Genomic DNA, 54444 nt, shown 5'->3' with positions numbered 1-54444 from the left:
CTTTCCGGTAGTGCCAGCCGCTGGCTGGCAGATTCGCCATCTCTGTACACCGATGGGGATGCCGGCCAGCGGCCGGCACTACCCCGGAGCGGAGCCGCTGCCTCAGCGTAGCTGGCTCTCAGCGAATTCCCAGTTGACCATCTGCCAGAACGCGTCCAGATAGCGCGCGCGGTCATTCTGGTAGTCGGTGTAGTAGGCGTGCTCCCAGACATCGCAGCACAGCAGCGGCGTGCTTTCACCCGTCAGCGGCGTGCCGGCATTGCGGGTCGCCTGGATGCCCAGCTGTCCGCCCGGATGCTGCACCAGCCACACCCAGCCGGAGCCGAACAGGCCCAGCGCGGTACGGTTGAATTCCTCGCGCAGGCGCTGCACGTCGCCGAACTGGCGCTTCACCAGCTCGCCCAGGCGACCCTGCGGTTCGCCACCGCCACGCGGTCGCAGGCACTGCCAGTAGAAGCCGTGGTTCCACGCCTGGGCGGCCGCATCGAACAGCTTGCCCTGGGCCTGGCGGACGATCTCTTCCAGTGACGCGTCTTCCCACTCGGTGCCGAGGATGCCGGCATTGACCGCATCCACGTAGGCGCGATGGTGGCGGCCGTGGTGCAGCTCCAGGGTCTGTGCGGACAGGTGCGGCTGCAGGGAGCCGGAAAGGTAGGGCAGGGCAGGCAATTCGACAGGCATGGACAGGTTCGTGGCCAGAGGGGCGGCGGCAGCCGGTTCCATCCGCTTACAATGGCGGCTACCGTGGGCAGTCTAGCCGACCACCGCGGTCGGTTTGTCCGGCGAAGCAAGGAGTGAGGTTGTGGCGGTAATGCAGCAAATCCAGGCCGAGGTCGATCGTTACCCGCTCGTGCTGTTCATGAAGGGCACCCCGCAGTACCCGATGTGCGGTTTCTCCAGCCGCGCCGTACAGGCGTTGATGGCAGCCGGCGCGGTCACACTGCGCACCGTCAACGTGCTGGAAGAACCCGAGATCCGCGCCAACCTGCCGCGGTTCTCCAACCTGCCGACCTTCCCGCAGCTGTTCATCAATGGAGAGCTGATCGGCGGCTGCGACATCGTCCTGGAACTGTTTGAAGCCGGCGAGCTCAAGCGCATCGTCGAAGAGGCGACCCAGGGATGAGTGCCTGGCCATCGACGTCACCGACCAACGGGGCGCTCGATGGCCGCCCGTTGCAGGATCGCGTGGTGCTGGTTGCCGGCGCCGGCGGTGGGCTGGGCAGTGCGGCGGCCGTTGCCGCCGCCGCCGCCGGGGCCACCGTGGTCCTGCTGGGCCGCAAGCCGCGCCGCCTGGACCGTGTCTATGCCCAGGTCCAGGCCGTCGGCCCGGAACCGCTGCTGTATCCGCTGGATCTGGAGGGTGCGGGCCCCGACGACTATGCCGAACTGGCCCAGGCCCTGCAGCGCGAGCTGGGGCGCCTGGATGGAGTGCTGGTCTGTGCCGCCCATTTCCCCGGATTGACCCCGTTCGAACTGGCCGACCCGGCCAGTTTCGCCCGTGCGGTGCATGTCACGCTCACTGCTCCGGCGTGGCTGGCCCAGGCGTGCCTGCCGCTGCTGCGGCAGAGCGAGGACGCGGCCCTGGTGTTTGCGGTCGATGCCTCCGAACGGGTGGGGCAGGCCTATTGGGGCGGATACGGTGTGGCCCAGCATGGCCTGCGCGGGCTGATCACCAGCCTGCATGACGAACTCGGCCGCAGCCCGGTGCGGGTCAGCGGCCTGTATCCGGGCCCCCTGCGCACGGCGCTGCGCGCCAGGGCCTATTCCGTCGACCAGGACCCGGCCGCCCGGGGCCCGGAGGCCGCCGCTGCGGCGGCCGTGACCCTGCTGTCCAGCGCTGGGCTTGCCTGGCGGGGCCGGATTCTCGACGCCAGTGAGGCGCCCCTGCCGGAATGAGGCCGGGGGAAAGGCGGAGTGAAGAACCCGTCACGATTGCGTTGCGATCCGGTGCCGTTTGTCGCACAACCGTCACATTGATGGCGTAGCGTGTTAATCTAGTGTTAACCGTTGTGGCTGCCTTCAGCCAAGCGGTAGGGAACCCCAGATAAATCTCCGACCAGCCACCCGCAGGGCTGTTTGGATGCGCTTTTTTTCCGCCATCGCCAACTCGCATCGAGGCTACCGAAAAATGACCCACCCACTCCGGATGTCCAAGCTCACCCTTGGTCTCGTGGCTGCGCTCGCCGCCGCTCCCGCCTTCGCCCAGAGCACCTCTGCCGGTGTCGGCGGCCAGGTGATGTCCGCCGCAGGCCAGCCTGTCGCCGGCGCTGAAGTCACCATCACCCACACCGAGTCGGGCACCGTTTCGCGTGCCACCACCGATGCGTCGGGTCGATACAACGCGCGCGGCCTGCGCGTGGGTGGTCCGTACACCATCACCATCACCAAGTCCGGTGAAGGCACCAAGACCGAAGAGGGTGTCTACCTGAACCTGAACCAGGTCAACACCGTCAACGCCAACCTGGGCGGTGACCTGGCTGCGACCAATCTGGACGCGGTGAACGTTGTTGCGACCGCCGGCGGCCTGGACCTGTTCAGCGCCAACAAGATGGGCACCGGCAGCAACGTGACCCGCGAAACGATGGACGCGCTGCCGTCGGCCAACCGCAACATCCAGGACTACATCCGCCTGGACCCGCGCATCTCGCAGGTCAGCAAGGCTGACGGCGCGATCTCGGCCGGTGGCCAGAACACCCGCTACAACGCCATCCGCATCGACGGCATCAGCGCCTCCGATCCGTTCGGCCTGGGCTCCAACAACCTGCCGACCGAGCGTCAGCCGGTGTCGATGGACGCCATCCAGGAAATCAACATCGACCTGGCCAACTACGACACCACCATCGCCGGTGGTACCGGTGCGGTGATCAACGCCGTGACCAAGTCGGGTACCAATGAGTTCCACGGCACCGTGTACGGCTCGTACCGCGACAAGGACATGGTCCGTTCGCGCCTGGAAGGTGACAAGTCGGACTTCAATGGTTTCAAGGACGAGAAGACCTACGGCATGACGTTCGGCGGTCCGATCCTCAAGGACAAGCTGTTCTTCTTCACCAACTATGAAAAGTACGAGCGTAGCGGCGGCGGCGTGAGCCTGAGTGACAGCCCGTACAACAAGGATCCGTCCAAGGGCGGCATCAGTGACGCCGACATCTCGGCAGTCCAGAAGCGCATGAGTGATCTGGGCTATCCGGTCGGCGGCGTTGACGGTCTGAACAACAAGACGACGATCGAAGAGTACGCCGTCAAGCTCGACTGGAACATCAACGAGAACCACCGTGCGGCCCTGCGCTACAACAAGATGAAGCAGGACGTCGTCCGCTTCCCGCAGGTCAGCAGCAGCGCGCTGTCGCTGAGTGACTTCTGGTACACCCAGCCGACCCAGTACGAAACCTGGATGGGTGAACTGTTCAGTGACTGGTCCGAGAACTTCTCGACCGAGTTCAAGGTTTCGCACAAGGACTACTCGTCCAATCGTGTCGCGGCTTCGCACCTGCCGCAGATGCGCGTGCGCTTCGGCAACAACTCGCTGTACCTGGGCACCGAGCAGAACACCCACACCAATCTGGTCGAGTCGAAGGAACTTAGCGCCTTCGGTGCCGGTACCTGGTACATCGGTGACCACACCGTCAAGTTCGGTTTCGATTACACCGACAATAACCTGATGAACTTCTACGGCCGTAATCTGTACGGCGCGTACGACTTCCGCGACTTGGCGTCGTTCCTGAAGGGTACCGCCAACGGCTACCAGCTGCGCGTGCCGCGTCCGGGTGGCAGCTTGGATGATATTCCGGCCAAGTTCCATCTGAAGAACACTGGCCTGTTCATCCAGGACACCTGGGCGATCAACTACAACCTGAGCCTGATGTTTGGTGTCCGTCTTGATATCCCGGACTTCACCAGCCAGAACAAGTACAACACCGACATCCAGTCGCGCTACGGCTACGACAACACCAAACTGGTGGACAAGAGCCTGTTCCAGCCGCGTGTTGGCTTCAACTACACCTTCGACAGCGATCGTCCGACCCAGCTGCGCGGTGGCGTTGGCTTGTTCGGCGGTGCAGCACCGAACGTGTGGCTGGCAGGTGCCTACCAGAACACCGGTCTGAACTACGTCGAGTACAACGTCAGTGGCAACCCGGGTGGTTTCAGTGCTGATGCCGACAATCCGTTCATTCCGGATCCGTCGAAGATCATTGCTCGCCAGAACGTGGACATTATCGCTCCGGGCACCCGCCTGCCGTCGGTGTGGAAGGCCAACCTGGCGTTCGACCATGAGCTGCCGTGGTACGGCATCGTGGCGTCGGCTGAAGTGCTGTTCACCAAGGTCAAGGATGGTCTGTACTTCGAACGTCTGGACCTGACGGACGGCAAGGGCAAGGGTGCGACCTTCGTTTCGGCGCAGGACGGTCGTGAGCTGTACTGGAACCCGGCAGGTCTGAATCAGGCCAACAGCAAGATCGACAGCCGTTCCGGCGACAACCTGGGCATGGAGAACGGCACCAACGGCGCGCTGAACCGCGCCAACCGTCCGAACAACATCGGTGACGTGATGTTGCTGCGCAACACCGACAAGGGTCGTGGCAGCCAGGCTACCTTCTCGCTGGCCAAGCCGCTGACCGAGAACTGGGGCTGGTCGCTGGGTTACACCTACACCCAGTCGAAGGAAGTTAGCCCGCTGACCAGCTCGCAGAACACCTCGAACTGGAACAACACCCAGATCCTGAACGCCAACGAGAACATCGCGTACAACTCGCGCTATGCAATCAAGGACCGTATCACCGGCACCCTGGAGTGGAAGCACAACTTCTTCGGTGACAACGCTACCCGTATCGGCCTCTTCTACGAAGGTCGCTCGGGCCGTCCGTACAGCTACGTGTTCTACAACGATGCCAACGGCGACAGCGCCATCGGCAACGATCTGTTCTACGTGCCGAAGGGTGTGGGCGACGTGCTGTTCACTGGCGGCGCAACGATGGAGAAGAAGTTCTTCGATTGGCTGGCGCAGAACCCGGAACTCGAGGCCTACCGTGGCAGCGTGGTCCCGGCCAACTCGCACCGCGCCAAGTGGGTCAACAGCTTCGACGTTCGTATCAGCCAGGAATTCCCAGGCTTCGTGAAGGGTCACAAGGGTGAAGTCGCCCTGGACATCATGAATGTCGGCAACCTGCTGAACAAGAAGTGGGGCCTCATTGACGACTACGGCTTCTATGCAACCCGCCGCGTGGGCAACTTCGCAGGTATCGATCCGGCCACCGGGAAGTATGTGTACTCGTTCACCGGTGCGGATGATTCCTCGATCCAGGAAAACAACAATGACAAGGGCAACACTGCCGTGTCGCGTTGGTCCATGCAGCTGACTGTGAAGTACAAGTTCTGATCCGTCAGAGCTTGATGATGTAAACGGAAACGGCCGGGGAAACCCGGCCGTTTTCCGTTCAGGCGAAAGTCCTTGCAGGCCACTCTGCATCGGCGTAGCATCCGGAAATGTGCGCGGTGCCAACGCCGCCGATGCGGTCCCGGAAAGGCGAACGCGGGGAGCACACATCCAACGGTCGGGCTTCCCGGCCGTTTTGCTTTTTAAGGGGGCGGCAGTACAGTCGGAAACCTTGAAGGAAGCAAAAAATTGGACATGACCACGAACGAAAAATCAGCCCGCGCACTGCCGGTGCAGGACGCGCGGATCTACCCGCGCGGTGGGCTGGATGTGCTGTCGCGGGCCGAAGTGGCCCGCCTGCGCGATGCCTCTGCCGGCGGCATGCACGAGCTGCTGCGCCGCTGCGCGCTGGCCGTGCTGACCAGCGGCAGTGCCTCTGACGATCCGCGCGCGGCGCGCGATCTGTATCCCGATTTCGACATCCAGGTGGCGCAGCAGGATCGCGGCGTGCGCATCGACCTGGTCAACGCGCCGGCCATGGCCTTCGTCGATGGCGAGATCATCCGCGGTGTTGCCGAACTGCTGTTCGCCGTGGTGCGTGACCTGGCCTACATGGCCATCGAGATGGGCCCTGCCTACGCGGCCGAGCTGGAGTCGTCCGAGGGCATCACCAACGCGGTGTTCGGCCTGCTGCGCAACGCGCGCATCCTCAATCCGGGCGACCCGAACCTGGTGGTCTGCTGGGGCGGCCACTCGATCTCGCGCGACGAATACCTGTACACCAAGCAGGTGGGCTATGAGCTGGGCCTGCGCGGCCTGGACATCTGCACCGGCTGCGGCCCCGGCGCGATGAAGGGCCCGATGAAGGGCGCCACCATCGCCCACGCCAAGCAGCGCCGTACCGTGACGCGTTACATCGGCCTGACCGAGCCGGGCATCATCGCCGCCGAGTCGCCGAACCCGATCGTCAACCACCTGGTGATCATGCCGGACATCGAAAAGCGCCTGGAGGCCTTTGTCCGCATCGGCCACGGCATCATCGTGTTCGCCGGTGGCGTCGGCACCGCCGAGGAGATCCTGTATCTGCTCGGCATCCTGCTGCGCGAGGAGAACAAGGATCTGCCGTTCCCGCTGATCCTGACCGGACCGACCGTGGCGGCGCCGTACTTCGAGCAGATCGACCGCTTCATCCGCCTGACCCTGGGTGACGAAGCAGCCGAGCGCTACGAGATCATCATCGGCGACCCGGTCGCGGTGGCGAAGAAGATGGCCAATGGCATCAAGCGCGTGCGCGAGCACCGCCTGGCGCAGAAGGACTCGTTCTTCTTCAACTGGTCGATCGAGATTCCGTGGGAGTACCAGCAGCCGTTCGTGCCGACCCATGAGGCGATGGCGGCGCTGGACCTGCACCACGGGCGTGCACCGCATGCGCTGGCGGCGGACCTTCGCCGGGCGTTCTCGGGCATTGTCGCCGGCAACGTGAAGGAAGACGGCATGCGCCGCATCGAAGAGTTCGGGCCGTTCCAGATCCATGGCGACCCGGACATGATGCAGGCCCTGGACGGGCTGCTGCGCGCTTTCGTCGAGCAGCGCCGGATGAAGATCTCCGGCGAATACCAGCCCTGCTACCAGGTGCTGGCCTGAGCCTGCGCCGGCGCGATGGGGATCGCGCCGGCCGGGGTGGGGCGGGGCGGGTCGTCAAGGCTTTGACGCCCGTCGCCCTGGATTGACCGTTCATCCTGCCGCCGCTTGCCGGTGGCAGGGCGATGGCCCATCGTGGCCATCAACACGCTGGGGAGCGTCCAATGTCTTTGCGCCGGCAAAACGGCTTCACGCTGGTCGAGTTGATGATCACGCTGGTCATCCTGGTCATTCTGGCCAGCATCTCCTATCCCAGCTTCCGCACCGCGATGCGCTCAAACCGCCTGACCACCACCAACAACGAGGTGATCGGTCTGTTGTCGCTCGCCCGCAGCGAGGCCATCCGCAACCGCCACGGTGGCGGGGTGTGCGGCAGCAGCAACGGCACGTCCTGCGATGGCGAGTGGAGCAAGGGCATGCTGGCCTGGGGCGACGTCGATGGCGATGGCTCCGTCAGCGGCAGCGAGAGCGTGCTGCGCTTCTCCAAGGGCAGCAGCAGCCTGGCGGTCGAGGCTCCCAGCCCGGCCGTCATCTCCTTCGACTCCCAGGGGCGCCGTCGCGCGTCCGCCGACCAGGTCGTGAGCCTGGTGCCGCAAGGCTGCAAGGCGGGTGACCCCATGCGGACCCTGATCGTCCTGTTCTCCGGTCAGGTCCGCTCCACCGCAGGAACCTGCAAATGAAACGTCGTCGTTCCGGCTTGGGCGGGCCCGCCCGCAGTCGTGGCTTCAGCCTGATCGAGGTGCTGATCGCGCTGCTGGTGCTGGCGTTCGGCCTGCTTGGCTTTGCGCTGCTGCAGACCATGAACGTGCGGTTCGTGCAGAGCGCCAGCCAGCGCACCCAGGCCACCAGCCTGGCCTACGATCTGATCGAGCTGATGCGCGTGCAGCGCAGCGAAACCCTCAACGGTGGCGAATACACCAAGGCCTCCTTCACCGCCGGCTCGGTCACCGCACCGGCGGGCCCCTGCACCTGGCCCAACAGTGCCGACGTGACGGCCTCCAAGGCGAACGTGGCGCGCTGGCAATGCCAGGTCGTCAAGGTGCTGGGAGGCAAGGCCAGCGCCAACGTGACTGTCAATGATGGCTTGGTCACGGTGGGCATCGGCTGGGGAGACGAGCGATGGAACGCAGCCAATCCCGACAGCATCACCACGTTCACCCTGGTTACCCGTCTATGAAGCGCGCGCCTTCCGTTGCCAGCCATGCGGCAGGCCTTTCGCTGGTGGAACTGCTGATCTCGCTGGTCATCGGCCTGGTGCTGATGCTGGGCGTGACCCAGATCTTCATGGCCTCGCGGGCGGCGTCGCAGCTGTCCGAGGGTGTCGCGCGCACCCAGGAAAACGCTCGATTCGCACTGGAGTTCCTCGAGCGCGACATCCGGATGGCCGGGCACATGGGCTGCGTGAACGACCAGGCGCACCTGGTGCGCGCCCAGGACAGTGTCAAGGTCAACATTGCCGGCGTGAAGTCGGGTGATGGCAGCCCGATGGACTTCTCGGTGCCGATCCAGGGTTACGAGGCGCAGGGCACCGCGCCTGGCAACAAGCTGACCCTCGGCGCAAGCTGGGGAGCTGCCGGCAGCACGCCGTCGGCGATCACCAATCTGAAGCCCAAACCGCTGGGTGGCAGCGACATCATCGTGATGCGCTACCTGGCGCCGGAAGGCTCGCCGGTGCTGTCCATCGGTTCCGGTAATTCACCGGACATCACGATCGCCAAGGACGCGGCGGCCCGACTGTCGGCCGGTGCCGTCACCACGCCCTCGGCGTTTGCCGTGGCCGATTGCAGCAAGGTGGATGTGTTCGCCGGGAAAATCGCCGACAGCACGATCACGGCCAGCAAGGTCGATCTCTCGGCGTATTCGGCCAACAACGCGGTGACCATGGTCTATCGGGTGGAATCGATGGCGTACTACGTGGCCACCAATACCGCCGGCGAACCGGCGCTGTACCGCGCGCGTGGCGCTGGCGACAACACGTTCGCCACCGGTGAGGAACTGGTGGAAGGCATCGAGAGCCTGCAGTTCCTTTACGGCCAGGATACCGAGACGGCGATCAGCAGCACTGCGCCGCCGACCGGGGTAATCGCCTTCCAGAAGACCGCCAGCGGGGTCAGTACCGGTACCGATGCCGCCGCTGTCGCGGCGTGGCGGCGGGTTGGCCTGGTGCAGTTTGGACTTCTGGTGCGCAGCCCGCAGCGCGCCGCGGCCGAGCAGGCCAATACGGCCGTGGCCCAGCTGGGCGTGCTCGGCGTTGGCTTCAATCCGCCCACGACCTACGACGATCGTTACCGTGCCTCCTACGAGGTGTCCGTGGCACTGCGCAACCGACTGTTCGGGAACTGACCCATGAAGCCCTCCGTCTCCCGTCGATTCCAGGGGCGTACGCAGCAGCGCGGTGCGGTGCTGTACGTGGCTCTGATGCTGTTGATCCTGCTGTCGCTGATCGGCGTGGTCGGCATGCAGGTGGCGAGCATGCAGGAGCGCATGTCCTCCAACTACCGGGCCGCCAACGTGGCGTTCCAGGCCAGCGAGCGGGCGGTCCGTGACGCCGAGCGGTCGATCGAGGAGATCGACAACAATACCGGCGACGGCGGCTCGTTGAAGGCTGACGCCATCAAGCGCATCTGCGATGACGGCTTCGATCCCACCCGCTGGGTGGGAGAGCAGAAACTGTCGGCGGCGCCGGTGGTCAGCGTGCGCCGCATCGACGCCTGCATCCAGGGCGAATCGACGCTGGGCATGGGCACGCCGGAAAGCGAAGAGCCCACCCGCGTCTACCAGATCACCGCGTTCGGCTCCGATCGCGATGCCGCCACCAGCAACGAGGGTACTTCCTCGGCGGCTGTCGACACTGTTTTCAAGCTTTGAGGAACCCGGTCATGGCGACCCGAAAGATCAAGATCCTGGCCGGCTCCGGGCTGTTGCTGGCGGTGGCTGGCGGCACCTGGCTTGCGATGAACCTGTTCGCCGCGCAGGCGCAGGGCACATTGTCGCAGCACCCGATGAACCTGAAGGTCTCCGCGCCGCCGTCATTCATCATGGCGGTGGATGATTCGGGTTCGATGACCTTCCAGACCCAGTTCCCGGGGCAGGACGGAACGGCGTGCTGGCACTACGGGAGGAAGAGTTTCTTCCGGTCGGCCGGTGTTCTCAACACGCCCGATGACGTACTCCCCACCTATGATCGGTGGGGCAATGCCATCCAGACCGGCGAATGCAGCTATTTCTACGTGTTGCCGGGCGCCCGGATCAACAACTACAACGGCATCCCCGCTCTGGATGTCTTCGGGTTCGCACGATCAGCGGCCTACAATCCAACCTACTACGACCCCGCAATCAAGTACGAGCCCTGGTTGCGGATCGTAAATGAAGAGGTGCAGTCGTATCCGGACGCGAGCACGTCGGCCACCCTCATCGATCCTCGTGAGACAGATACACTCGCGATCGCCAGCAGCTATCTGGGTACTTCGTCCTGGGACGTCCAGAGGATGCAGGAAGGGATGACGGTACCGGCCGGGCAGTCCTACAGGACTGCAAGCAGGGCCAATGGTAATTTTGGCAACGAGAACGCCAATACGAGAGGCACGACCTGGAGCTCGGCGGGCTATGCGTCGCTGCGCTATGTGCCCGCAACGTTCTACATGCCGTACACCAGCGATGGTGACGCCTATCCGCAGTTGCCAGGCACTGCCAATGCTTATGCAGGTATCCAGCGAACCAAGGTCACCGGCGCCTGCGGTTCCGGATGTGACATGTGGAAGTACGTCATCGGGACCGGTGATGCTGCCGCATTGCAGAACTTCGCCAACTGGTACTCGTACTACGGTAACCGCAACCGGGCGATGATCGCCGGCATGACGCGCGCATTGAATGTCAATGACATGTATGTCGGGTATTTCCGGATCAACGATTTCCAGAATTACAACAGTTCGACAGACTCCAACAAACGGCTTGCGATCCGGGACATGAGCGTGATCGGGCAGAAGTCCGCGCTCTACAGCAGCATGATCGCGCTGACGGCCAGTGGTGGCACGCCGAATCGACATGCCGTCAACGCTGCGGGCCTGCAGTTCATGCGGACCGATGACAATGCCCCCATCAAGCTGTCCTGCCAGAAGAATGCGGTGATGCTGTTCACCGACGGCTACAGCAACAATGGCAACAACCTTTCGTCATCCCTCGCACCTGCCCCGGGCAACGTGGACGGGGACATGGGGACTCCCTTCTCGGATGGCAATTCCAACACCATGGGTGATATTGCCGCGTACTACTACGTGAACCCGTTGCGAACCGATGATCGGATGCCCCGGGGACAAGTGCCGGTGCCGGAGCAATGTGCGACCAGCACTGACAAGTCGCTGGACTGCAAGAAGGATCTGCATATCAACTTCTACGGGATCACGCTGGGCGCGCGTGGCAATCTGTTCGATCCGAACAAGCAACAGAACCCGTATACCGATTCGGCGGTCTACAGCAACTGGCCAAGTCGCCAGAACGACAACCCCAGCACCGTGGATGACATCTGGCACGCCGCGACCAATACCCGCGGTGAGTACATCAACGCGCGTACTCCGGCAGACATCACCACGGCCATGCGCCGGGTGCTGTCGTCGGTCACCTCCGGGCCAGCGCCTTCGGGCAGCCAGGGCCTGACCGGCGCGCGTATCGGTACCGGGTCGCTGGCGGTCACGCCCCAGTTCGAAGTAGCCAACGAGGAAACCGATTGGTTCAGCCGCCTGAAGGCATCCAAGCTTGCGGTGAACGACAAGACGCAGCAGACCGAGTACACGCAGGTGTGGGAAGCGGCCGAGAAACTGGGCGCGCAGCGTTCGCGCACCATCGTCGCCACCAAGGGCAATGCTGCAGTTGACTTCAGCAGCACCAACATCGCCTTCACCGATCTCTGCAACAAAGACGAGAAGCAGTATCCGGGTATTGCGCGCTGTTCTGCGACCGAGGCTGAAAAGCTGGGCGGCGACATCGCCACGGCCATGGCTTATCTGCGCGGCGACGCATCACGCGAAGTGCGCAACTCGGGGGGCATCTATCGCACCCGTACCACCGTGCTGGGTGACATCGTCAATTCCAGCCCGGTGATCAGTTCGCCCCGCGACGACTATGGCTACCAGCGCATCAGCACCGCGATGGCGACCTCGTATGCGACGTACCTGACCCGCAAGCGCAACAATGGCCGCTACATGGTCTATGTCGGTGCCAACGACGGCATGCTGCATGCCTTCGACGGTGGCATGAACGGCAACGGCGTGAGTGACAGTGCCGGAGGCAGCGAGACCTTCGCCTACATCCCCGGAACCGCGCTGGGCCACATGGCCAACCTGCTGTATCCCTACGTGGCGGCCAACAAGTCCGACCAGCGCTTCCGTCATCGCTACTACGTGGATGGACCGATCGCGGTGGCGGACGCACAGATCGGTGGCAACTGGGCCACGGCGCTGGTCGGTACGGCGGGCGCCGGTGGGCGCTCGGTGTTCGCGCTGGATGTAACCACGCCGTCCAGCTTCGGCACCGGCAATCGCCTGTGGGAAATCAGTGACGTGGCGCCGGGGCTCGACAGCACCATCAAGGCGAACATCGGCCATGTCCTTGGCAAGCCGGTGATCGTGCCGGTGAAGGAAGGGACCGGGGTGGCGTGGAAAGCGATCTTCGGCAACGGTTACAACAGCCTCAGCCGCAAGGCCGTGCTGTTCGTGGTCGACCTGGGATCGGGCGCGGTGCGGATGATCACTGCTACCGAGGCCGCAGCAACCGCACCCGCCGGTGACAATGGCCTGGGCAACATCGTGGCTGTCGACCGTTGGCGCGCCGACAGCGCCGGTGGGACGGGGCGTGTACGTGGCCGTGACGGCCTGGCGGACACGATCTATGCGGCCGACCAGCGCGGCGCGCTGTGGAAGTTCGACCTGGAAAGCACGGCAACCTCGGTCACCACGCCGGTGTTCACCACGGCGCGCCAGACCAACAACAACAACCAGGTGTATCGCCAGCCGATTACCGGTGGCATGACCGCCGTGACCGGACCCGGTGGTGGCGTGATGCTGGTGCTGGGTACCGGCAGCTTCTCCTTCGACAATGACCCCCAGGATCTCACCGCGCAGTCGCTGTACGGTGTCAACGACACCAGCAAGGACCAGCCGGAGGCCACGATCGTGCCCGCCAATCTGGTGGCCTATACGGTGACCACCACCAACAAGTTGCGCACGGTCACGGCCACGCCCTTCTCCGGGGCGGCGCGCGGATGGAGCATTGCACTGCCCGGCGCAGGTGAACGCTTTGTTGGTAATCCTGCCGTGGCGTCGGGAACGGTGTTCATGCCGACCTACATGCCTACCGCGGGTGGCCGTGGCTGTTCGACCGAGGGAAGCAACTGGCTGTTTGGCCTCAATCCGATCTCGGGTGTTGCATCGCTGGAGCAGGCGCGGGTCGGGTCCATTACCGGCACGCCCTACGGAGCGGGCACGGCTGGCGTGAGTCTCGACACCGGCGGCACCGCACCGGTGAAGGACGTCAATGTCTCGGTGATGCCACGCCTGGCAAAGGGTGCCGATCGAGGCGGACGTGCCTGCTGGATGGCGGTCAACGTGGCGGGTGCTCCGACGATGTACGTGCCTTATCCCTGCGGTCGCCAATCCTGGCGCCAGATCCAGTAACGAAGACATGCCCATGACCCTGAACACTCTTTCCCGTACCCTGCGTCGTCCCGGCAAGCAGCACGGTTTCTCCCTCATCGAACTGATGATCGTGGTGATCGTGCTCGGTATCCTGGCCGCGATTGTCGTTCCGTCGTACCAGCAGTACATCCGCCAGTCGCACCGGGGCGTGGCCAAGGCGGACCTGGTGGAATACGCGCAGCGTGCTGAGCGCTACTACTCGGTGAACAACACCTACTCGGGCTTCGCGCTGCCCAGCAAGGTGTCGCCGCGCGAGGGCGGGACCACACGGTACGCGATCACGTTCGATGGCAAGGCGTCCTCGTTCACGCTGACTGCGACGCCCCAGGGCAACCAGACCAAGGACAGCTGCGGGACGCTGAGCGTGGACCAGGCCAACCGCAAAACGGCCAGCGGCACGGTTTCCGATTGCTGGTAAATCAGGTGTTGATCTTCCTCTGAACGCCCAGTACAATGCGCCTCCCCGCCCGAATAGCTCAGCCGGTTAGAGCACTTGACTGTTAATCAGGGGGTCGTTGGTTCGAGTCCAACTTCGGGCGCCAGATACTGCAAAAGCCGCGAGAAATCGCGGCTTTTGTCGTTTTGGCCCGTCAGCAGGGAAGGGTGCGGTCGACACGCTCGCTGCGGATGCGGCCGCCGTTGTTGATGACCAACCTGCCATGCAGCCGGTCTCCTGCGCAGATGCGCAGCGTCAGATTGGCACCGGGACTGCGCCCGTCAGGCTGGAAGAACAGCAGCGGCCGTCCACCGCTGGCCTGGGCGACGATGGCGATGTCGGTCCGGCCTTGATGGTGGATCAGGATGTCCTGGGCGGATGCTGGTGTCCCCCGGTGCCTGCCGCTGCGATAGATGATCCACCCTGCGCTCCAGTCGCGGGAGCACTGCTCACCGTCGTCGCTGGCGCACAGCCCGATCAGCTCGCGGCGCTTCAGGGCCTCGCTTCTGGCGCTGGAAAGACTGGCATGCAGGGTCAGCTGCAGGGCGTCGGCGCGTTGCCGCAACAGCACCGGGCGCAGGGCCGGCCAGCCCACGGCCAGCAGAACGGAAAGGATGGCGATCACCACCAGCATCTCGACCAGATGCATGCCGCGTGATGCTGAACGACAGTGGGCGGGAGTGCGATGCATGGCATCAAGCCTCGCGCCACAGCGGGACGACCGCCATCAGGCACTGCCGCGCCCGCCTGCCCGGAAAGCCCTCAGCCGGCCGTCACCCCTTGCCCCGTATACTTGTCCTTCCCGGGAACTGGCAACACCATGAGCGACCGTTTCGAACTCGTCTCGCCGTATTCGCCGGCGGGCGACCAGCCTGATGCCATCGCGAAGCTGACCAGCAACTTCGAGGCGGGCATCGCCAAGCAGACCCTGCTGGGCGTCACCGGCTCGGGCAAGACCTACACCATCGCCAACGTCATCCAGAACGTGCAGAAACCGACGCTGATCATGGCGCCGAACAAGACGCTGGCGGCGCAGCTGTATGGTGAGTTCAAGGCGTTCTTCCCGCACAACGCGGTCGAGTATTTCGTCAGCTACTACGACTACTACCAGCCGGAGGCCTACGTGCCTTCGTCGGACACCTTCATCGAGAAGGACAGTTCGATCAACGAGCACATCGAGCAGATGCGGCTGGCCGCGACCAAGACCCTGCTGTCGCGCCCGGATGCGATCGTGGTGGCCACGGTGTCGGCGATCTATGGCCTGGGTGCGCCGGAGGACTACCTGTCGCTGCGTCTGATCCTGTCCAAGGGCGAGCGCATCGACCAGCGCGACCTCATCAATCACCTGACCCAGCTGCAGTACACGCGCAATGAGTACGAGCTGCAGCGCGGCACGTTCCGCGTGCGTGGCGAAGTGATCGACGTGTTCCCGGCCGAGTCGGACAGCGAAGCGCTGCGCATCGAGCTGTTCGACGGCGAGGTCGAGAAGATCACCCTGTTCGATCCGCTCACCGGTGAGACGATGCGCAACATGCAGCGTTTCACCGTCTACCCCAAGACCCACTACGCCACTACCCGCGAGCGCGTGCTGGCCGCGGTGGAAACGATCAAGGTGGAGTTGAAGGAGCGGCTTGAGCAACTGTACGCGGAAAACAAGCTGGTGGAGGCGCAGCGCCTGGCACAGCGCACCCAGTTCGACATCGAGATGATGGCCGAGGTCGGGTTCTGCAACGGTATCGAGAACTACTCGCGGCACCTGACCGGCAAGAACGCCGGCGAGCCGCCACCGACGCTGTTCGACTACCTGCCGCCGGACGCGCTGCTGGTCATCGACGAATCGCACGTGACCATTCCGCAGATCGGCGCCATGTTCAAGGGCGATCGCTCGCGCAAGGAGACCCTGGTCGAGTTCGGATTCCGCCTGCCGTCGGCACTGGACAACCGACCGCTGCGTTTCGAGGAATGGGAGGCGCGCTGCCCGCGCGCGATCTACGTGTCCGCCACGCCGGGCCCGTATGAGTACCGCGAGGCCGGCGACGAGATCACCGAGCTGGTGGTGCGCCCGACAGGCCTGATCGATCCGGTGGTGGAGATCCGCCCGGTGGGCACCCAGGTCGACGACCTGATGAGCGAGGCCAACGCGCGCATCAAGGCCGGTGACCGAGTGCTGGTCACCACGCTGACCAAGCGCATGGCCGAGAACCTCACCGAATACCTGACCGAACACGGTATCCGCGTGCGTTACCTGCACTCGGACGTGGATACGGTCGAGCGCGTGGAGATCATCCGCGACCTGCGCCTGGGCAAGTTCGATGTGCTGGTGGGCATCAACCTGCTGCGCGAAGGCCTGGACATGCCCGAGGTGTCGCTGGTGGCGATCCTTGACGCAGACAAGGAAGGCTTCCTGCGCTCCACCGGTTCGCTGATCCAGACCATCGGCCGCGCCGCCCGCAATGTGCGCGGCAAGGCGATCCTGTATGCGGACAAGGTGACCCGCTCGATGCAGGCAGCGATCGACGAGACCGACCGCCGCCGCGCCAAGCAGGTCGAGTACAACGAAGAACATGGCATCGTGCCGCGCTCGGTGGCGCGCCCGATCGTCGACGTCCTCGAAGGTGCGCGTTCGGATGCGGCGGAGAAGGAAGCCAAGAAGGGCAAGGGCAAGGGCAGGGCGGGTGTTGCCGAGGACGGAGCCGATTACCGTTCGCTCGGTCCGGCCCAGCTGGCGGCGCGTCTCAAGGCGCTCGAACAGCAGATGTACCAGCACGCCAAGGACCTGGAATTCGAGGATGCCGCACGGGTGCGTGACCAGATCCGGCAGCTGAAGGAAGCGAGTCTGGGCTGAACGCGGCGGTGCAGCATCTTCTTCACAAAAGTGTTGCGCTTCACGGCCGGCATCCGTAATATACGCGGCCTGCACCGACGCAATCGCGGACGTTCAGAAGCAAAAACGGGCGGTTAGCTCAGCGGTAGAGCACTACCTTGACATGGTAGGGGTCACAGGTTCGAACCCTGTACCGCCCACCACGAAGTCTCCGGAAGGAGGCTGTCGTGAACTGAAGAGCCCGGCCCTGGCGCCGGGTTTTTACGTAGCAGGGCCAGCTTTCGGGCGGCAGAAACAAGATGGGCGGTTAGCTCAGCGGTAGAGCACTACCTTGACATGGTAGGGGTCACAGGTTCGAACCCTGTACCGCCCACCACCTGGCTCCCGGCATTGCCGGTGCAGCGGTGGATCACGATGAAAGCCGGCCCTGGGCCGGCTTTTTCGTTTACGACGGTTGCCGGTGCCGAGCGTCAGCGCTGGGCAACCCATTCGTCGATGCTGATCATGCGCTGCAGCCGCCAGTGCCCGTCCACGCGTTCCCAGACCTGCGCGAAACGTGCTGAACCGGCCTGATGCTGCTGGCCGCCTGCAGGCAGGCGCTGGTTGCCCACGCGCAGCACGCGGTCCTGGCGTAGCCGGTACAACTGCAGGGCCGTCGGCTCCGGTGTCTGGTCATGTGCCGGGGGCACGCCCGCATGCCCGGCGTCGGCCTGCAGGATCTGGCTGCGCAGGGAGGCATCCCCGGCGTCGGCATCGCGGCCGAACAGGCCAGCGCACAACAGCAGCAGGGCAAGCATCGGCATGGCACGGTGCTCCGGAGAAGGGAGTCCAGCGTGGCACTGCCCCCCGCACTGTGAAACCGGTATGCGACGAAAGCCGGAAAAGCGCCCGCCAAGCCGCTGCGGGAAGGATGAATCCGGGCCAGGAAGTGCCGGGCCGCGCTTCAAGGCGGCCCGGCGTGGTGGGCCACTGCGGGGTGGCCCGGTCATGGCCGCGGCGCTGGCTCAGCTCCGCGGCGGGTGTGGCAGGTCAGCGATGCCGACCCCATGCACGGATCCGGTTACAACGGATCGCAGCACAGCAGCTGGCCGTGCTTGCCCGCGTTGCCGAACGGGCACTGCGGGTGTGGTTCGCAGCCCGGTGCATATCCGGTCTTGGGCGAGACGGCGAAGGCCTGGCTGGCGCCGAAGGCCATGGCCGCGACAACGACGATACCGGCGACGGACGAAAGCACTTTCTTTCCGATCATGTGTATCTCCTTGGTTGGCGTTGTGGAGTTGCAGTTGCCGAAGGCACGGGAGTGCCGGTTGTGGCGCGAATGCGGTAACAGGGGGCCGCGACGCAATGCGCGGCACGCGGGATCAGGGCAGCGCCGGCTTCGGTGCGAGCGACGCGACGGCAGCCTGCACGACCTGGGCGTCGAGCTGGCCGACATGCTTGTAGGCAACGCGGCCATCGGCAGCCAGCACCATCAGCATCGGCGTGACGGTGGCGCGATAGCGCGTGGACGCGGCGGCTTCGTTGTCGATGGCGATCGGGAAGCGCAGTGCATGTTTGCCGGCGTAGTCCGCCAGCTGGTCGTATGGCGGCATGCCGACACCGACCAGTTCGCTGTTGCCGCGGGCCGCAGCGATCTGTTGCAGCTGCGGTACCGAGGCCAGGCAGTAGCGGCATGCGGTGGAGAAGAAATAGAGGATCTGCGGAACCTCGCGGGCACCGCCGATATCGACGAAGGTCTGCTGCGTGGTGCGCAGCGCCAGCGCATCCGGGCGACTACCCAGTTCGAGGCCATGTGCTGCAAGACGCATGTCCTGCAGCTGCGTGGCCATCTGCTCATTGATCTGCCGCAGCTGGCGGTTCTGCCATCCGAGCGCGATGACCAGCACGGACAGCAGCAGGGCGACAACGGGGAACAGGACGTGCTTGAGCATCGATCATCCTTGAACACAGCGTTGGGTCGAACATACCCGAACTGGCGCGCAGGTTGTTAAGCGGATGTTCCCGGCACATCCTCCGACGGAGCGCATGTACTAGAGTTGTGCCCGCGCAGGCATGCGTGCATGCCCTCCACCCATCCCCAGGATCTTTCAACGATGAGCGATCATGTGCCGGTTTCCAGGCCCAATCCGTTCTTTGAACTGCTGTTCGGCGGCAACATGCTGGAAGGTACGTTCAAGGCAGTGATCTGGGTCGCCCTGTTGTCCGCTGTGCTGGCCTGGACCACGTTCCGCTGAGCGGGGGCGCGGCACTGCCGCCGCGTTGCGGCAGGCCGGTGCTCAGGCGCTGAAGGCCTGGCGCAGGCTGCGCAGGGTGGCCTGCCGGTGCTCTTTCGCGCTGGCCTCGCCCATTTCCAGTTCCTGCAGGCGCAGCCCGACCAGGGTCATCGAAAGCGCGTATCCCCGGGCCGCGTCGGCAACGCGCGACTGGCCGAGCGCGCGACGTGCAAGCGCGCTTACGTGCTCAAGGTCGGGCATCAGGCCAAGGTAGACGCGTTCGGCGCTGTCCAGATCGGGGGCTCGCAGGATCGCGTGTGCTTCGGAAGTGGGGGAGACGGAGGCCATGGGGAGTCCTTGTCCGTAGCGGGTGCTCGTTCAGAACGAGCGCATCAGGGAAATGAAGGCCGATGACTGAGTGCCGCGTCGTGCCATCGGGCTGTCCTTTACTGCATCGCCGAGCCACTGGTTGGCGACCACGCCGGTCGCGCGCCACTTCGTGCCCAGGGGCGTGCTGACCGCGATCTGCAGGCTCGGTGATGTCGCGCTGCCCGGGTTGTAGGCGGCAAGTCCCGAGCGCAGCGCTTCCTCATCGCTGATGCCGTAGTAGTAATCCAGCAAGCGTGCGCTGGAGTGGACCACGCCGACCTTCGGGACCCAGGTGAAGCGACCAGCCTGGATCGGATAGCTGTAGTGCAGGCGCGACTCCATGCCACCTCCGTGCCCGGTGACCTCGCGCATCACGCTGGCCTCGACGATGCCCCAGTCGGCGCTGTATTCACCATTGATGCCGGCCATGGCGGACATCTGCCGGCTGTGCAGGAGACGCAGCTGAGGATCGTTCACGTCGTCGGTCTTGAAGCGCAGCGTGTAGGGCGTGACCGCCGCCGACAGGCGCAGGCCCTCGCGCTTGTACAGGTACATGCCCAGCGAGCCCGGGCTGGCGAAGAAGCGCTGGCCCTGCCAGGCAATGGACGGGACCACCAGTGGCTTGACGTCGTAGTGCGCATACGCGCCCGAGGTCGCGCCAGCACTGATGCCGGCCTGTATGCCCGGGTTGCTGTCGGCGGCCTGCGCGAACACCGGCAGGCCAAAGGCAGCGGAGAACAGCAGCGGGCGCAGCAGGGTCGAGGGCAGTGGCGGCATCGGTCAACGACGTTGCGGAGGATGGCTGCGCATGATGGGCGAGCAACATTGTCAGAACATTGCGTCGGCGCATCCGCCAGGCCGAAGCGGAAAAAGTGGGCGCCAGGCACTATGATCGGCACCGTTTCCGGTAGCCGAGCCCCCGATGCGCATCCTCCTGGTCGAAGACGATCCTGACCTGTCCCGTGCCCTGCAATCGGGGCTGGAGCGGCAGGGCGTGGTCGCCGATGTGGTTGGTTGCCTGGCCGAAGCGGCCATCGCGCTGCGCGAACCGGTGCACCAGCTGATGCTGCTCGATCGCCAGTTGCCTGATGGCGATGGCGCTGGCTTCGTTGCCGTTGCGCGGGCCCTGCGTCCGAACCTGGCGGTGATCATGCTGACGGCCAAGGGCACGCTGTCGGACAAGGTCGAGGGCCTGGATGTCGGCGCCGATGACTATCTGGTCAAGCCGGTGGCGATCGAGGAACTGATGGCGCGCATCCGTGCGGTCTCGCGACGGCCCTCGGCAATGGTGACACCACGCTTGCGACTGGGCCGGCTGGAGTTCGATTTCGAATCGCTGCAGGCGCAGGTCGATGGCCAGCTGCTGGCGCTGCCCCGGCGCCAGGTGCTGGTGCTGCAGGCGCTGGCGATGCGGCAGGGGCGCACCGTCACCCGCAGTGCACTGGAGGCGGCGGTGTACGGCTTCGATGACGAGATCCAGTCCAATGCACTGGACGCGCACATCTCCAAGCTGCGCAAGGCGCTGCAACAGGCCGGGGCCGGCGTGGAGATCCATGTGATCCGCGGCGTCGGCTACCTGCTGGCGGAGGCCTGAGATGGCACGCCCGATCCGTTCCATCACCCTGGGCCTGGCTTGGCGCCTGTTCCTTGCGCAGGCGTTCACCGTGCTGTTCGCGGTGGTCGCGCTGATCCTGACCTGGGGTGACAAGGACTCCTGGGGCATGGACATGTTCACGGCCGAGGCGGTGGCCAAAGCCGTGCACAGCGAAGGCGGCCGGCTGGAACTGGACCAGGCGCGCTGGGACAAGCTCAATGCCGGGGCCGGCGGCAACCTCTGGTTCGCGGCGGTTGATGACAGGGGCACGTGGCTGGAGCGCGGCACGATTCCTGCGGTCCACGCGCCATTGCTGGCACGCTTGCCGACAGTGGGCGCCACCGAACTGGGTTCACTGGTGCCACCCTATCTGGACGTGGCGCGGGTGATGATCCGCAACGAGGATGGACGCCGCATCACGGTGATGGTCGGTGGTGCTCCAAAGGGTGGGTTGCTGGATGGCGCGCTGATGGTGCTGCGCCTGATCGGCCTGTGGTTCTTCCTGCCGTTGATCGTGGTCACGCTGCTGGTGATGCCGACGGTGATCCATCGCGCGATGCGCGGCGTGCGCCGCTCCGCGCAGCAGGCCAAGGAACTGGACATCGGCCAGCCGGGCGCGCGCCTGGATGCGCAGCTGGTGTCCACCGAGGTCGCACCACTGGTGGAAGCGTTCAACGATGCGATCGACAAGGTGCAGCAGGGCTATGCAGCGCGCGACAAGTTCCTCGCCGATGCCGCGCATGAGCTGCGCGTACCGATCGCGGTGGTGCAGGCGCGCCTGTCGCAGCTGCCGCAGGGTGAACTGAAATCGCAGTTGCTGACCGACGTCGCCCGCCTCGGCAACGTGGCTGAGCACCTGCTCGACCTGCAGCGTCTCGATCGCAATGTCGGCGCGCTGCAGCGGCTGGACCTGGCGTTGCTGGTGCGCGAGGCGGCCGCCGATCTGGCGCCGCTGGTGGTCGGCGCCGGTTATGGCTTCGAGGTGGATGCGCCGGAGTCGCCCGTGTGGATCCATGGCGACAGCCTGGCGCTGGGGCGGGTGATCGCCAACCTGGTGCACAACGCCATCGTCCATGGCGGCGGGCGCGGCACGATCTGCGTGCGCCTCGATGCACGCGGCCTGCTGGAGGTCAGCGACCAGGGCGCCGGCATTCCGGTCGGCGACCGCGAAGCGATCTTCGAGCCCTTCCACCGCCTGCGTGCAGCCGGCAGCGGCAGTGGCCTGGGCCTGCACCTGGTGAAGGAAATCGTGCAGCACCACGGTGGCTCGGTCAGCGTTGGCGAAGCGGCTGGCGGCGGCGCCAGCTTCAGAGTCAATTTCCACCGCGGTACCGTACGGCGCTGACAGGCGCACGGGGAAAGGCCCGATAGGCAGCCTGCGGCCTCCAGCGGCAGGCTGGGGAAATGGTTCCCGATCGATCCGCTCCGGCCCTGTTTGGCTTTGGCTGCGCTGCAGGCCTGGTGCTGGGGGCGCTGGCCTGCGTCCAGATGCCGATGTTGCTGCCGCTGTGGCTGAGTGTGCCGATGGCGATCGCCGGCGCCGGCGGCTGGCTGTTGCCCTGGCGCGGCCGTGCCTGGGCCGCGGCCCTGCTCGGCCTGGCCTGGGCAACGGTGCACGGGCACTGGGTCCTGCATGGCCAGCTGCCACCCGGCGCCCCACCGCAGGATGTGCAGGTGCGGGGCCGGGTTGCCGACCTTCCCCAGCAGGGGCCCGGCTACACGCGTTTCGTGCTGCATGTCGAAGATGCCGGCGCGCTGCCATCGCTGCGTGGCAAGCGCCTGCAGGTGACCTGGAACGATCCGTGGCGCGGATCGCCGGCGCACGAGGCGGAGGGCGGGCGCCATGCGGTTCGCGCAGGATCGCATTGGCAGTTGTCGCTGCGCGTGCGCGCGCCACGCTCGCGGATCAATCCCGGCGGCTTCGATGGCGAGCGCCACGCCGTGCTGCGGGGCATCTCCGGCAATGCCTCGGTGCGTGATCCGGCCCGTGCGCGGGAGTGGCTGCCGGCGCAGGGCCTGCAGGCCTGGCGGGAACGCAGCAGTGCAGCGATCGCCGTGCAGGTGGCACATCCTGCCGCGCGGTTCGTGCAGGCGCTGGCACTGGGCGATACCCGTGGCCTGTCCGATGCCGACTGGGAACACCTGCGCGCGCTGGGCCTGACCCATCTGGTCGCCATCTCCGGTTTCCACGTGGGCGTGGTGGCTGGCTTCGGTGTACTGCTGTGCCGCTTGTGGTGGTGGCTGTGCCCGTTGCTGGGACGGTACTGGCCACGGCCGCAGGCCGCCGCATGGGGAGCGGCGCTGGCCGCAGCCACCTATGCCGTGGCGGCGGGTGGTGCGCTGCCGACGGTGCGCGCAGCGCTGATGATCGGGCTGGTCGCACTGGCCAGGGCCGGGCGTCGCCCGGTGGGCGCAGGGCAGGGGCTGGCGTTGGCCGCGATGGTGATGCTGTTGCCTGCGCCGCTGTCGGTGCTCTCGGCTGGATTCTGGCTGAGCTTCGGTGGCGTGCTGTGGCTGCTCTGGTGCCTGCCGAGGACGGGGCCGGAGGGAATCGGTGGCGGGCTGCGCGGGTTCCTTGCCGCGCAGGGTGTTGCCAGCCTTGGGCTGCTGCCGCTGTGCATCGCCTTGTTCGGCGGGACCGCGCGGCTGGGGCCGCTGGTCAACCTGCCGGTCATCCCGTGGTGGACAATGCTGGTTGTTCCGCTGTCGCTGCTCGGTACCGGCCTGCACGTGCTGCATGACGGCGCGGGGCGTTGGGCCTGGCGTGCCGCGGCCTGGCTGTTCGAGCTCAGCTGGGAGGCCCTGCAGCCGTTGGCACTGCATCCGCAGGCGATGTGGTGGCTGGCCGAGGCGCCGCGCTGGGCGCTACCCGTGGCCTTGCTGGGCGTGTTCTGGTGGCTGCTGCCGCGCGGCGCCGGCGGTGGCCTGGCGGGCCTGCTGCTGTGCCTGCCGCTGCTGTGGCCGGCCCGGCATGCACCGGCCGCGGGGGAACTGGAGCTGCTGGTGCACGATGTCGGCCAGGGCACGGCGGTGCTGGTGCGCACGGCGCGGCACGCGCTCTGGTACGACGTGGGGCCGCCGACTGGCGGCGAGGGCAACGAACGCATCCTGGTCCCGGCCCTGCGCGCGCTCGGCCAGGGGCCGCCCCGGCAGGTGATGCTCAGCCATGACCACCTGGATCACACCGGCAGCCTGCCCAGCCTGCGACGGCAGTTGCCCGGGCTGCAGCTGCTGGCGCCACCGGGCAGCGCCATCGGCGGCGCCACGCCCTGCCAGCAGGGGATGCGCTGGGAGTGGGACGGGGTTGATTTCCAGGTCCTGCACCCGGCGCCGGGCAGCCGGCAAGCCGAAAACGAGGACAGCTGCGTGCTGCGCATCGCCAGCCGTCACGGCGTGGTCCTGCTGCCGGGTGACATCGGTCGACCGGCCGAGGGGGCGCTGCTGCAGGCGTACCCGCACGCGCTGAGGGCGGACGTGGTACTGGTGCCGCACCATGGCAGCGGCGGCAGCTCCAGTGCGCCGTGGGTTGCGGCGGTGGCGCCGCGGCTGGCGGTGGTCTCGGCCGGGCACCGGAACCGCTTCGGCCACCCGCGCCAGGAGGTGGTCCAGCGCTGGCAGGCGCAAGGCGCGGAGGTGCTGGCCACGGCCGACTCCGGGGCGATCCGCGTATGGCTTGGCGCACAAGGCCTGCAGCTGCGTGAACAGCGCATCCATGCATCCCGGTGGTGGGATGCCGCTGGGCGGGCGCGGTCGGCTGCTATCCTATCGCCGATCGAACAAGCGGCCGTTGGGCCGGAGGGTTGAAACGTGTGGGAACTGGTCAAGGCCGGTGGCTGGCCGATGGTGCCGCTGCTGCTGTTGGGCGTACTGGCTTTGGCGATCATCCTGGAGCGTTTCTGGTCCCTTCGGCGGACTGAAGTGCTGCCGCCCGGCCTCGGCCAGGAAGTGCGCAACTGGGCCGCTCGCGGCAAGCTCGACCCGGCCCACCTGCAGACCCTGCGGGCGAACTCGCCGCTGGGCGCGCTGCTGGCTGCCGCACTGGAAGCCCGCAACCGCCCGCGCGACCAGATCCGCGAGCGCATCGAAGACACCGGCCGCCACCTGGTGCACCGCATGGAGCGATTCCTGAACGCACTGGGCACCATTGCCTCGGCCGGCCCGCTGCTGGGCCTGCTCGGCACGGTGATCGGCATGATCCAGATGTTCCTGGGCATCCTCGACCACGGCGTGGGCGACGTGAACCAGCTGGCCGGCGGCATCGGCAAGGCGCTGGTGTGCACCGCCACCGGCATGATCGTGGCGATTCCGGCGCTGATGTTCCATCGCTACTTCAAGGGCCGCATCCACGGCTACGTGGTGGAGATGGAGCAGGAAGCCAGCGCCCTGCTGGATACGCTCGACGGCCGCCCCGGGGTGATGAACCCGGCCCCGGCCGCGCGCCAGTCCGGCGCCGCCACGGCGAAGGCCTGATCGATGCGTATCGGCAACGACCGATCCCAGGATGAGCCGCATATCGACCTGGTGCCGCTGATCGACGTCATCCTGGTGCTGATCATCTTCTTCGTGGTCACCACCACCTTCGACGCGCGTTCGACGCTGCAGGTGCAGTTGCCGACCGCCAGCCAGCAGCAGACCAACGAGCCGCCGCGCTCGCTCAGCGTGCTGATCAACGCCGAAGGCCGTTACTTCATCAACGACCAGGAAGTGCTGCGCAGCGACGTAGAGTCGGTCAAGCAGACCATCGCCGCCGTGGCCGGCAGCGATCGCGAGCAGACCGTGCTGCTGCGTGCCGACGCACGCACTCCCTACCAGGCCGTGGTGACCGCGCAGGACGCGCTGGGTCAGCTCGGCTTCCGCCGTATTGCCATTGCAACAGCACCCGAGGTGCGTCCATGAGTTCCAATCACGCGCCGGTGTGGCCGATCTACAAACGTCTGCTGGGGTACACCCGCGCCTACTGGGTGTTCATGGTGGCCGCGGTCATCGCCATGGTGGTCGAAGCCCTGGCGGGCTACCACTTCACCAAATTGATGGAGCCGCTGGTCAACCGCGGTTTCGTCAACCCGGAACCGCGCATGGCGGTGATCCTGCCGCTGACCATCCTGGGCCTGTTCCTGATGCGCAGCGTCGCCACCTGGGTGAGCGACTACGCGCTGGCCAAGACCGGCCGCAGCGTGGTGCGCGACCTGCGTGAGCAGGTGCTTGCCAAGTACCTGCACCTGCCGTCCTCGCACTTCGATACCGAAGCGACGCCGGTGATGGTCAGTCGCCTGAACTTCGATACCGAACAGGTCACCCAGGCCAGTGCCGACGCACTCAAGACCGTGGTGGCCGACACCCTGACCATCATCGCCATGCTGGCGGTAATGCTGCAGATGAGCGTGAAGGTCACCGTGGCGATGCTGGTGGTGGTGCCGCTGATCGGCGTGATCGTGTCCTACGTGGGCAAGCGCTACCGCCGCATCAGCCGCGGTATCCAGGACGGCATGGGTTCGATGGCGCAGACCGCCGAACAGTCGCTGGCGGCGCAGCAGGAAGTGAAGGTGCACGGCACCCAGCAGCATGAGATCTCGCGCTACTCGCGCCTGGCCAACCGCATGCTGTCGCTGAACATGAAGGTGGAAGTCACCCGTGCTGCCGCCTCCAGCGTGGTGCAGTTCCTGGCCGCGCTGGCGCTGGCGGTGATCGTCTGGGTATCGACCCGCGAAGCGCTGGCCGGTCGCCTCAACGCCGGCCAGTTCATGGGCCTGATGACCTCGATGATGGCCATCATTCCTTCGCTGCGCCGCCTGACCAGCGTGCAGACTTCGATCTCGCGCGGCGTGGCCGCCGCAGAGCGCCTGTTCGGCATCCTCGACATGCAGGTCGAGCGTGACGAGGGCCGCGACAACGTGCAGCGCGTGCGCGGCGAGCTGGCCTTCGACCACGTCATGCTGCGCTATCGCGAGGACAGCGGCATTGCCCTGGACGACATCAGTTTCGTGGCGAAGCCGGGTACGGTCACCGCCATCGTGGGTCGTTCCGGCAGTGGCAAGACCAGCCTGATCCGGCTGGTGCCGCGCTTCTATGAGCCCAGCGGTGGTGTGATCACCCTCGATGGCGTCGCGCTGGATGACTATCCGTTGGCCGACCTGCGTCGGCAGGTGGCGATGGTCGGGCAGAAGGTCATGCTGTTCGATGACACCATCGCGGCCAACATCGCCTATGGCATGGAAGCGAGCGAGGAGCAGATCCGTGCGGCGGCCGAAGCGGCCAATGCGTGGGAGTTCATCGCGCGCATGCCGCAGCAGCTGCAGACCCCGGTCGGCGAGAACGGCGCGCTGCTGTCCGGCGGCCAGCGCCAGCGCCTGGCGATCGCCCGCGCGATCCTGCGTGACGCGCCGATCCTGATCCTCGACGAAGCCACTGCCGCGCTGGACAACGAATCCGAGCGACTGGTGCAGGATGCGCTGCAGCGCCTGATGCCCGAACGCACCACGCTGGTCATCGCGCATCGTCTGTCGACCATCGAGCATGCCGATCAGGTGCTGGTGATGGACCACGGCCGCATCGTTGAACGGGGTACCCACAAGGAGCTGCTTGCCATGGGTGGCCTGTACCAGCATCTGCACAGCATGCAGTTCCGCGAAAGGCAGGACTGATGGCTGGCAAGGGTACCCAGACCCCGCCGTACTGGTACGACGGCAGCCCGGTTCCATGGGCGATGCGCCTGCTGGCGCCGCTGTATGCCGGCGTCACCGCGCTGCGCCGCCGTGCCTACCGGCGCGGATGGCGCAAGCGCTACGCGCTGCCGGTGCCGGTCATCGTGGTTGGCAACATCACCGCCGGCGGCACCGGCAAGACGCCGCTGACCATCGCCCTGGTCGAGCGCCTGCGTGCGGCCGGCTGGAAGCCGGGCGTCGCCAGCCGTGGCTATGGCCGTGAAGACGCTGACAAGCCGCTGTGGGTGCAGGCCGACACGCCGACCGCCAAGGGCGGTGACGAACCAGTGCTGATCGCCTGGAAGACCGGCGTGCCGGTGCGCGTGGACGCCGACCGCGTGGCCGCAGGCAGGGCACTGATCCAGGCCGGCTGCGATGTGATCGTCTGCGATGACGGCCTGCAGCACTACCGGCTGGCGCGCGACATCGAGATCGAAGTGGTCGATGCCCAGCGGCGCTACGGCAACGGCCGGATGATTCCCGCCGGACCGCTGCGCGAGCCGGTCAGCCGTGCCGGCGAATGCGATTTCCGCGTGGTCAACCTGGGCCAGGCCGATGAGGAAAGCGCGGCACAGGCCTGCGGTTTCGGCCAGTGGCCGATGGCCCTGCACATCGACAGTGCGCAGCCGCTGGCCGGTGGCCGCGCGCGCCCGTTGTCGTACTTCAAGGGCCAGCGTGTTCATGCGGTGGCCGGCATCGCCCATCCGCAGCGCTTCTTCGACATGCTGCGCGCGCGTGGCATCGGCGTGGTGCCGCACGCCTTTGCCGACCACCAGGCCTACCAGCCGCAGGACCTGTCCTTCGGCAGCCAGCTGCCGGTGCTGATGACCGAGAAGGATGCGGTGAAATGCCGCGCGTTCGGCAACGATTGGCATTACGCGGTGCCGTTGCGTGCCGAGCTGCCTGCCGCGTTCTGGGTGGCGCTGACCGACCGCCTGGACAAGCTGCGACCGAACTGAGCGGCGCGGCGGCGCTTGCATTCACGCGCCGCCGGCCGCATCCCCGTTGTAACGAGCCTGCCGAGTATTGCCCCATGACCGAATTCGTCGTCGCCATTCCGGCCCGCTATGCCGCCTCGCGGCTGCCGGGCAAGCCGCTGCGCCTGCTGGGCGGTGAGCCGCTGGTGCTGCACGTGGCGCGCCGCGCGCTGCAGGCCGGCGCTGGCGAGGTCTGGGTCGCTACCGACGATCAACGCATTGCCGACGCGCTGTCCGGGCTGGCCGAGGTGAAGGTGGCCATGACCGCCACCTCGCATGCCTCCGGTACCGACCGCCTGGCCGAGTGCGCGCGCATCGCCGGCTGGGCCGACGACACCGTGGTGGTCAACCTGCAGGGTGATGAACCGTTCGCGCCGGCTGCGGGAATCCGTGCGGTGGCCCAGGCGCTGGTTGAAGGCAATGCACCGATGTCGACCCTGGCGACCGCCGTGGAGGATGCAGAAACCCTGTTCGATCCGAACGTGGTCAAGCTGGTGCGCAACGTGCGCAACGAGGCGATGTACTTCAGCCGCGCGCCGATTGCCTGGCACCGCGATGGCTTCGCGCGCAGCCGCGAGGTGCTGCCGGAAGGGCATGCCTGGCTGCGCCACATCGGCATCTACGGCTACCGCGCCGGTTTCCTGCAGCAGTTCGCGGCGATGCCCCCGGGTCGGCTGGAGCAGGTTGAATCGCTGGAGCAGCTGCGCGTGCTCGAGGCCGGCTACCCGATCAGCGTGGCGATCTCGCCTGAACCATTCCCGGCGGGCATCGACACGCCCGAGGACCTGGAGCGCGCCGAAGCACTGCTGCAGACGTTGGCTGCCCGATGAAGCTGCTGGTCGTCTGCCTCGGCAACATCTGCCGTTCGCCGATGGCCGAAGGCGCGCTCCGCGCCCGCCTGGACGCTTCGCCACTGGCGGGGCGCGTGCAGGTGGATTCGGCCGGCACCGGTGACTGGCATGTGGGCGAGCCGCCGGACCGGCGTGCGATCGCCTGCGCGGCCGGGCACGGCGTGGACATCGGCGGCCTGCGTGCGCGCCAGCTGCACGCCGCTGATTTCGACCGCTTCGACTGGATCCTCTGCGCCGACGAGGCGAACCTGCGGGACGCGGGACGCTTGGTGGCACCCGCCCAGCGTGAGCGGCTGGCGCTGTACCTGCCCTGGTCGGGCGGGGAGGGGCAGGCGGCCATCCCGGATCCTTACACCGGCGGCAGCGATCACTTCGAACAGGTCTGGACGCTGGTCGACAATGCTGCAAAACGTGCAGTGGCACGACTGTTGCATGACGCCGACTCCGGCATAATCGGGCCATGAACGTCCAGCCCGTCCCGGACCTGCCCGAGTTCGCCACCTGGCTCAATGCCGCTCCCTGTACCCTGACCGAACTGCGCGGTCGGCCGGTGGCGCTGTTGTTCGTCAACGCCGCTTCTGCCTGGAGCGCGCAGCGCCTGGCCGAATTCAGTCAATGGCTGTCGCGTCACCCTGGCATGCTGCAGCCGCTGGTCCTGCAGGTACCCCGCTTCGATTTCGAGCGTGACGCCGGCGCCGCACTCAAACTGCTGCGCCGCCAGGGGCTGTCAATGCCGGTCCTGCTCGATGCCGACTGGGATGGCTGGCGTCGCTTCGGCATCACATCGTGGCCGACCGTGGTGCTGCTGGACGCGCAGGGTCGCGAGCAGCAGCGGCTGGTCGGGCTGGGGGCTCCGGGAGAGCTTGAGCGTGCGTTGAATGCGCTGTGCCACGGTGCGCCGTCGGCACCGCCGCGCGGCGGTACCGAGCTGCATCCGGAGCCGCGGCAGGCCCTGCGTTTTCCGCTGGGCCTGGCGGTCAGCACCGAACGCCTGTACATCGCCGACAGTGGCCATCACCGCATCCTCGAATGCAGCCACGGCGGCCGCATCCTGCGCCAGTTCGGGCTGGGGACGGCCGATTTCATGGACGGCAACCTCGCCGAAGCGGCGTTCCATCGCCCGCAGGCGCTGGTGCTGGAGCGCGACGCGCTGTACGTGGCCGACACCGGCAACCATGCCGTGCGCCGCATCAACCTGCTGACCGGCATCGTCGACACGCTCTGCGGCAATGGCCGCCCCGGTGCGCCGGTGGAGGGCCCGGTAGCACAGGCGCGGCAGGTCTCGCTGGACCACCCGGTCGGCCTCGCCATCGCCGATAACCAGCTGCACATCGCCATGGCCGGCGACAACCGCATCTGGAGCTACCACCTGGGTCAGCGCAGCCTGCAGTGGCGCGCCGGCAGCGGTGCCATCGACGAGCGTGACGGCAGCGGCCATCTGGCCGCGTTTGCTCAACCGACTGCACTGGCCGTGGTGCAGCAGGTGCTGTACGTGGCCGATGCGCTGGGCTCCTCGATCCGTGCACTGCAGCTGCGCGGGGATCTGGTGCAGACGCTGGTCGGGCAGGGCCCCTGGCGTTTCGGTGACGAAGATGGCCCGCGCGCGCAGGCCAGCCTGCAGTTCCCACAGGCGATCGCGCTGAGTCCGGATGCGCCGCTGCTATGGATTGCCGATACCGGCAATGGCCGCCTGCGCACGCTGCGCCTGGGCGGTGGCGAACTGACCACCCAGCCGCTGCCGCGCCGCCTGCACGGCCCGGCCGGGTTGGCCGTGGGTGCCGGTGCGGTGTGGATCGCCGAGACCGACGCCCACGCCATACTGCGATTCGACCCCGAAAGCGGCGTGCTCAGCGAAGTGCCGATCAGCGAATGACCGACGTTCCCGCCCCGGCCTTCGACGGCAAGGCCTTCGCGGCCCAGCTCAGTACCGCCCCCGGTGTGTACCGCATGTACGCGGCCGACGACACCCTGCTGTATGTCGGCAAGGCGCGTGCGCTGCGTAACCGCGTCGGCAGCTATTTCAACGGCAGCCCGAAGAATGCGCGGATCATGTCGATGATCTCGCAGATCGTGCGCATGGACGTGACGGTGACGCGCTCGGAAGCCGAGGCGCTGCTGCTGGAAAACCAGCTGATCAAGTCGCTGTCGCCGCGTTACAACGTCTCGCTGCGCGACGACAAGACCTATCCGCATGTGCTGCTGACCCGCGAGGACTGGCCGCGCATCGCGCTGCATCGCGGCCCGCGCGCCATTCCCGGCCGCTATTTCGGGCCGTATCCCGGCGTCACTGCGGTGCGCGAAACGCTGAACCTGATGCACAAGCTGTTCAAGCTGCGCAGCTGCGAGGACAGCGTGTTCCGCAACCGCTCGCGGCCGTGCCTGCAATACCAGATCGGGCGTTGCAGCGCGCCCTGCGTGGAGCTGGTGGCGCCTGCCGAGTACGCCGAATCGGTGCGTCGCGCTGCATTGTTCCTGGAAGGCAAGAGCGACGAACTGACCCGCGAGCTGGGCGAGCAGATGCAGGCCGCCAGCGAGGCACTGGAATTCGAGCAGGCCGCGCGCCTGCGTGACCTGATTTCCTCGCTGCGCAGCATGCAGACCCGCCAGTACGTGGATGGCCGTGCTGCCGACCTGGACGTGCTGGCGGTGGCCATGCAGGGCTCGCAGGCCTGCGTGCTGCTGCTGGCGTTCCGCGATGGCCGCAACCTCGGCACCCGCCCGTTCTTCCCGCGCACCAATGGTGAAGAAAGCCCGGAGGAAGTGCTGGCCGCGTTCGTCTCGCAGTACTACATCGAATTCGAGCCGCCGCGCGAGATCCTGCTGGACCGCGAGATTGCCGATGCCGACCTGCTGGTCGCCGCGCTGTCGGCCTCGGCCGAGCGCAAGGTGCAGCTGAAGTGGAACGTGCGCGGCGAGCGCGCCGGCTACGTGGAACTGGCCAGCCGCAACGCGCAGCTGACCCTGGCCACCGAACTCAACAGCCGCAACGCGCAGCATGCGCGCAGCGACGCACTGCGCGAGATGCTGGGCCTGGCCGAGCCGGTCAAGCGGGTCGAGTGTTTCGATATCAGCCACACCCTGGGCGAGGCTACCGTGGCCTCGTGCGTGGTGTTCGACGCTGCCGGTCCGGTGCGCGCGCAGTATCGCCGCTTCAACATCAGCGGCATCGAGCCGGGCGATGACTACGCCGCCATGCGCCAGGCCATCGACCGCCGCTTCCGCCGTGCGGTGGAAGAGCAGGGCGTGCTGCCGGACGTGCTGCTGATCGACGGCGGCGCCGGGCAGCTGGCGCAGGCCCAGGCCGCACTGGCCGACCTGGGCGTGGAAGGCGTGCTGCTGGTGGGTGTGGCCAAGGGCGTGGAGCGCCGCGCCGGCCATGAAGCGCTGGTGATGCCCGACGGCCGCGAGCTGCGCCCCGGCGCGGCCAACCCGGCGCTGCAGTTCATCCAGCAGGTGCGCGACGAGGCGCACCGCTTCGCCATCACCGGCCACCGCGGCCGCCGGCAGAAGGCGCGGATGACCAGCAAGCTGGAGGACATTCCCGGTATCGGGCCGCGCCGCCGCGCCAGCCTGCTCAAGCATTTCGGGGGCCTGGTGGGGCTGAAAGCCGCTGGCGAAGCGGAAATCGCCAAGGTGGAAGGCATCAATGACGCCCTCGCGGCACGTATCTACGCTAACCTGCACGGGTTGGCCACGCCTGATGCGGCCGAGTAGAGAGAGAAGCACGCAAGCATGAAGTTGACCCTGCCCACCTGGCTGACGTTGTTGCGGATCGTGATGATCCCGGTGCTGGTGCTGGTGTTCTACCTGCCCTACACCTGGACCAACTTCGCTTCGGCGGCGATCTTCGGCCTGGCCGCGATCACCGACTGGCTCGATGGCTGGATCGCACGCCGTTACCAGCTGGAGTCGGCCTTCGGTGCCTTCCTCGACCCGGTCGCGGACAAGCTGATGGTGGCAGTGGCACTGTTCCTGATCGTGCAGGGCCATCCGACGCCGTGGATGGCGTTCTGGGCGGCGGTGATCGTCGGCCGCGAGATCGCGGTATCGGCGCTGCGCGAATGGATGGCCGAGCTGGGCCAGCGTGCGAAGGTGCGCGTGGCGATGATCGGCAAGGTCAAGACCACCGCGCAGATGGTCGCGCTGCTGTGCCTGCTGTACTCGGTGGCCCCGAACCTGCCGGTGGAAGACATCTGGATGGGCTGGCCGGTGTTCCATATCGGCGACTGGACCCTGGCGATTGCCGCGGTGCTGACCCTGTGGTCGGGACTGCAGTACCTGCACGCCGCCTGGCCGAGCCTGCGCGATGACGAGCGCGCTGCGCGCGAGCGTGCGCGGCAGAAGAAGCTGGGCAACTGAGCCCGGGGTCGGATCCCTTTCTGCAGGAAAGGGCTCTGACCCCACGGTTGCTGCCATCCACGCATGGCGTGGATCTATTGGAAATGCCGCATCCACGGAGGGGGCGGATCCATCAGTTTGCGGAGACGCTGTAGTAGATCCACGCCATGCGTGGATAGGCGGTGCAAGGCGCCTCACAGACCCTGAAAAAAGCGCTTGACGCCATCCTTGGAATAGGTAAAATTTCGCCTCCCAAGCGGGAATAGCTCAGTTGGTAGAGCGCAACCTTGCCAAGGTTGAGGTCGCGAGTTCGAGTCTCGTTTCCCGCTCCAGATTCAAGAGAAACGCTCCCGCAAGGGAGCGTTTTTCGTTTGCGTGTTCCACGCTTCATCCTCACTTCACCGCCACTCCTTCGCCTCACCACGCGGCAGTTCGAAGCTGCATCTCCGACTCTCCACGGCGATGCCGCAATGCCTCACACTCTCTCCGCCTACGACCACGACGTCGTCATCGTCGGCGCCAGCTTCGCCGGTGCCGCCTGCGCACTGGCTGCCGCCCAGTACGGTCTGCGCGTCTGCGTGCTTGAACGCAAGGCCGACCCCGGCGAGCGCCTGCACACCACCGGCATCGTGGTGAAGGAAGCGATGGAGCAGACCTGGCTGGGGCGCATGCCCGAGCATCTGGTGCAGCGGGTCGCAAACGTGCGCCTGTATGCGCCGAACCTGCGCAACGTGTTGCTGGCCGCGCCGGGCTATTACTTCCTCACCACCGATACACCGAACCTGATGCGCTGGCTGGCCAGCGAGCTGCGCGCGAATGGTGTCGACCTGCGCCTGCAACGGTCTTTCACCGATGCCCATCGCAGTGGTGATGGCTGGCAGGTGGATGGGGCAGGGCGATGCGCCTATCTGGTTGGTGCTGATGGCGCACGCTCACGCGTGGCCCAGCGCACCGGCCTTGGCCAGGTGCGCGACACCCTCTACGGCGTCGAGCGCGAGTTCGCCGGCCTGCAGGTGGCGCAAGGCAATGCGCTGCATTGCTTTGTCAGCAAGCGCTACGCGCCGGGCTACATCGGCTGGGTCGCACAGAATCCGACCGGGCTGCAGGTGGGATTGGCGCTGCGTCATGACCCGCAACAGGTGCGGCCGCCGGATATCGATGGCTTCCTCGACCACGTGCGCGATGTGGTCGGCATTCCGCCTTCGGCGCGTCCCTCGGCCACCCGCGCCGGCTTGGTCCCGTGCGGCCGGCCGGATGGGCCGTTCACCGGCCAACGCGTGATCCTGACCGGCGACGCGGCAGGCATCGTCTCGCCGCTGTCCGCCGGGGGCATCCACTCCTCGTGGCGGCACGGCTGGGCGGTCGGCGAGGCGATTGCCCGCCATCTGCGTGGGCAAGGGCCGGAAGCGGAACGGGTGGCGCGGCGGGTGGCGCCGGCATTCCATGGCAAGCGCCTGCTGCGCTGGGCGATGGACCATCTGCAGGCCGACTGGCCGCTCAATGCACTGCTGCACACGGCGGCCACGCGGCGCATCGCCGAGCAGGTCTACTTCCACCGCCGTGGCCTGCGAACCTGAGGTATCGGTCCTGGGGGCCTGAACGCCTCCCCGAAATGCAGGCGAAAATTCCTGTTGACGCCGTGCAGCAATATCGACACAATAGCGCTCCTTCGACGCAGGTCGAACGAAATCTGCGGGAATAGCTCAGTTGGTAGAGCGCAACCTTGCCAAGGTTGAGGTCGCGAGTTCGAGTCTCGTTTCCCGCTCCAGATTCAAGAAGAACGCTCCCGCAAGGGGGCGTTTTTCGTTTGTCATGACGTTGGCGGCACGGGGCGCTACAGTCGCGCCATGGCGTCGTCATGGCGGGCGTGATATCGGCGGCCTGGCGGGACGATTCCAGCGTTAGTGTCGCAATCGGAATGGCGGGGCGTATCGGTCGTGGGGATGACCGCAGGGGCGGGGCTCGGGGAAGTTGGCAACAAGACGCAATGGCCCGGATGTCGCACCAGCGTTCCGTGCGTCGCATGCAGTGAAAGGCTGGCGAAAGGCCAACGCCATCGTTGCCTGAACCGCATGCGTGTTGTGACCTTTTTCGGACCAATTCTCCATGTTCGCTCCACAATCGCACGGTAGCCTTCATGCTCCTTCTACACGTTGGCGGGCTGGTGGTCAGGCGTATCACTTCAGTGGCAGTGCCCAGGACCGGGCGCGGACTCTCCCTGCAGGCAGTGCTGCGCCCCGGTGCGTTGTTGGCAACCCTGGCCCTGGCCGGCTGCATGTCGGTGCCCGTCCCGGACCTGCCTGATCGCACACCCAGCGCCTGGACCCAGGTACCGCAGGGCCAGGGCGTGGCGGTGGACGCCAGGCAGTGGTGGAAGGTGCTGGCCGACCCGGCGCTGGATGGCCTGGTCGATCAGGCGGTCGCCGGCAATCTCGACCTGCAGCAGGCCACCTTGCGCCTGCAGGCCGTTCGGATCGTCGCTGGCACGTCCGACTCGCGTTTCCTGCCGGAAATCTCCGCCAGCGCCAAGCAGGTGCAGGACGCCGCCGCTGTCGATACCTACTTCCATGCCGGCATTGAAGCGATCTGGGACCTGGGCCTGTTCGGCGCCGCCGAGAGTGCGCAGCTGAGCGCGCAGGCCTCGGCCGGCAATGCCGAGGCGCTGCGCAATGCCGCGCAGGTAGCGGTGATTGCCGACGTGGTGCGCAGCTATCTGGACCTGACGGTGGCGCAGGCCCAGCAGGATCTGCTGGCCCGACAGCAGGCCGTGGATGATCGCGGCGAACAGCTGGCGCTGGTCCGCCAGCGCCTGCGTCTGGACGAGCCGGGCGAACTGGATCGCCTGCGTGCACGCCAGGTCGCCACCCGCGCGGCCACGGCACAGGCCCGGGAAAACGCTGACAACGCGGCCCGCGCGCTGGCAGTGTTGCTGGGCCGAGATGGCCCGGATCCGGCCTGGCGCGCCTATCGCACGCCGCCGACGCTGGGCACGTTCTCGCTGCAGCAGGTCCCCGCCGATCTGCTGCGCCATCGGCCGCAGATCCTGCTGGCCGAGTCGGAAGTGATGCAGGCCGCCGCCAGCAAGGGCTCGGCGCGCGCCGCGATGTACCCGCGGATCAGCCTCGGCGGCTCCATTCTGTACGCCTACAACCTTACCCAGAACGCGCGCTCCAATTCCGACTCCAGTCCGTCGATCGGCCCGTACGTCGATATTCCGCTGTGGGACTGGGGCCAGCGCCGCGCGCGGTTCCATGCCGACGAAAAGCAACTGGACGCCGCCTTGCTCGGCTACCGCAAGGCCGTGCTGGAAGGCGTTAGCGAAGTGGAAGGTGCACTGGGCAGCCTGGCGCGCCAGGACAGCAGCATCCAATCGCTGCGTGCGGCCAATGATGTCGCCAACCAGCAGGTCAAGCGGCAGGCGCGGCAGGTGCAGTTGGGCCTGTCCAGCGAGTTTGATGGGCTGGATACGCAGCGTGCCGCATTGGCCTCGCAGGCCGACCTGATCGGTGCGCAGGGCGCGCGCGTGCTGGCGTTTGCGTCGCTGTACCGCGCCCTTGGTGGCGCACCGCTGCCGGTCGAGGCTGAGGGCGAACCGCAATGATCGCGCTGGCCCGCAAGACCCTGGCCTATGAGTGGCGCCGGTTCCTGCCGGTGGTGCTGGCGATGTGCTTCGCCGGCGTGCTGCTGATCGTGCAGGCGGCGCTGGTGCTGGGCATCTTCGGCACCGCCGCGATCTATGTGAAGGCATCTTCGGCCGATATCTGGGCCGGTTTCCCCGGTACCCAGAGCGTCAACTACGGCCATGCGATCAGCGCCGATGTGGAAAGCCACCTGCGCATGGATCCGGATGTCACCCGCGTCGAACCTTACGAATGGGTCGATGGTGAGTGGCGGTCCGGCGCGCAGGGCACCGGCAAGGTGTCGGTGTACCTGTCCGGCATCTCCACCCGCGACGATGCAATGATGTTCGCGCGCATCCTGCCTGCCGACCTGCGTGCACAGCTGCGCGAACCGGGTGCGGTGATCGTCGACAGCGCCGACCTGGATACGCTGGGCGTGGACCTGCAGAACAACCGCGCCTGGATCAATGGCAAGGCCGTGCGCGTGGTTGCCGCGCAGCCGGGCCTGCGTGGCCTTGGTGGTGTCAACGTACTGGCTTCGCTGGATACCGCGCGCGCCATCGCCGGTACCGACCCACATGAGGGCAGTACCTACTTCGTGGCGGGCCTGCGCTCGCCGGACCTGGCCGACCGCGTGCGCGATCGCCTGGCCGCGTCAATGGGCCAGGCTACGCCGGTCGAGTTCTGGACCGCGCCGGAGTTCGCCAGCCGCTCGCAGCAGTACTGGCTGTTCGACACCGGTGCCGGCATCGCGGTGTTGTTCATGGCCGTCATCGTCTGCTTCGTCGGCGCGGTGATCACCAACCAGTCGTTCGCGTCGGTGGTGGCTGGCTCGGTTCGCGAGTACGCCACGCTCAATGCACTCGGTGCAGGCCGCTATGCGCTGGCACGGGTGGTGTTCGAGCAGGCGTTGCTGATCGGTGGCGTGGGCATGTTGCTGGCGGCGGCCTTCAGCACCGTGGTGCTGTTGATCGCGCAGACCCAGCGCGTGCCGGTGCAGCTGACACCGATGGTGATCCTCGGCTGCGTCGCACTGGTTGCGGTGATGGCCATGCTCTCCAGCATCATGGCGGTGCGCAGTGTCGTCCGCTCCGATCCATCGTTGCTGCTGCGTTGAGGACCGGCCGATGACTTCCACACGCGCCGTCGCCCCGACCCTGCGGGCCGATGCACTTGAAAAGGGCTTCATGTCCGGCGACGTGCAGGTGCCGGTGCTGCGCGGCCTGTCGCTGGACATCTATCCTGGCGAGCTGACCCTGGTATCGGGCCCGTCGGGTTGCGGCAAGAGCACGCTGTTGTCGCTGCTGTCCGGCCTGTCCGCGCCCGATGGTGGCCGCGTGCACGCACTTGGCCAGGATGTGGGGCACATGACCCGAAGCGAGGTGGAGCGCTTCCGCCTGCACCATGTCGGTTTCGTGTTCCAGGGCTTCAATCTGTTCCCGGCACTGACTGCGCTGGAGCAGGTGCAGCTGCCGCTGGGCTACCGCGGCATGCGCAATCGCGAAAGCGAACCGCTGGCGCGCAAGGCGCTGGAAGAAGTGGGCCTCAGCCACCGCAGTCACATGCGCCCGGCGCAGCTGTCCGGCGGCGAGAAGCAGCGTGTGGCCGTTGCCCGCGCCTTCGCCAAGTCGCCGACGCTGATCTTCGCAGACGAACCCACCAGCGCGCTGGACGCCGAGAACGGCCAGCGCGTGATCGACATCCTGCATCGCTACGCACGTGCGCATGGCGCCACCGTGCTGTGCGTGAGCCACGATCCGCGCCTGATCCGGCATGCCGATCGGGTGATCGCCATGGAAGACGGCATGGTCCGTGATGACCGCCGCCAGAACGAAACTGTAGAGTCCGCCCCATGACCAAGACGTCGCACCTGCTTCCCCTCAGCCTGGCCCTGTCCGCGGCACTGCTGCTCGGCGCCTGTTCCAGGGACGCGCCTGCGCCTGCACAGTCGCCTTCGGGCAAGGCCGGTGCAACCGCCGTCGGCAAGGTCGCGGTGGCGCGCGGCATCATCGACGTCGAGGGTGGCCTGATCGCGCTGGCACCGCCGGTGGATGGCTCGATCACCGCCGCACCGGTGAAGGAAGGCGCCACGGTGAAGAAGGGGCAGCTGCTGCTGTCGCTGGATGGTGCCTTGCTGCAGCAGGAGGTGGCGATGGCCAGCGCCGATCTCGCCCTGGCCAATGACCGCCTGAAGGGCAGTCAGGCGCAGCTGCGCGAACTGGAGCGCAACGCTACTCGCCTTTCCACGGGGGCCAGCGAAGGCGTGTCGTCCAACCAGCAGGCCGATGCGGCCAAGCAGCAGCTGGCGGGTGTGCGCGCCGATGTTGACGTGGCCGGTGCGCAGGTCGACCTGGCCCAGCACAAGCTGGAACACGCCAGGCTGAAACTGCAGCAGATGTCGCTGAGCGCGCCGGAAGCCGGCACCGTGGTCGGCCAGGTGCCTGGCCTCGGAGCTTTCGTGCAGGCGGGCAAGCCGGCGATCTCCCTGCTGCCCGCGCGCCCGCTGCAGGTACGTGCCGAACTCAGCGCCGCCTATGCCGATGCCGTGCAGGTGGGCATGAAGGCTACCGTGGTGCCGGACAGCGATGGTGCCGAGAACACCGGCACGCTGCCGTCCGCACGCGTGGTGCGCATCAGCCCTGTGTTCGCGCAGGCACGCCTGCCTGAAGATGCAGGGCGTGGCGTGGCCAAGGTAGTGGAGTGTGTACTGGAGTTCGATGGCGAGGCCAAGGCGCGCTTCGGCCAGCATGTACGGGTGGAGTTCCGGAAGTAGGTCCGGTCAGCCGTTGAGCCAGCGGCGTAGGCGCGGGCAGACGGAGGCCGGGACCACGACCAGCAGCGCCAGAAGAAGGATGCCGCTGGTTGCAAGCAACCAGAACAGGTGCACATCGCGCACGGGAGACTGATGCATGGCGGTCACGCCCCAGAGTGTTGTCCAGCCCAGCCAGGGGAAGGCGCAGACAAGCATTCGCAGCCACAGACGGTGAAATCGCCATGGCTGCACGATCAGGCCCAGGGCAACAATCTCCACCAGAATGATCAGCGTTAAGGTGACGACTGAACTTGTGGGGTAAGGCAGTGTTCCAGACTCGGTGTGACGCAGTTGCCAGTAGTCTGGCTTGAAGCCGGCATGGATGAGTGCGAACGCCAGTAGCAGCCATACAACGGATGCGGATAGCCAGAAGACCTGGATTGCCGTCGGTTTCTGAAAGAGGTTTGGCATCTACTCGGGCAGGTATCCCTGCTGCTTCCAGAAGTTCATCGCGAACGCATGGTCTTTCGCGAGGTAGGGTGTTCTTCCTTTCAGTAAGCCCGAATTTGTGCCGCGCATTTCCCTTGCGCCACGCTTGAACAGGTGTAGTGCGTCGGCCAGCGCCTCCCCTCCGACGGGATCTATCTGAACCGGCGAGTCTTCAGTGCGCAGGTCTGCCTTGTAACGAATGTGAACGCGCTCCCCTCCATCCATGCATGTCTCAATGCAGTAGTAGTAGCTTTCGATGACGCTGCTACCGTCGACCTGTTGAAGTTCCCGTGAAAGGCGGAGCATGGGCTCCTCGCGGCCAGGCCCGCGTTTCTCTTGGCGAAATGCAGCATGACAGTGACCCACCCAGAATCCGCAACGTTCACCATCGCCGTAGTCGTCGTATGGCTGGCAGATCGGAAGCGCCAGGAGATCGCGTATCTCGGCCGCTGAAATTGTCTCCGTGGTCCTTTGGCGGTTCGATGCGCCTTCCTTAAGAAATCGCCACCCGTCGAGGATAAGTGCGATGAAGGGGGGCTGGATGTCGTGTGACTCCACCTCGTCCCATTCGGGCTGAACTTGTCCAGCATCGCTGCAGACGTATTTCAATAGGCTCCAACCAGATCCAGCACCTCCCATGTGAGAGGCTGTGGTGCTGGCGGTCGCTTCAGTGCGCCGCATTACGAGGCGTGCAGCGATGTTCTTCGATGGATCTTCCATCTGCACGGTGTATGCGCGGGCGTCGGCGTCGGTGTTGTCCGCACTTGCTAGAAGTGAGATGCCGCTGCGGTGGAATTCATAGGTCCGGGTATCCATGGGAAGCATGTCTTCTCCACAGACGCGTAGCAGACTTTCTGGGCTGACAGTTGCATCGCCAAACAGGTTCACTGTGCATAGCGTCGGGTCCGGCGCTGACAGACCCTCCGCACGGATGACGCTCTTCCCGGCAGTGAGCCTTTGCAGCATGGCTCCTGCATCCAGTGACCAGAAGCTGTCCGGACCCTCGGATTCGCGTGAGAGGCAATCGGGCTCGATGATCTGCTCAATTCCGTCGTCAATGATGGCTTCGTCGTCCATCCTGCGAATGCAGTGAACCGAGCCATCGAATTGCATGGAGTAGTCGGTCTGAATGAGAAGCGCTGCCTGGGTGTTCCCGACCACGTGCAGTTCCCCGTGGTTGTAGTCGCCCCAGAACAGCTCGCGTATCAGCAGGTTGCCGCCTACGCGGATTTCCTGTCCGCCGGCGATGGCATTGGTTGTCGTCAGGTCGCCCGAGACAAGCAATCCGCATGCGCCGTCGGTTTCAAGGCTGTGAACATGGCGCGCTATCTCTGCATTGCCGCGAACCAGGATGAAACGGATGTACGCACCAAGATCTTCTTCCCGCCACGGGGCCAGCGGGTCGTCCAGGTCCAGCGTGTCGAGCTTGAGGTCGCCATCAACCAAGAGAACTAACTCATCGGGATCACCCCAGACGTAGTGCTCTGGTGCGTATGTTGAGTCCTGCGGTACCTCACCCTTGATGTCGGCGTATCGGACGACCTGAAAGGGGCAGGCTGCGGAAAGTCGCGTGGCAAGTTCCAGGGGAGTAATCGGCCGGTCTCCAGCCATCGCTGGTAACGCTGCCTCAAGCGGATCCGCGTCGTCGGGGAGCTGTGATGCCTGCTGGCTCGACTGCTGCATGAATTATCCCGGTTTGGCAGAGGCATATGCAGAGCAGCGACAGTGAAAGTATTGCCGGCTCTGTGGGCCTCGGGTCAGGTACTGTCCTTCGCCGGTCCGCTGCGGGTCCATGCAACTATTCTGAAATGCGTAGGCCATCTCTGCGCGTCTTCTCCCTGCGGAAGCCATGCGGTGAGCTTATGAAAGCCCGCCACGCGCTCACCGCCGACACCAAGCACAGCGCCAGCAGTAGTCCCACGTCCAGCATCAACAACCACAGCAGATGCATGCCGTGTACCGGCGGCTGGTGCATGGCTGACAGCATCCACGGCACCGACCATGCCAGCAGCAGGGCGAAGGCGATCAGCAGGCGCAGCCACAGTCGTTTCAGTCGCCACGGCCGCACGATCAAGGCGGCTACCACCAGTTCGACGGTGCCCAGCAACGCGAACACGATGACAGTGCTGGTCGGGTAGGGCGACTCGGCGCCTTCCAGGTGATGCAGCAGCCAGTAGTCTGGGGTGAAGCCGGCATTGACCAGTGCGGCGATCAGCGCCAGCCAGGTCAACGCAACCAGCAACCAGAACAGGCGGACGTAGCGTCTAGGCATCGGCGGTGTCCGTGGTGGCAGGCAGGCGCTTGCGTGATGCATACCACGCGGTTGTGACGATCGCGGCCAGTGCCAGCAGGCCGGGCCCGAGGGTGAAGTACAGCAGGCGCAGCGGATGGTTGTGCATCAGTGTCCAACTCGCGAACGCCAGGGGAATCGCCAGCACCAGCAGCTTGGCAAACAGTGGCCGCAGCACCGCGATCAGCGGCTGGGCGCCAATGAACATCCAGAACAGATAGAACTGGGCGATGCCCAGGCCGATGTCACGATGTGAAGCAAAGCCGAAATGGTCGCGATACCAGTTCATTCCCATCGGCATCAGCGCCCAGTACAGCAGGGCCACCAGCAGATGCAGCAGCAGGGCGATCAACAGAGGCGTGCCGCGAAGGAGCATGGGCGAACGGGGCCGGGCGGGGCAGCGTACCCCACTGCGGACGCCCGTGACTGCATGATGTGAAGACTGTTGACGGCGTGAAGGAATTTGGACACAATAGCGCTCCTTCGACGCAGGTCGAACGGAATCTGCGGGAATAGCTCAGTTGGTAGAGCGCAACCTTGCCAAGGTTGAGGTCGCGAGTTCGAGTCTCGTTTCCCGCTCCAGATTCTACAGGGCCCCGGCAGGGGCCTTGTTTTTCTCCCGCCACGGCAAGGCGGGGCACGTTGGGCCACAAGGCTTTGCGCGCAGTCAGAAATGTGAAATCTCTGGTGTGTTTTCCGGATTTCCGGTAGCATGTCGGCTTACGCGGGAATAGCTCAGTTGGTAGAGCGCAACCTTGCCAAGGTTGAGGTCGCGAGTTCGAGTCTCGTTTCCCGCTCCATGTTCCGACAGGCCCCATCATGGGGTTTTGTCTTGTCAGGGCCCAGTTCCTGGCGCGCAGTACGTTGGCCTCATGGCAGAGTGGCTATGCACCGGATTGCAAATCCGTTTACAGCGGTTCGATTCCGCTTGAGGCCTCCAATTGAAAAGCCCTGACTCCGGTCAGGGCTTTTTTTTGCGTGGCGTTCGATGCCTTTGTGCAGAATCTCCTGATTCGGCCATGAAATCATCTGTTTGCCACCCGTTGTCAGCAGGTCCTATGAAGCCGAGGAACGAGTATGTACGTCGTCTGGACGTGCTGCTTGACCGCGGCGTGGTGCCGGAGGAGCTAGCCAACACCGAGGCGGCAGCGGAGAATCTGCGACGCGAACACGCCTCTCGATGCCATCAGCGGCTTGGCCGGGGCAAGTGTCGCGGTGGTGTGCAGTCCGACCCGGCGCAGCCGGTGTTGCGGGTTCGGGCCAGCTATCCAGTCAGCCCGTAGCTTTGGCGGGAATCACCTCCTGATCACGTTGTGCAGGAGGACATCGTCCTTGCCGAGAGCCTCCAGATGCGTAGCGAACCGCTGCACGATGCGGTGGTGGTCACTGGTGAGCTGCCGGGAAAGGGCGTCACCTGCAAAGTACGCAAGGACGGTGAGGCAGGTCAGCTTTTCGCACAGCAGGTCAGCAGCCCACTGATCATGCTGCTGCCGTCGGCGCCGAGCGCGGGCGGAACATCCTTGGTGAACGAAGTGAGCAAGCGGCCGTCGACCTCACTATGCCGCTGTTCCCCAAGCCGATTAAGCCAGGTGAGGTCGGCCCAGTCATGCCATTGGACCTGGTGGAAGTGGTTGGCGCTGCGGGGAGATGGCATGGGCAGTGCGAGTCGCTGCGCGTTGATGTTGTGATCGAGCACACCGTAACCCTCGAAAGGCACTACAACGATGCGAACTGACCTTTGGGATCAATTCGGCGAACTGGTCAGCAGCAATCCTCGATTGCTGGCGACCGTCACCGCGCACAACAGTGATGGCACCAGCAAGCTGACGACGTATGACGGGGTACAGGTGCGGGCTTTCGGCCAGCGGCGGCAAACCATTCCTTACAACGTCTGGGTTCGAGGTGGTCGCCTGATTGAAGCGGCTCCCAACCTTCCAGTGATGGAGGTCACCATCTAAATACTCCTCACAGGAGAAGCGTATGTGCTATTACGCCCGGATCATCGCTGCCTACTGGAATCTGGTCAGGATGACCGGCGCGCGTGGCATTTGTGAGAAAAGCCCTGCTCGTTGAGTGAGCTGGGCTTTGCATCGGTAAATCAAATTTGCTGGACTGGGCCGACATCTATCCTGCCACTGCAGTTGCCGACACATCCACCGCCAAAGTTGGTGCCACCGACGCCAACTCCGCCACCCCCATTCTCGGTGCCGCCTCCGCCAGTCTCCACGCCGCCGCCTTCGTAGATTGGCTCGGGCATAACACCCTCGCGAGGGGTCCGGCCTTCGCCCACCCAATTGGATTCAAAATTCTCGTGATAGACGGTGCAGTGGGTGGGATTGCATATCTGGTACGTTGTTCCAGTCGCCCACGCAAAGAATGGCACATAGTCGATTGGTGCCCGCGAGTCTTTAATGACCTCTAGGGTTCTTGCGTCGGGTACCGGTGATTCGACGTGACAATCGGTGCAGAAGTAGGGGCCGCGTTCGAAAGCGAACGTGCTTGCTGCGAGTGCGATCGCAGCGACGACTATCAGAAGTAGAATGGCCTTGCGGCGGGGGATGCGGAAGAACTTCTTATCTGCAGCATGAGTCATAGAGTTGATTTCCCTTTCGAAGTGCCAAGTTCAGCTGTTCTGCACTTAGCGATTTGTCCAAGGTACTAACTTGTCGAGCTGGCACTATCGACGGATCTGCGAGACGAACTGCTTCAAAGTAAGCTCTGCTTGTAACTCGGTCCTCGTCGACAAGTACACCAGCGTGATAGGCATTACCAAGCTGTAGGAGTGCGTCCGCACTGCCTTGGTTTGCCATTTCTTGCAGATAGCCAACAGCTGTCTGCTTGTATTCCTTCGTGCGGTCTGGATTGCGAAGCAGCTCCGCTGGTCCTCCAAGGGCGGATTGTGAGTCCGCGGCATAAAGGAGTCGTGCTCCAATGTTCCCCTGCTCTGCTGCAAGCGAGAGCCATCTACTGGAACTCAGTTCATCTTCAGCGGATAGTTCAATGCACGCGGTCGCGACATTCTCGGAAGCGTGAAGTGCGACGCCTCGAGACGCGCGTCGATTGATGTCCTTACACTCATTGAGCTTCTGGAATATTCCGTAGGACGCTGTCGCATCACCAGCTAATGCCAACGGCGAAAGTCTTGAAATGACTTCGTGCACTGTCCCTGGTGGGATTGGTCCATAGTCTTCCACTGCGTACGCGCGTCCGGACAGTTGCCGCACACGAACTAATCTGTTGGCCGCAGACCCTGGTGTGGATCTTGAAGAGACCGGCCGCGAGGCGGAGATCGCGGGCCCTCGAGTGGCGTGCTCCAGAGCGCTGGATGGCTCTGACGATGAGGCGGCTTTGTTTGGCTGCGTACTCGGTGCGGTTGTTCCGTACCAAACTGCCGCTCCTGCCAGCATGGCTAGTACAGCGAGGCTCAGGGCTTTGATCCGTCGACTCATAGCGCTCCTTTGTTGCTGATGAACGTAGTGCGTGTACAGGGGGGGGCATAGATGGTGCTCGATCTGGGGTGTCTCCGAGTGCCAAGTGCTTTACAGACCTCTATTTGTAAACGGCGACGGGCGGAACCACCCCCGGCCAAGGTGCAACTGAAGTTCATTTTTTGTTCACAATAGTGGCTGGTGGGAGCTTTGCGGCATCGGCGACTGGCTCAGCTACAGGCCGGGGACTTGGGCGCGCCTTGTCGAATCGTTGACGCGGTGGCCGGTCGTGTCCTTCTGGCCATGCGTCCTTCCCTTCCTACGGTTACCAGGGCTTCTGCACTGCGCCCATTCCCTCTGGTTGGGTCCAGACCGGTGAGCGCTGGGCGCTCTGGTAGAACGGTCAGGAGACGGCCGGCGTCACTCCCCTTGGGGTGCGCCTGTGGATGGAAGGCCAGAAGATGGGGCAGGTGAAGGGGGCGCGCGGCCAACGTCCGGCAGGCGAAGCGCTACGCGGAACGCTGGTGCGCGGCCCGGCTGTATCCCGAGCTGCCTCTGCGTGAGGCCGTCGCCCGGCTGACCGACAGCACGCCGATCCAGTTGCCCCCGCCACTGCCCGGTCTGCCGCCGACCCGCGAACAGCAGCAACAGGCCCGACGCCTGGCCGAGGCCAGAGCGAAGGCGGTTGAGCGGATCAAGGCAGCACTCGATCGGTTGGGGCGGTTGGGCCGGTGTCGCCTCCGCTCAGGCTATTGATGAGTAAGGATTTGATTGGGATTACAAATCCGTTTACAGCGGTTCGATTCCGCTTGAGGCCTCCAATTGAAAAGCCCTGACTCCGGGCAGGGCTTTTCGTTTTTCTGCGGTCTGGAATGTGCTGTACGAGCGCTATGATCGGGTCTGGGCCTTAGCGGACTTCATGCGGATGACTCCCAGACACATCGTGGAAACCTGGATCGAGCGCTTCAACGCAGGCGATGCTGCTGGCCTGGCGGAGCTGTATCACCCCGACGCGATCAATCACCAGGTCACCCAGGACCCGATCAAGGGCCGCGATGCGATCCGTGCCACCTTCGAGCGTGAATTCAGCACTGCTGAAATGGTCTGCATTCCCGAAGTCATCCATGAGGCCGGCAATGTCGCTGCGCTGGAATGACGCGACCCTCTTGGCCTGCGTGGATGCGGCTTCTTCACGGTTGACGGAGGATTGATCACGTTCCAGCGCGGCTACTGGGACAAACTCTCGTTCCTGAAGATGCACGGTCTTCCGATCGAGTGAGCCGCAAGGCCGGGCGGCATCCGTGCCGCCTTGGTCGTGGCCTGATCGGCTACAGCCTGGCCAGCGCCTGCACCGTGGCCTGCGTCAGCGGCTGGGGCAGAGCATCCCCGGCAAACCAGCCCAGCCCGGTCTGCACGCCCGGCTCCTGGATGGAAGCCTCGGCACCCGCAAGTGCCCGTGCCTCGTAGATAGGCGCGACCCAGTGCTGAGCAAGCGCCGGCTCGAAATGATCGGCCACGCACAGCAGGCGCAGCAGCTGCACTTCCAAGGCGGTCTCCTCGCGGACTTCGCGGACCACGGCAGCCTCCACCGTTTCCATCCAGTCGACTTTGCCGCCAGGCAGGCCCCAATACCCGCGCTCCGGATCGCGTCCGCGCTGGATCAGCAGGATGCGGCCGCCGGCATCACGGACGACGGCGCCGCATCCAAGGCGGGGAATCTGCAGTTCAGTCATGGCGGTGAATGAAGAAGGGACGGTTTTCATTCTTGCATGCACGCCGCATCAGGCGAACCCGCGCTAAGCTGGACACCTGTGCATCAACAACCTCGCGGGTGTGTCGCATGGTCATCCGGCAACTTGGTGCTGACGACGCCGACATTCTCTGGCAGGCGCGGTTGCAGGCGCTTCGCGAGTCGCCCGCTGCGTTCCTGTCCACGCTGGCCGAGGCGCAGAATGAGACAGCAGACGTGATGCGCGCCCAGCTTGCTGATCCCGGGACGCGTTATTTCGGCGCTTTCATCGACGGCAAGCTTGCGGGCTTCCTGCGCTACGTACGCCCGATGCGGACGGCGCGACGGCATACGGCGGAAGTGCACAGTGTCCATGTGGGCACCGGCCACCGTGGCCAGGGTATCGCCCGCCACCTTCTTCTTGCTGCGTTTGCATCTGCGCGCGCCGAGGGCATTGAATCGCTCACCCTCACGGTGCTGGAGGACAATGCTGCTGCGCGCGGGCTGTATGAATCGCTGGGTTTCAGCGTACTCGGCAGGGAGCCGCGCGCAGTCAAGCGCGAGGGCATCTACACGGATATCGTCTCGTACTGGATCACATTGCACTGACAGTGAAACGTTACTGCGGGCCCGGTCATGTTTCCGTGGCACGATGGGCCTGGACACACATTCATTCGACGAAGATAGGGCAATGCGCGTTCAGGTATGCCGCTGGCAAAGCGTAGCGCCGGAACACCGTCAGCAGGCGGTGGATCTGCTCCGCCAGGCTTTCCCGGACATGCAGGGCGAGGGCTACGCCATCCCGGGGCAGGTCGCTCTGGTCCTGGCAATGGGAGGTGATCACGTTGTCGCACATCTCGCGCTGTATGAACGCAACGTACTGCTGGACGGCGAGCCGGAACGCATGGGCTTGATTGGCGGCGTGGTGGTGCGTGCCGACGTTCGCCGGCAGGGCGTTGCCTCGCGGTTGATCGAAGCGGCCCATGCAGAGTTGCGCCGGCACGGTATCGATTTCGCCGTGCTGTTCGCCCTGGACCATCGGCACTATGCCTCTGTGGGCTATGTGCCGATGCAGAACGAGACCTGCTTCATTGAAGACGGCCACGTACGCAGGTTCGTCTACCGCGGCGGCATGGTGGCCACGCTGGGAGCGCGCCGCTGGACCACGGCCTTGCTCGATCTGCAGGGCGAAACGGTCTGAACGGCGCCAGCGTGCAGTCACCACCAAACCACCGTATCGTGGCGGTTGTCCAATGAACCAGGGAGCGGTGCAGGATGAAGGGGAAGGTAGTGATGGCGATGATGCTGCTGGGGTGTTTCCCGCTGGCATCGGCCCAGGTCTACAAGTGCAAGGGCGCTTCCGGTGAAACGGTATACAGCCAGAATCCCTGTGCTGCCGGCGCTGAACCCATGAAGCTGCGTTCCAGCCGTTCCTCCACGGAAACGGCGGGGGAGGCATCGAACCGCGCGGCGGTGTACCAGAACACCGAACTGGCCGACGCCGGTATCGCCGAGCGCAACTGCGTGCAGGGCGAGCGCTCGCGCATCTACGGTCCGCTGGAGTCGCGCAGCCAGCAGATCGGTCGGCAGATCGCCGAGTTGAACCGGCAGATGGCCGCGTCGAGCAACAACCTGGCCGGCGCAACCCGTGACTCGGGCATCCGTGCGCAGATTGCCAGCCTGCAGCAATCGTTGAGTGCCGAGCGGATGGCGGCGGATACACAGATGGCGAGTGCGCGCGAACGGTGCGCCTCGACCCGGCGTGAACGCGAGCGCTCGGTGCGCGACAAGTTCAGCAACGTACCCGCGGGTACGCCATGAGTCGTTCCCGCTAGGCGGGAAGGCGCATGGGTGTCTCCGCACGGAAGTTGCGCCCGACCGGCGCGCTCACGCCCAGGTAGTGCCGGAACAGGTAGATCAGCGGTTTCCAGCGCGCCACATCGATGTGCTGGGTGCCGTCCACGGTGATGTCTTCGTGCGCATGCACGCAGCGGATGCGGCCTTCGACGATCACGAAGCCCTGGCCATCATCCTCGCCGGGTGGATGCATCGCCATGACGGTGGCCTCCACCTGCAGCGGGCACTCGGCAATGGCCATCGGAGCAACGTGCGTCGACACGACGGCAGTGAATCCGCCCAGTGCGAACTTGTCGCGCACGTGCACGTAGCCCATCGCCTGCTTGGCGGTCGGCACCGGGTTACAGCCGGTTGCCCGCGCGATCGCCTCGACCTGTGCGGCCTGCGCGGATGAGGGGAAGTTCAGCACGCACTCGTTGCGCAGTTGCAGGTTGCGATAGCCCTGGCCCTGCGTACCGAGACCCAGCACTACCCGGTTGCCCAGCGCCCAGAACGAAGAAAGCGGGCTGATGTTGCTGCTGCCGTCGTCATTCAACGTGGTCATCAGCAGCACGGGCGTGCCTGGGTACAGGACCGAAGGGGTGATGCGGCGGCGATGGATCGAAGCGGTCTTCACGGCAGGTCTCGCGGTTGCGGGCGAGCACTGTGGCGAGCAGTCGGCTGCTGACGCTTCGGCCTGCATCGAACTGTTGGCAGATGACGGCATGCCACAATGGGGCATGGTCCACACCTCCGGTTCCCTTGTCAGTGTCGGTGCCCTGGTCGGGGACCAGGCGCGTGCCGCCATGCTGCTGCAGTTGATGGATGGACGGGCCTACACCGCGATGGAGCTGGCGCGCGTGGCCGGGGTAACGCCGCAGACGGCGAGCACGCACCTGCGCAGGCTGGTCGAGGGCGACCTGCTGGTGGCGGTGGCGCAGGGGCGTCATCGCTACCACCGGCTGGCATCAAGCGAGGTGGCAGAGATGCTCGAAGGCATCCTGCGCGTGGCCGACCGTACCCCTTCCTGTACCGCTGCGGCCGCGCGCAGCATGCCTGCACTGCGCGAGGCGCGTTCCTGCTATCGGCACCTGGCCGGCGTGCACGCGGTCGCCATCACCGATCGCCTGCTGCAGGCGGGGCATGTACTGCCATGCGAAGGGCATTGGCAGATCAGCGCTGGAGGCGCCGCATTCCTTGCCGGACTGGGCCTGCCGTTGCGCGAGCTCCTGCAGCAGCCGGTGGCGGCCAAGCCGGCGCGCTACTGCCGTGGCTGCCTGGACTGCACCGAACGGCGGCCACACCTGGCAGGGCTGGTCGGTGAGGCGATGCTGGACAGTTTCGTGAACAACGATTGGCTGCGGCGCGTCGAGGGCCGGCGCGAACTGCGGCTGACGCCACCCGGGCGCGAGGCGTTGTGGCGGCTCTTCAACCTGGCGACCTGAGCGGCGCGGCCAGTCTCAGTCACCCGCGACATGGCAAGGCGTTATGGTCGAGTTCCACGTCTCAGGGAGCTGCAATGGCGAGCAAGGACATCACGGGTCGCTTCGGGCACGGAGCGAATCGGAAATGAGCAAAATCATGGCAGATGTGCGTTGGCTGACCTTTCGGTTGAAGAACGGGCAATCCATCGGGCCGGAGCGGCTGAAGGACGGATGGGTGATTGCCTCGGAAACCGCCCGCTGCGAGGTCCGCCGCGAACATATCGAGGGATCAGGCCTGGTGTACGCCCTGTATGCGCCGGCCAACCTGGCCTCACCGCGGCGCGCGGAAATGCGCATGCGCGAATTCCTGATGAGCTCGGGCTACACCTTCACGATGGGCACGCTGGGCGGCTGATCCCCGCCTGCTGCGGCTACGGGCGCACGGCCAAGACCTGGCCGAGCGCGCCGATCTGACCGCGCGCATCGAACGGCACTGTGCTGGTCGGCCGACACCCGGGTGGCCAAACGGCACCGACATGTCGAAGCCCAGCCACTCGCCTTCGGGCATGCCGAACAGGTGCGCGGTCAGATCGAGGGGAGGCGGCACATGCTGCGCGGGTCCCTGCACCGTAAGCGTTACCAGCGTGGCGGACGCGTTTCGCTACGCGATGGACTCAGCGTTGCACTGTCTTCAAGGCATCGACAACCTGTGCTTCAGAGAAGCCACAATGTCCTTCGCCCACCGATGGCAGTACCCGTGGCGCTGGCCGCGCACCGGCGTGTGCGGCCAACTGCGGATACACCGTCTGCATGTGCGGCACGATGGTCGGGTCGTTGTGGTTGAACTGGATCACCAGCGGGCGCTGCAGTGCGCCGGTCAGCGCCAGCGTCGCGCGCACCCTGGCCTGCGCGGCAGGTACAGCATCGATGCGCCGCACCCCGGCGTTGAATGCGGCGTCATCGCCGAAGCCGCTGTAGACCGTGCCCCTGTTGCCGACCGGCATGCCACCGCTGCGTGTGGCCAGCTCGTGCAGGACCAGGGCGTGCAGGCTGATCGTGCCGGCCACTTCATCGGGGGAAACCTGCAGCCGCTGCGCCAGCAACGCGGCATGCGCCGGGTCGCGTTGCAGCGCGGTGGCGATGCCCTGGTAAAGCTCACTCTGGGGCAGCGTGGCTGCTTCGCGCGACGCCAACCCGGTGACCGGCAGCCCCTCAGCCTTGGGGAAGAAATAATCGAACGCGACCAGTGTGGTCAGCAGGTCGGCCGCGATCTGTTCGCCACTGAGATTGGCGCCGCACAGCGACACACCACCGGCATAGTGCTGCGGGAAACGCTCGAGGCTGCCAATGGTTACGGCACCACCCATCGAGAAGCCCAGCATCCAGGTGTGTCGCACGCGCTTGAGTTCACCCAGGGCATGCTGTCGCAGGTGTTCCATGTCGGTGATCGCCTCGGCCACCGCCCAGCCTTGGCTGGAATACGCGCTCTGCGCGACGGCGTAGCCCGCGCCCAGCAGTGCTGCGGTGCTGTCACCGGCGGCCATCGGCGTGGTGCGTGGCACGCCCACGGGCTCATAGCCATGGGCCAGCATCACCAGGTCGCCGTTCCAGTCTGCCGGTACATCCAGCCGCCAGGGGGCGCCCTGCAGCTCGCCGCTGAGCGTGCGTGGTGCCGTGGTTGGTGCTGCCAGCGATGCCGACGAAGCATGCAGCAGGCCAAGGGCGAGGGCACATCGAAGCAAGGGGCGCATCGTGGTCATTCCATGCGGGAATGGCGCCGAGCATAGATGCCAGCGGAATGTTGCGCGCGCTGCACTGCCGCAGGGGATTGCGGGCCGTACAGGCGGCGCTCTACGCTGGTGGCATGGCTCCGCACGTCATCGCGTCGATTATCCGCATTCCCCAAGGGAAGGCGGGGTAGCGCGCGGTCGTCACGGCCCTGCAACCCGCCCGGGAAGGCGGATTGCATGCAGCGCTCTCCCGGGAACTGGAATCCACCGAGGAGATCGCAGATGCAACACCCTTCATCCGCCGATGGCGGCGCAACCCTGCACCTGCTGTGCGGCAAGATCGGCGCAGGAAAATCGACGTTGTCGCAACAGCTGGCGGCCAAGCCTCGCCACGTATTGATCAGCGAAGATGCCTGGTTGGCCACGCTGCACCCGGGCGAAATCCACTCCGTCGCCGATTATCTGCAGCGCGCAGCCACGCTGCGCAGCGTGCTGACCGATCATCTGCGTACGCTGCTGCGGGCCGGCGTCTCGGTGGTGCTCGATTTCCCCTTCAACACGCCCGCAACCCGCGGGTGGGCGCGTGAGGTGTTCTCGCCAGTGGGCGCCGCGCATCAACTGCACTTCCTCGATATCGCCGACGAGGTCTGCAAGGCGCGGCTGCGTGCACGCAATGCATGCGGCGAGCATCCCTTCCAGGCCAGCGATGAGCAATTCGAGCAGATCACCCGCCACTTCGTTGCACCGGCCGCAGAAGAGGGTTTCATGGTGATGCGCTACACCGAGGCAGGCCCGGCATAGCGCGGTCGGCTCAGTCGCCGAATGCCGGCTTGCCTTCGGTGGCGGTGCGCACGAGCGTCCTGTGGAAGGTCTCGACCAGGGGGCGCAGGTTGATGCGGTGCCAGGCCGCCCACAGCGGTGTGCGGTAGCTGAACCACGGCAGCTCGCGCAGCACCACGCCGTCCGGCGCCTGGTGATCCAGGCTCTGCTGGACGGTGGTCAGGCCCAGGCCGGCGGCAACCAGGCCAAGCGCGGCCAGTGGCTCGGTCGCTTCCATGGCGATGGTCGGGGTGAACCCGGCTTTCGCACACGCGGCGATGAAGGTGTCGTGGCGCAGTGCGTTTTCCCTGTGCATCACG

54 protein-coding genes, 8 tRNA genes and 1 pseudogene (1 of these 63 only partly in view) are annotated in these 54444 nt (G+C 65.5%); 46 read left to right on the top strand and 17 right to left on the bottom strand.

What is annotated here, in order from left to right:
* Window positions 1–102: 102 nt before the first annotated feature.
* Entirely contained in the window at window positions 103–681 is a 579-nt protein-coding gene (locus tag AC5P67_RS06585) for a superoxide dismutase (protein WP_032966020.1), read from the bottom strand.
* Window positions 682–802: 121 nt separating this feature from the next.
* Between AC5P67_RS06585 and grxD the strand changes: the two genes are divergently transcribed.
* From grxD to AC5P67_RS06530, 11 genes are all read left to right on the top strand, one after another.
* Window positions 803–1123 carry a Grx4 family monothiol glutaredoxin gene (grxD, locus tag AC5P67_RS06580; protein WP_005408852.1) on the top strand — a complete coding sequence of 107 codons (321 nt, stop codon included), beginning with the start codon at window positions 803–805 and terminating at the stop codon, window positions 1121–1123.
* Window positions 1120–1896, top strand: coding sequence for an SDR family NAD(P)-dependent oxidoreductase (locus AC5P67_RS06575; RefSeq protein WP_099523939.1), 777 nt, complete (start codon window positions 1120–1122; stop codon window positions 1894–1896). The genes grxD and AC5P67_RS06575 overlap by 4 nt, the downstream gene beginning before the upstream one ends.
* Window positions 1897–2128: 232 nt before the next feature.
* Window positions 2129–5377, top strand: coding sequence for a TonB-dependent receptor (locus AC5P67_RS06570; protein WP_080101792.1), 3249 nt, complete (start codon window positions 2129–2131; stop codon window positions 5375–5377).
* A gap of 252 nt (window positions 5378–5629) precedes the next feature.
* Entirely contained in the window at window positions 5630–7018 is a 1389-nt protein-coding gene (ppnN, locus tag AC5P67_RS06565; RefSeq protein WP_049432572.1) for a nucleotide 5'-monophosphate nucleosidase PpnN, read from the top strand.
* A 161-nt stretch (window positions 7019–7179) separates the two neighbouring features.
* Entirely contained in the window at window positions 7180–7695 is a 516-nt protein-coding gene (locus tag AC5P67_RS06560; protein ID WP_043034372.1) for a GspH/FimT family pseudopilin, read from the top strand.
* A complete protein-coding gene (gene pilV, locus AC5P67_RS06555) occupies window positions 7692–8192 on the top strand; it encodes a type IV pilus modification protein PilV (RefSeq protein ID WP_106549010.1) in 501 nt (166 codons plus the stop codon). Before AC5P67_RS06560 ends, pilV begins: the two co-directional genes overlap by 4 nt.
* The gene (locus AC5P67_RS06550; RefSeq protein WP_109338059.1) at window positions 8189–9358 is read left to right on the top strand and encodes a PilW family protein; all 1170 of its coding nucleotides are present in this window, start codon (window positions 8189–8191) and stop codon (window positions 9356–9358) included. The genes pilV and AC5P67_RS06550 overlap by 4 nt, the downstream gene beginning before the upstream one ends.
* Before the next feature lie 3 nt (window positions 9359–9361).
* Window positions 9362–9883, top strand: a complete 522-nt coding sequence (locus AC5P67_RS06545; protein ID WP_005408859.1) for a pilus assembly PilX family protein — start codon at window positions 9362–9364, stop codon at window positions 9881–9883.
* An 11-nt stretch (window positions 9884–9894) separates the two neighbouring features.
* The gene (locus AC5P67_RS06540; RefSeq protein ID WP_099523943.1) at window positions 9895–13683 is read left to right on the top strand and encodes a pilus assembly protein; all 3789 of its coding nucleotides are present in this window, start codon (window positions 9895–9897) and stop codon (window positions 13681–13683) included.
* 13 nt (window positions 13684–13696) lie between these two features.
* Window positions 13697–14122: a type IV pilin protein gene (locus AC5P67_RS06535; RefSeq protein WP_043034368.1), complete on the top strand. Its 426-nt coding sequence runs from the start codon at window positions 13697–13699 to the stop codon at window positions 14120–14122.
* A gap of 47 nt (window positions 14123–14169) precedes the next feature.
* Window positions 14170–14246 (top strand) — tRNA-Asn (locus AC5P67_RS06530).
* Between the two features lie 48 nt (window positions 14247–14294).
* Here the strand turns inward: AC5P67_RS06530 and AC5P67_RS06525 are convergent.
* Window positions 14295–14831 (bottom strand): GspH/FimT family pseudopilin, encoded by a 537-nt coding sequence (locus AC5P67_RS06525; RefSeq protein ID WP_099470581.1) that lies wholly within the window; start codon window positions 14829–14831, stop codon window positions 14295–14297.
* 129 nt (window positions 14832–14960) lie between these two features.
* Between AC5P67_RS06525 and uvrB the strand changes: the two genes are divergently transcribed.
* From uvrB to AC5P67_RS06510, 3 genes are all read left to right on the top strand, one after another.
* Window positions 14961–16985 (top strand): excinuclease ABC subunit UvrB, encoded by a 2025-nt coding sequence (gene uvrB / locus AC5P67_RS06520; protein WP_005408863.1) that lies wholly within the window; start codon window positions 14961–14963, stop codon window positions 16983–16985.
* A 107-nt stretch (window positions 16986–17092) separates the two neighbouring features.
* A tRNA-Val gene (locus tag AC5P67_RS06515) sits at window positions 17093–17167 on the top strand.
* A 98-nt stretch (window positions 17168–17265) separates the two neighbouring features.
* Window positions 17266–17340 (top strand) — tRNA-Val (locus AC5P67_RS06510).
* 94 nt (window positions 17341–17434) lie between these two features.
* Here AC5P67_RS06510 and AC5P67_RS06505 read toward each other — a convergent pair.
* The 3 genes from AC5P67_RS06505 to AC5P67_RS06495 form a co-directional block, all read right to left on the bottom strand.
* Window positions 17435–17767, bottom strand: coding sequence for a hypothetical protein (locus AC5P67_RS06505; protein ID WP_005412816.1), 333 nt, complete (start codon window positions 17765–17767; stop codon window positions 17435–17437).
* A gap of 257 nt (window positions 17768–18024) precedes the next feature.
* On the bottom strand, window positions 18025–18213 hold the full coding sequence (locus tag AC5P67_RS06500) for a hypothetical protein (protein ID WP_005408865.1): 189 nt from the start codon (window positions 18211–18213) through the stop codon (window positions 18025–18027).
* Between the two features lie 112 nt (window positions 18214–18325).
* Entirely contained in the window at window positions 18326–18895 is a 570-nt protein-coding gene (locus AC5P67_RS06495) for a TlpA family protein disulfide reductase (protein WP_111193887.1), read from the bottom strand.
* Between the two features lie 162 nt (window positions 18896–19057).
* Here AC5P67_RS06495 and AC5P67_RS06490 point away from each other — a divergent pair, with 162 nt between their 5' ends.
* On the top strand, window positions 19058–19198 hold the full coding sequence (locus AC5P67_RS06490; protein ID WP_005408867.1) for a hypothetical protein: 141 nt from the start codon (window positions 19058–19060) through the stop codon (window positions 19196–19198).
* Window positions 19199–19240: 42 nt separating this feature from the next.
* Here the strand turns inward: AC5P67_RS06490 and AC5P67_RS06485 are convergent, their stop codons facing one another.
* Both AC5P67_RS06485 and AC5P67_RS06480 read right to left on the bottom strand, forming a co-directional pair.
* Entirely contained in the window at window positions 19241–19525 is a 285-nt protein-coding gene (locus AC5P67_RS06485) for a hypothetical protein (protein WP_005408868.1), read from the bottom strand.
* A 30-nt stretch (window positions 19526–19555) separates the two neighbouring features.
* Window positions 19556–20323: a MipA/OmpV family protein gene (locus AC5P67_RS06480; protein ID WP_111193888.1), complete on the bottom strand. Its 768-nt coding sequence runs from the start codon at window positions 20321–20323 to the stop codon at window positions 19556–19558.
* A 145-nt stretch (window positions 20324–20468) separates the two neighbouring features.
* On the opposite strand from AC5P67_RS06480, the gene AC5P67_RS06475 reads away from it, so the two are divergent.
* From AC5P67_RS06475 to AC5P67_RS06385, 19 genes are all read left to right on the top strand, one after another.
* Window positions 20469–21140 carry a response regulator transcription factor gene (locus AC5P67_RS06475; RefSeq protein ID WP_005408870.1) on the top strand — a complete coding sequence of 224 codons (672 nt, stop codon included), beginning with the start codon at window positions 20469–20471 and terminating at the stop codon, window positions 21138–21140.
* A 1-nt stretch (window position 21141) separates the two neighbouring features.
* Entirely contained in the window at window positions 21142–22485 is a 1344-nt protein-coding gene (locus AC5P67_RS06470) for a sensor histidine kinase (protein WP_005408871.1), read from the top strand.
* A gap of 59 nt (window positions 22486–22544) precedes the next feature.
* Complete coding sequence (locus AC5P67_RS06465) at window positions 22545–24944, top strand: DNA internalization-related competence protein ComEC/Rec2 (RefSeq protein WP_012479684.1); 2400 nt, start codon at window positions 22545–22547, stop codon at window positions 24942–24944.
* 3 nt (window positions 24945–24947) lie between these two features.
* On the top strand, window positions 24948–25610 hold the full coding sequence (locus AC5P67_RS06460) for a MotA/TolQ/ExbB proton channel family protein (RefSeq protein ID WP_005412819.1): 663 nt from the start codon (window positions 24948–24950) through the stop codon (window positions 25608–25610).
* A 3-nt stretch (window positions 25611–25613) separates the two neighbouring features.
* Window positions 25614–26036, top strand: a complete 423-nt coding sequence (locus AC5P67_RS06455; RefSeq protein ID WP_004152323.1) for an ExbD/TolR family protein — start codon at window positions 25614–25616, stop codon at window positions 26034–26036.
* Entirely contained in the window at window positions 26033–27781 is a 1749-nt protein-coding gene (gene msbA / locus AC5P67_RS06450; protein ID WP_111193889.1) for a lipid A export permease/ATP-binding protein MsbA, read from the top strand. Before AC5P67_RS06455 ends, msbA begins: the two co-directional genes overlap by 4 nt.
* Window positions 27781–28800: a tetraacyldisaccharide 4'-kinase gene (lpxK, locus tag AC5P67_RS06445; RefSeq protein ID WP_005408875.1), complete on the top strand. Its 1020-nt coding sequence runs from the start codon at window positions 27781–27783 to the stop codon at window positions 28798–28800. Before msbA ends, lpxK begins: the two co-directional genes overlap by 1 nt.
* A 74-nt stretch (window positions 28801–28874) precedes the next feature.
* Window positions 28875–29648 (top strand): 3-deoxy-manno-octulosonate cytidylyltransferase, encoded by a 774-nt coding sequence (gene kdsB / locus AC5P67_RS06440; protein WP_012479685.1) that lies wholly within the window; start codon window positions 28875–28877, stop codon window positions 29646–29648.
* Complete coding sequence (locus AC5P67_RS06435) at window positions 29645–30133, top strand: low molecular weight protein-tyrosine-phosphatase (protein WP_005408877.1); 489 nt, start codon at window positions 29645–29647, stop codon at window positions 30131–30133. Before kdsB ends, AC5P67_RS06435 begins: the two co-directional genes overlap by 4 nt.
* Window positions 30130–31542: a hypothetical protein gene (locus tag AC5P67_RS06430; protein WP_005408878.1), complete on the top strand. Its 1413-nt coding sequence runs from the start codon at window positions 30130–30132 to the stop codon at window positions 31540–31542. Before AC5P67_RS06435 ends, AC5P67_RS06430 begins: the two co-directional genes overlap by 4 nt.
* Entirely contained in the window at window positions 31539–33383 is a 1845-nt protein-coding gene (gene uvrC, locus AC5P67_RS06425) for an excinuclease ABC subunit UvrC (protein ID WP_111193891.1), read from the top strand. Before AC5P67_RS06430 ends, uvrC begins: the two co-directional genes overlap by 4 nt.
* 18 nt (window positions 33384–33401) lie before the next feature.
* Window positions 33402–34028 (top strand): CDP-diacylglycerol--glycerol-3-phosphate 3-phosphatidyltransferase, encoded by a 627-nt coding sequence (gene pgsA / locus AC5P67_RS06420; protein ID WP_111193892.1) that lies wholly within the window; start codon window positions 33402–33404, stop codon window positions 34026–34028.
* Between the two features lie 235 nt (window positions 34029–34263).
* Window positions 34264–34339: transfer RNA gene (locus AC5P67_RS06415), tRNA-Gly, on the top strand.
* Window positions 34340–34477: 138 nt separating this feature from the next.
* Window positions 34478–35584 carry an NAD(P)/FAD-dependent oxidoreductase gene (locus AC5P67_RS06410; protein WP_049459966.1) on the top strand — a complete coding sequence of 369 codons (1107 nt, stop codon included), beginning with the start codon at window positions 34478–34480 and terminating at the stop codon, window positions 35582–35584.
* A gap of 115 nt (window positions 35585–35699) precedes the next feature.
* Window positions 35700–35775: transfer RNA gene (locus AC5P67_RS06405), tRNA-Gly, on the top strand.
* Window positions 35776–36144: 369 nt separating this feature from the next.
* Window positions 36145–37608: a TolC family protein gene (locus tag AC5P67_RS06400; RefSeq protein WP_111189154.1), complete on the top strand. Its 1464-nt coding sequence runs from the start codon at window positions 36145–36147 to the stop codon at window positions 37606–37608.
* Complete coding sequence (locus AC5P67_RS06395) at window positions 37605–38744, top strand: ABC transporter permease (protein WP_495214399.1); 1140 nt, start codon at window positions 37605–37607, stop codon at window positions 38742–38744. The genes AC5P67_RS06400 and AC5P67_RS06395 overlap by 4 nt, the downstream gene beginning before the upstream one ends.
* A 10-nt stretch (window positions 38745–38754) precedes the next feature.
* Window positions 38755–39483 carry an ABC transporter ATP-binding protein gene (locus tag AC5P67_RS06390; RefSeq protein ID WP_012479691.1) on the top strand — a complete coding sequence of 243 codons (729 nt, stop codon included), beginning with the start codon at window positions 38755–38757 and terminating at the stop codon, window positions 39481–39483.
* Window positions 39480–40400 carry an HlyD family secretion protein gene (locus AC5P67_RS06385; RefSeq protein WP_111118174.1) on the top strand — a complete coding sequence of 307 codons (921 nt, stop codon included), beginning with the start codon at window positions 39480–39482 and terminating at the stop codon, window positions 40398–40400. Before AC5P67_RS06390 ends, AC5P67_RS06385 begins: the two co-directional genes overlap by 4 nt.
* Window positions 40401–40406: 6 nt before the next feature.
* Here the strand turns inward: AC5P67_RS06385 and AC5P67_RS06380 are convergent, their stop codons facing one another.
* From AC5P67_RS06380 to AC5P67_RS06365, 4 genes are all read right to left on the bottom strand, one after another.
* A complete protein-coding gene (locus AC5P67_RS06380) occupies window positions 40407–40850 on the bottom strand; it encodes a hypothetical protein (protein ID WP_043034359.1) in 444 nt (147 codons plus the stop codon).
* Entirely contained in the window at window positions 40851–42551 is a 1701-nt protein-coding gene (locus AC5P67_RS06375; protein WP_043034358.1) for a hypothetical protein, read from the bottom strand. It lies immediately after the preceding gene.
* A gap of 115 nt (window positions 42552–42666) precedes the next feature.
* Window positions 42667–43140 carry a hypothetical protein gene (locus AC5P67_RS06370; protein ID WP_100443202.1) on the bottom strand — a complete coding sequence of 158 codons (474 nt, stop codon included), beginning with the start codon at window positions 43138–43140 and terminating at the stop codon, window positions 42667–42669.
* Window positions 43133–43534 (bottom strand): hypothetical protein, encoded by a 402-nt coding sequence (locus AC5P67_RS06365; RefSeq protein WP_043034356.1) that lies wholly within the window; start codon window positions 43532–43534, stop codon window positions 43133–43135. Before AC5P67_RS06365 ends, AC5P67_RS06370 begins: the two co-directional genes overlap by 8 nt.
* 130 nt (window positions 43535–43664) lie before the next feature.
* On the opposite strand from AC5P67_RS06365, the gene AC5P67_RS06360 reads away from it, so the two are divergent.
* From AC5P67_RS06360 to AC5P67_RS06350, 3 genes are all read left to right on the top strand, one after another.
* A tRNA-Gly gene (locus AC5P67_RS06360) sits at window positions 43665–43740 on the top strand.
* A gap of 142 nt (window positions 43741–43882) precedes the next feature.
* Window positions 43883–43958: transfer RNA gene (locus AC5P67_RS06355), tRNA-Gly, on the top strand.
* Window positions 43959–44024: 66 nt separating this feature from the next.
* Window positions 44025–44098: transfer RNA gene (locus AC5P67_RS06350), tRNA-Cys, on the top strand.
* Window positions 44099–44602: 504 nt separating this feature from the next.
* Here the strand turns inward: AC5P67_RS06350 and AC5P67_RS06345 are convergent.
* Complete coding sequence (locus AC5P67_RS06345) at window positions 44603–44854, bottom strand: hypothetical protein (protein WP_157806719.1); 252 nt, start codon at window positions 44852–44854, stop codon at window positions 44603–44605.
* A 28-nt stretch (window positions 44855–44882) separates the two neighbouring features.
* Here AC5P67_RS06345 and AC5P67_RS06340 point away from each other — a divergent pair, with 28 nt between their 5' ends.
* On the top strand, window positions 44883–45116 hold the full coding sequence (locus AC5P67_RS06340) for a hypothetical protein (RefSeq protein ID WP_100443203.1): 234 nt from the start codon (window positions 44883–44885) through the stop codon (window positions 45114–45116).
* A gap of 140 nt (window positions 45117–45256) precedes the next feature.
* On the opposite strand, the gene AC5P67_RS06335 is transcribed toward AC5P67_RS06340, so the two are convergent.
* Window positions 45257–45751 carry a hypothetical protein gene (locus AC5P67_RS06335; protein ID WP_143566029.1) on the bottom strand — a complete coding sequence of 165 codons (495 nt, stop codon included), beginning with the start codon at window positions 45749–45751 and terminating at the stop codon, window positions 45257–45259.
* 1185 nt (window positions 45752–46936) lie between these two features.
* Here AC5P67_RS06335 and AC5P67_RS06330 point away from each other — a divergent pair.
* Window positions 46937–47297, top strand: a pseudogene (locus AC5P67_RS06330) (hypothetical protein); the annotation flags it as partial.
* A gap of 214 nt (window positions 47298–47511) precedes the next feature.
* A complete protein-coding gene (locus AC5P67_RS06325; protein WP_227415191.1) occupies window positions 47512–47742 on the top strand; it encodes a YybH family protein in 231 nt (76 codons plus the stop codon).
* A gap of 172 nt (window positions 47743–47914) precedes the next feature.
* Here the strand turns inward: AC5P67_RS06325 and AC5P67_RS06320 are convergent, their stop codons facing one another.
* Window positions 47915–48319, bottom strand: coding sequence for an NUDIX hydrolase (locus AC5P67_RS06320; RefSeq protein WP_111189153.1), 405 nt, complete (start codon window positions 48317–48319; stop codon window positions 47915–47917).
* 107 nt (window positions 48320–48426) lie between these two features.
* Here AC5P67_RS06320 and AC5P67_RS06315 point away from each other — a divergent pair, with 107 nt between their 5' ends.
* The 3 genes from AC5P67_RS06315 to AC5P67_RS06305 all read left to right on the top strand — a co-directional run bounded on the left by AC5P67_RS06315 (window position 48427) and on the right by AC5P67_RS06305 (window position 50136).
* The gene (locus tag AC5P67_RS06315; RefSeq protein ID WP_111189152.1) at window positions 48427–48924 is read left to right on the top strand and encodes a GNAT family N-acetyltransferase; all 498 of its coding nucleotides are present in this window, start codon (window positions 48427–48429) and stop codon (window positions 48922–48924) included.
* Window positions 48925–48967: 43 nt separating this feature from the next.
* On the top strand, window positions 48968–49516 hold the full coding sequence (locus AC5P67_RS06310; RefSeq protein ID WP_111197287.1) for a GNAT family N-acetyltransferase: 549 nt from the start codon (window positions 48968–48970) through the stop codon (window positions 49514–49516).
* Window positions 49517–49590: 74 nt separating this feature from the next.
* The gene (locus AC5P67_RS06305) at window positions 49591–50136 is read left to right on the top strand and encodes a DUF4124 domain-containing protein (protein ID WP_111197284.1); all 546 of its coding nucleotides are present in this window, start codon (window positions 49591–49593) and stop codon (window positions 50134–50136) included.
* A gap of 10 nt (window positions 50137–50146) precedes the next feature.
* Here the strand turns inward: AC5P67_RS06305 and AC5P67_RS06300 are convergent, their stop codons facing one another.
* Window positions 50147–50788, bottom strand: coding sequence for a flavin reductase family protein (locus AC5P67_RS06300; RefSeq protein ID WP_088436354.1), 642 nt, complete (start codon window positions 50786–50788; stop codon window positions 50147–50149).
* Between the two features lie 103 nt (window positions 50789–50891).
* Between AC5P67_RS06300 and AC5P67_RS06295 the strand changes: the two genes are divergently transcribed.
* On the top strand, window positions 50892–51596 hold the full coding sequence (locus tag AC5P67_RS06295) for an ArsR/SmtB family transcription factor (protein ID WP_033834661.1): 705 nt from the start codon (window positions 50892–50894) through the stop codon (window positions 51594–51596).
* 124 nt (window positions 51597–51720) lie between these two features.
* The gene (locus AC5P67_RS06290; protein ID WP_005408911.1) at window positions 51721–51990 is read left to right on the top strand and encodes a hypothetical protein; all 270 of its coding nucleotides are present in this window, start codon (window positions 51721–51723) and stop codon (window positions 51988–51990) included.
* Between the two features lie 259 nt (window positions 51991–52249).
* Here the strand turns inward: AC5P67_RS06290 and AC5P67_RS06285 are convergent, their stop codons facing one another.
* A complete protein-coding gene (locus AC5P67_RS06285) occupies window positions 52250–53326 on the bottom strand; it encodes an alpha/beta hydrolase family protein (RefSeq protein WP_100443209.1) in 1077 nt (358 codons plus the stop codon).
* A 261-nt stretch (window positions 53327–53587) separates the two neighbouring features.
* Between AC5P67_RS06285 and AC5P67_RS06280 the strand changes: the two genes are divergently transcribed.
* On the top strand, window positions 53588–54106 hold the full coding sequence (locus AC5P67_RS06280; RefSeq protein ID WP_080398518.1) for a P-loop nucleotide/nucleoside kinase family protein: 519 nt from the start codon (window positions 53588–53590) through the stop codon (window positions 54104–54106).
* A gap of 10 nt (window positions 54107–54116) precedes the next feature.
* Here the strand turns inward: AC5P67_RS06280 and AC5P67_RS06275 are convergent, their stop codons facing one another.
* A protein-coding gene (locus AC5P67_RS06275; RefSeq protein ID WP_164173231.1) for a LysR family transcriptional regulator crosses the window boundary here: on the bottom strand, window positions 54117–54444 show its 3' portion. Its footprint extends 590 nt past the window's final position; only the last 328 of its 918 coding nucleotides appear in the window; its start codon lies off the right edge, out of view; its stop codon occupies window positions 54117–54119.

The sequence above is a fragment of the Stenotrophomonas sp. YJH_SMC_21 genome, from assembly GCF_059369555.1.
This window is presented reverse-complemented; position numbering and strand designations above follow the sequence as displayed.

What these genes read in the sequence shown, in the direction of transcription:
- AC5P67_RS06585 (WP_032966020.1), bottom strand. Translation starts at nt 681, where the DNA reads ATGCCTGTCGAATTGCCTGCCCTGCCCTACCTTTCCGGCTCCCTGCAG.
- AC5P67_RS06575 (WP_099523939.1), top strand. Translation starts at nt 1,120, where the DNA reads ATGAGTGCCTGGCCATCGACGTCACCGACCAACGGGGCGCTCGATGGC.
- AC5P67_RS06570 (WP_080101792.1), top strand. Translation starts at nt 2,129, where the DNA reads ATGACCCACCCACTCCGGATGTCCAAGCTCACCCTTGGTCTCGTGGCT.
- ppnN (WP_049432572.1), top strand. Translation starts at nt 5,630, where the DNA reads ATGACCACGAACGAAAAATCAGCCCGCGCACTGCCGGTGCAGGACGCG.
- AC5P67_RS06560 (WP_043034372.1), top strand. Translation starts at nt 7,180, where the DNA reads ATGTCTTTGCGCCGGCAAAACGGCTTCACGCTGGTCGAGTTGATGATC.
- pilV (WP_106549010.1), top strand. Translation starts at nt 7,692, where the DNA reads ATGAAACGTCGTCGTTCCGGCTTGGGCGGGCCCGCCCGCAGTCGTGGC.
- AC5P67_RS06550 (WP_109338059.1), top strand. Translation starts at nt 8,189, where the DNA reads ATGAAGCGCGCGCCTTCCGTTGCCAGCCATGCGGCAGGCCTTTCGCTG.
- AC5P67_RS06545 (WP_005408859.1), top strand. Translation starts at nt 9,362, where the DNA reads ATGAAGCCCTCCGTCTCCCGTCGATTCCAGGGGCGTACGCAGCAGCGC.
- AC5P67_RS06540 (WP_099523943.1), top strand. Translation starts at nt 9,895, where the DNA reads ATGGCGACCCGAAAGATCAAGATCCTGGCCGGCTCCGGGCTGTTGCTG.
- AC5P67_RS06535 (WP_043034368.1), top strand. Translation starts at nt 13,697, where the DNA reads ATGACCCTGAACACTCTTTCCCGTACCCTGCGTCGTCCCGGCAAGCAG.
- AC5P67_RS06525 (WP_099470581.1), bottom strand. Translation starts at nt 14,831, where the DNA reads ATGCATCGCACTCCCGCCCACTGTCGTTCAGCATCACGCGGCATGCAT.
- uvrB (WP_005408863.1), top strand. Translation starts at nt 14,961, where the DNA reads ATGAGCGACCGTTTCGAACTCGTCTCGCCGTATTCGCCGGCGGGCGAC.
- AC5P67_RS06505 (WP_005412816.1), bottom strand. Translation starts at nt 17,767, where the DNA reads ATGCCGATGCTTGCCCTGCTGCTGTTGTGCGCTGGCCTGTTCGGCCGC.
- AC5P67_RS06500 (WP_005408865.1), bottom strand. Translation starts at nt 18,213, where the DNA reads ATGATCGGAAAGAAAGTGCTTTCGTCCGTCGCCGGTATCGTCGTTGTC.
- AC5P67_RS06495 (WP_111193887.1), bottom strand. Translation starts at nt 18,895, where the DNA reads ATGCTCAAGCACGTCCTGTTCCCCGTTGTCGCCCTGCTGCTGTCCGTG.
- AC5P67_RS06490 (WP_005408867.1), top strand. Translation starts at nt 19,058, where the DNA reads ATGAGCGATCATGTGCCGGTTTCCAGGCCCAATCCGTTCTTTGAACTG.
- AC5P67_RS06485 (WP_005408868.1), bottom strand. Translation starts at nt 19,525, where the DNA reads ATGGCCTCCGTCTCCCCCACTTCCGAAGCACACGCGATCCTGCGAGCC.
- AC5P67_RS06480 (WP_111193888.1), bottom strand. Translation starts at nt 20,323, where the DNA reads ATGCCGCCACTGCCCTCGACCCTGCTGCGCCCGCTGCTGTTCTCCGCT.
- AC5P67_RS06475 (WP_005408870.1), top strand. Translation starts at nt 20,469, where the DNA reads ATGCGCATCCTCCTGGTCGAAGACGATCCTGACCTGTCCCGTGCCCTG.
- AC5P67_RS06470 (WP_005408871.1), top strand. Translation starts at nt 21,142, where the DNA reads ATGGCACGCCCGATCCGTTCCATCACCCTGGGCCTGGCTTGGCGCCTG.
- AC5P67_RS06465 (WP_012479684.1), top strand. Translation starts at nt 22,545, where the DNA reads ATGGTTCCCGATCGATCCGCTCCGGCCCTGTTTGGCTTTGGCTGCGCT.
- AC5P67_RS06455 (WP_004152323.1), top strand. Translation starts at nt 25,614, where the DNA reads ATGCGTATCGGCAACGACCGATCCCAGGATGAGCCGCATATCGACCTG.
- msbA (WP_111193889.1), top strand. Translation starts at nt 26,033, where the DNA reads ATGAGTTCCAATCACGCGCCGGTGTGGCCGATCTACAAACGTCTGCTG.
- lpxK (WP_005408875.1), top strand. Translation starts at nt 27,781, where the DNA reads ATGGCTGGCAAGGGTACCCAGACCCCGCCGTACTGGTACGACGGCAGC.
- kdsB (WP_012479685.1), top strand. Translation starts at nt 28,875, where the DNA reads ATGACCGAATTCGTCGTCGCCATTCCGGCCCGCTATGCCGCCTCGCGG.
- AC5P67_RS06435 (WP_005408877.1), top strand. Translation starts at nt 29,645, where the DNA reads ATGAAGCTGCTGGTCGTCTGCCTCGGCAACATCTGCCGTTCGCCGATG.
- AC5P67_RS06430 (WP_005408878.1), top strand. Translation starts at nt 30,130, where the DNA reads ATGAACGTCCAGCCCGTCCCGGACCTGCCCGAGTTCGCCACCTGGCTC.
- uvrC (WP_111193891.1), top strand. Translation starts at nt 31,539, where the DNA reads ATGACCGACGTTCCCGCCCCGGCCTTCGACGGCAAGGCCTTCGCGGCC.
- pgsA (WP_111193892.1), top strand. Translation starts at nt 33,402, where the DNA reads ATGAAGTTGACCCTGCCCACCTGGCTGACGTTGTTGCGGATCGTGATG.
- AC5P67_RS06410 (WP_049459966.1), top strand. Translation starts at nt 34,478, where the DNA reads ATGCCTCACACTCTCTCCGCCTACGACCACGACGTCGTCATCGTCGGC.
- AC5P67_RS06400 (WP_111189154.1), top strand. Translation starts at nt 36,145, where the DNA reads ATGCTCCTTCTACACGTTGGCGGGCTGGTGGTCAGGCGTATCACTTCA.
- AC5P67_RS06395 (WP_495214399.1), top strand. Translation starts at nt 37,605, where the DNA reads ATGATCGCGCTGGCCCGCAAGACCCTGGCCTATGAGTGGCGCCGGTTC.
- AC5P67_RS06390 (WP_012479691.1), top strand. Translation starts at nt 38,755, where the DNA reads ATGACTTCCACACGCGCCGTCGCCCCGACCCTGCGGGCCGATGCACTT.
- AC5P67_RS06385 (WP_111118174.1), top strand. Translation starts at nt 39,480, where the DNA reads ATGACCAAGACGTCGCACCTGCTTCCCCTCAGCCTGGCCCTGTCCGCG.
- AC5P67_RS06380 (WP_043034359.1), bottom strand. Translation starts at nt 40,850, where the DNA reads ATGCCAAACCTCTTTCAGAAACCGACGGCAATCCAGGTCTTCTGGCTA.
- AC5P67_RS06375 (WP_043034358.1), bottom strand. Translation starts at nt 42,551, where the DNA reads ATGCAGCAGTCGAGCCAGCAGGCATCACAGCTCCCCGACGACGCGGAT.
- AC5P67_RS06370 (WP_100443202.1), bottom strand. Translation starts at nt 43,140, where the DNA reads ATGCCTAGACGCTACGTCCGCCTGTTCTGGTTGCTGGTTGCGTTGACC.
- AC5P67_RS06365 (WP_043034356.1), bottom strand. Translation starts at nt 43,534, where the DNA reads ATGCTCCTTCGCGGCACGCCTCTGTTGATCGCCCTGCTGCTGCATCTG.
- AC5P67_RS06340 (WP_100443203.1), top strand. Translation starts at nt 44,883, where the DNA reads ATGCGAACTGACCTTTGGGATCAATTCGGCGAACTGGTCAGCAGCAAT.
- AC5P67_RS06335 (WP_143566029.1), bottom strand. Translation starts at nt 45,751, where the DNA reads ATGACTCATGCTGCAGATAAGAAGTTCTTCCGCATCCCCCGCCGCAAG.
- AC5P67_RS06325 (WP_227415191.1), top strand. Translation starts at nt 47,512, where the DNA reads ATGACTCCCAGACACATCGTGGAAACCTGGATCGAGCGCTTCAACGCA.
- AC5P67_RS06320 (WP_111189153.1), bottom strand. Translation starts at nt 48,319, where the DNA reads ATGACTGAACTGCAGATTCCCCGCCTTGGATGCGGCGCCGTCGTCCGT.
- AC5P67_RS06315 (WP_111189152.1), top strand. Translation starts at nt 48,427, where the DNA reads ATGGTCATCCGGCAACTTGGTGCTGACGACGCCGACATTCTCTGGCAG.
- AC5P67_RS06310 (WP_111197287.1), top strand. Translation starts at nt 48,968, where the DNA reads ATGGGCCTGGACACACATTCATTCGACGAAGATAGGGCAATGCGCGTT.
- AC5P67_RS06305 (WP_111197284.1), top strand. Translation starts at nt 49,591, where the DNA reads ATGAAGGGGAAGGTAGTGATGGCGATGATGCTGCTGGGGTGTTTCCCG.
- AC5P67_RS06295 (WP_033834661.1), top strand. Translation starts at nt 50,892, where the DNA reads ATGGTCCACACCTCCGGTTCCCTTGTCAGTGTCGGTGCCCTGGTCGGG.
- AC5P67_RS06290 (WP_005408911.1), top strand. Translation starts at nt 51,721, where the DNA reads ATGAGCAAAATCATGGCAGATGTGCGTTGGCTGACCTTTCGGTTGAAG.
- AC5P67_RS06285 (WP_100443209.1), bottom strand. Translation starts at nt 53,326, where the DNA reads ATGCGCCCCTTGCTTCGATGTGCCCTCGCCCTTGGCCTGCTGCATGCT.
- AC5P67_RS06280 (WP_080398518.1), top strand. Translation starts at nt 53,588, where the DNA reads ATGCAACACCCTTCATCCGCCGATGGCGGCGCAACCCTGCACCTGCTG.